The sequence below is a fragment of the Yoonia vestfoldensis DSM 16212 genome, from assembly GCF_000382265.1.
GTDB classification, from domain to species: domain Bacteria; phylum Pseudomonadota; class Alphaproteobacteria; order Rhodobacterales; family Rhodobacteraceae; genus Yoonia; species Yoonia vestfoldensis.
Genome location: NZ_KB907983.1, coordinates 55313 through 109741 on the forward strand (window position 1 = coordinate 55313; position 54429 = coordinate 109741).

At 62.9% G+C, this 54429-nt stretch carries 61 protein-coding genes, 1 tRNA gene and 1 riboswitch (2 of these 63 only partly in view); of the genes, 34 read left to right on the forward strand and 28 right to left on the reverse strand.

Annotation, left to right across the window (positions count from 1 at the left end):
* Positions 1-45, forward strand: partial view of an inner membrane-spanning protein YciB gene (locus H147_RS0112275; RefSeq protein WP_019955665.1) — the 3' portion only. It extends 567 nt beyond the left edge of the window; 45 of the gene's 612 nt are visible here — the last part of the coding sequence; the start codon falls outside the window, past its left edge; the stop codon is at positions 43-45.
* Positions 46-51: 6 nt separating this feature from the next.
* Here the strand turns inward: H147_RS0112275 and H147_RS19675 are convergent, their stop codons facing one another.
* A complete protein-coding gene (locus H147_RS19675) occupies positions 52-381 on the reverse strand; it encodes a PilZ domain-containing protein (protein WP_110570972.1) in 330 nt (109 codons plus the stop codon).
* A gap of 117 nt (positions 382-498) precedes the next feature.
* A riboswitch (SAM riboswitch) is annotated at positions 499-576 on the forward strand.
* 58 nt (positions 577-634) lie between these two features.
* Here H147_RS19675 and metZ point away from each other — a divergent pair.
* The 7 genes from metZ (at position 635) to H147_RS0112315 (ending at position 7155) form a co-directional block, all read left to right on the forward strand.
* A complete protein-coding gene (gene metZ / locus H147_RS0112285; protein WP_026352470.1) occupies positions 635-1804 on the forward strand; it encodes an O-succinylhomoserine sulfhydrylase in 1170 nt (389 codons plus the stop codon).
* Positions 1805-1813: 9 nt separating this feature from the next.
* Positions 1814-2809 (forward strand): ATP-grasp fold amidoligase family protein, encoded by a 996-nt coding sequence (locus tag H147_RS20360; RefSeq protein WP_019955668.1) that lies wholly within the window; start codon positions 1814-1816, stop codon positions 2807-2809.
* Between the two features lie 162 nt (positions 2810-2971).
* Positions 2972-4072: a GTP cyclohydrolase FolE2 gene (gene folE2, locus H147_RS0112295; protein WP_026352471.1), complete on the forward strand. Its 1101-nt coding sequence runs from the start codon at positions 2972-2974 to the stop codon at positions 4070-4072.
* Positions 4073-4190: 118 nt separating this feature from the next.
* Positions 4191-4811: an ATP-dependent Clp protease proteolytic subunit gene (locus H147_RS0112300; protein ID WP_026352472.1), complete on the forward strand. Its 621-nt coding sequence runs from the start codon at positions 4191-4193 to the stop codon at positions 4809-4811.
* Positions 4812-4949: 138 nt separating this feature from the next.
* A complete protein-coding gene (gene clpX / locus H147_RS0112305) occupies positions 4950-6215 on the forward strand; it encodes an ATP-dependent Clp protease ATP-binding subunit ClpX (RefSeq protein ID WP_019955671.1) in 1266 nt (421 codons plus the stop codon).
* Between the two features lie 156 nt (positions 6216-6371).
* A complete protein-coding gene (locus H147_RS0112310; RefSeq protein WP_019955672.1) occupies positions 6372-6755 on the forward strand; it encodes an NADH:ubiquinone oxidoreductase subunit NDUFA12 in 384 nt (127 codons plus the stop codon).
* Between the two features lie 7 nt (positions 6756-6762).
* Positions 6763-7155: a DUF2155 domain-containing protein gene (locus tag H147_RS0112315; RefSeq protein WP_019955673.1), complete on the forward strand. Its 393-nt coding sequence runs from the start codon at positions 6763-6765 to the stop codon at positions 7153-7155.
* On the opposite strand, the gene aat is transcribed toward H147_RS0112315, so the two are convergent.
* The 4 genes from aat to H147_RS19685 form a co-directional block, all read right to left on the reverse strand.
* Positions 7083-7727 carry a leucyl/phenylalanyl-tRNA--protein transferase gene (gene aat / locus H147_RS0112320; protein WP_019955674.1) on the reverse strand — a complete coding sequence of 215 codons (645 nt, stop codon included), beginning with the start codon at positions 7725-7727 and terminating at the stop codon, positions 7083-7085. The two genes, H147_RS0112315 and aat, sit on opposite strands and share 73 nt — an antisense overlap.
* A 1-nt stretch (position 7728) precedes the next feature.
* Positions 7729-9075, reverse strand: a complete 1347-nt coding sequence (gene accC, locus H147_RS0112325) for an acetyl-CoA carboxylase biotin carboxylase subunit (protein ID WP_019955675.1) — start codon at positions 9073-9075, stop codon at positions 7729-7731.
* 8 nt (positions 9076-9083) lie between these two features.
* Positions 9084-9569, reverse strand: a complete 486-nt coding sequence (gene accB, locus H147_RS0112330) for an acetyl-CoA carboxylase biotin carboxyl carrier protein (RefSeq protein WP_019955676.1) — start codon at positions 9567-9569, stop codon at positions 9084-9086.
* A gap of 133 nt (positions 9570-9702) precedes the next feature.
* Entirely contained in the window at positions 9703-10020 is a 318-nt protein-coding gene (locus tag H147_RS19685; protein WP_019955677.1) for a hypothetical protein, read from the reverse strand.
* Between the two features lie 201 nt (positions 10021-10221).
* On the opposite strand from H147_RS19685, the gene H147_RS0112340 reads away from it, so the two are divergent.
* From H147_RS0112340 to H147_RS0112375, 8 genes are all read left to right on the forward strand, one after another.
* Entirely contained in the window at positions 10222-11520 is a 1299-nt protein-coding gene (locus H147_RS0112340; protein WP_019955678.1) for an XRE family transcriptional regulator, read from the forward strand.
* Between the two features lie 77 nt (positions 11521-11597).
* Complete coding sequence (locus tag H147_RS0112345) at positions 11598-11966, forward strand: response regulator transcription factor (RefSeq protein WP_019955679.1); 369 nt, start codon at positions 11598-11600, stop codon at positions 11964-11966.
* Positions 11963-12232 (forward strand): hypothetical protein, encoded by a 270-nt coding sequence (locus H147_RS19690; protein WP_019955680.1) that lies wholly within the window; start codon positions 11963-11965, stop codon positions 12230-12232. Before H147_RS0112345 ends, H147_RS19690 begins: the two co-directional genes overlap by 4 nt.
* Positions 12232-14919, forward strand: a complete 2688-nt coding sequence (locus tag H147_RS0112355; protein ID WP_019955681.1) for an ATP-binding protein — start codon at positions 12232-12234, stop codon at positions 14917-14919. The genes H147_RS19690 and H147_RS0112355 overlap by 1 nt, the downstream gene beginning before the upstream one ends.
* A 51-nt stretch (positions 14920-14970) precedes the next feature.
* Positions 14971-15939, forward strand: a complete 969-nt coding sequence (locus tag H147_RS0112360) for a FliM/FliN family flagellar motor switch protein (protein WP_245541141.1) — start codon at positions 14971-14973, stop codon at positions 15937-15939.
* Positions 15940-16081: 142 nt separating this feature from the next.
* Positions 16082-16594: a hypothetical protein gene (locus H147_RS0112365; protein WP_019955683.1), complete on the forward strand. Its 513-nt coding sequence runs from the start codon at positions 16082-16084 to the stop codon at positions 16592-16594.
* Positions 16591-17028, forward strand: a complete 438-nt coding sequence (locus H147_RS19695) for a hypothetical protein (protein WP_019955684.1) — start codon at positions 16591-16593, stop codon at positions 17026-17028. The genes H147_RS0112365 and H147_RS19695 overlap by 4 nt, the downstream gene beginning before the upstream one ends.
* Positions 17028-17558 (forward strand): GNAT family N-acetyltransferase, encoded by a 531-nt coding sequence (locus H147_RS0112375; RefSeq protein WP_245541142.1) that lies wholly within the window; start codon positions 17028-17030, stop codon positions 17556-17558. Before H147_RS19695 ends, H147_RS0112375 begins: the two co-directional genes overlap by 1 nt.
* 7 nt (positions 17559-17565) lie before the next feature.
* On the opposite strand, the gene H147_RS0112380 is transcribed toward H147_RS0112375, so the two are convergent.
* The 4 genes from H147_RS0112380 to H147_RS0112395 are packed head-to-tail and all read right to left on the reverse strand — an operon-like array spanning position 17566 to position 19745.
* Positions 17566-17991 carry a protein tyrosine phosphatase family protein gene (locus tag H147_RS0112380; RefSeq protein WP_019955686.1) on the reverse strand — a complete coding sequence of 142 codons (426 nt, stop codon included), beginning with the start codon at positions 17989-17991 and terminating at the stop codon, positions 17566-17568.
* A 10-nt stretch (positions 17992-18001) separates the two neighbouring features.
* Positions 18002-18433, reverse strand: coding sequence for a DUF6691 family protein (locus H147_RS0112385; RefSeq protein ID WP_019955687.1), 432 nt, complete (start codon positions 18431-18433; stop codon positions 18002-18004).
* The gene (locus tag H147_RS0112390) at positions 18433-18858 is read right to left on the reverse strand and encodes a YeeE/YedE family protein (protein ID WP_019955688.1); all 426 of its coding nucleotides are present in this window, start codon (positions 18856-18858) and stop codon (positions 18433-18435) included. The genes H147_RS0112385 and H147_RS0112390 overlap by 1 nt, the downstream gene beginning before the upstream one ends.
* A gap of 23 nt (positions 18859-18881) precedes the next feature.
* Positions 18882-19745, reverse strand: coding sequence for an MBL fold metallo-hydrolase (locus H147_RS0112395; RefSeq protein WP_019955689.1), 864 nt, complete (start codon positions 19743-19745; stop codon positions 18882-18884).
* An 87-nt stretch (positions 19746-19832) separates the two neighbouring features.
* On the opposite strand from H147_RS0112395, the gene H147_RS0112400 reads away from it, so the two are divergent.
* Positions 19833-20150 (forward strand): ArsR/SmtB family transcription factor, encoded by a 318-nt coding sequence (locus tag H147_RS0112400; protein WP_019955690.1) that lies wholly within the window; start codon positions 19833-19835, stop codon positions 20148-20150.
* Here H147_RS0112400 and H147_RS0112405 read toward each other — a convergent pair.
* Positions 20123-21352 (reverse strand): acyl-CoA dehydrogenase family protein, encoded by a 1230-nt coding sequence (locus tag H147_RS0112405; protein WP_019955691.1) that lies wholly within the window; start codon positions 21350-21352, stop codon positions 20123-20125. The two genes, H147_RS0112400 and H147_RS0112405, sit on opposite strands and share 28 nt — an antisense overlap.
* A gap of 91 nt (positions 21353-21443) precedes the next feature.
* On the opposite strand from H147_RS0112405, the gene H147_RS0112410 reads away from it, so the two are divergent.
* Positions 21444-22487 (forward strand): phosphotransferase, encoded by a 1044-nt coding sequence (locus H147_RS0112410; RefSeq protein ID WP_026352475.1) that lies wholly within the window; start codon positions 21444-21446, stop codon positions 22485-22487.
* On the opposite strand, the gene H147_RS0112415 is transcribed toward H147_RS0112410, so the two are convergent.
* A complete protein-coding gene (locus tag H147_RS0112415; RefSeq protein ID WP_019955693.1) occupies positions 22484-22702 on the reverse strand; it encodes a hypothetical protein in 219 nt (72 codons plus the stop codon). The genes H147_RS0112410 and H147_RS0112415 overlap by 4 nt on opposite strands.
* A gap of 106 nt (positions 22703-22808) precedes the next feature.
* Here H147_RS0112415 and H147_RS0112420 point away from each other — a divergent pair, with 106 nt between their 5' ends.
* Entirely contained in the window at positions 22809-23069 is a 261-nt protein-coding gene (locus H147_RS0112420) for a DUF2312 domain-containing protein (RefSeq protein ID WP_019955694.1), read from the forward strand.
* A 4-nt stretch (positions 23070-23073) separates the two neighbouring features.
* Here the strand turns inward: H147_RS0112420 and H147_RS0112425 are convergent, their stop codons facing one another.
* The gene (locus tag H147_RS0112425) at positions 23074-23955 is read right to left on the reverse strand and encodes a hypothetical protein (protein ID WP_019955695.1); all 882 of its coding nucleotides are present in this window, start codon (positions 23953-23955) and stop codon (positions 23074-23076) included.
* 81 nt (positions 23956-24036) lie between these two features.
* Here H147_RS0112425 and H147_RS0112430 point away from each other — a divergent pair, with 81 nt between their 5' ends.
* Both H147_RS0112430 and H147_RS0112435 read left to right on the forward strand, forming a co-directional pair.
* Positions 24037-25692 (forward strand): ABC transporter permease, encoded by a 1656-nt coding sequence (locus H147_RS0112430; RefSeq protein ID WP_051108208.1) that lies wholly within the window; start codon positions 24037-24039, stop codon positions 25690-25692.
* Between the two features lie 105 nt (positions 25693-25797).
* Positions 25798-25873: transfer RNA gene (locus H147_RS0112435), tRNA-Thr, on the forward strand.
* Between the two features lie 107 nt (positions 25874-25980).
* Here the strand turns inward: H147_RS0112435 and H147_RS20535 are convergent.
* Complete coding sequence (locus tag H147_RS20535) at positions 25981-27120, reverse strand: Hint domain-containing protein (RefSeq protein ID WP_019955698.1); 1140 nt, start codon at positions 27118-27120, stop codon at positions 25981-25983.
* A 197-nt stretch (positions 27121-27317) separates the two neighbouring features.
* On the opposite strand from H147_RS20535, the gene H147_RS0112445 reads away from it, so the two are divergent.
* Positions 27318-27791, forward strand: coding sequence for a DUF427 domain-containing protein (locus tag H147_RS0112445; protein ID WP_019955699.1), 474 nt, complete (start codon positions 27318-27320; stop codon positions 27789-27791).
* Between the two features lie 3 nt (positions 27792-27794).
* Here the strand turns inward: H147_RS0112445 and H147_RS19700 are convergent, their stop codons facing one another.
* The 3 genes from H147_RS19700 to H147_RS0112455 form a co-directional block, all read right to left on the reverse strand.
* Complete coding sequence (locus tag H147_RS19700; RefSeq protein ID WP_019955700.1) at positions 27795-29156, reverse strand: FAD-dependent oxidoreductase; 1362 nt, start codon at positions 29154-29156, stop codon at positions 27795-27797.
* 63 nt (positions 29157-29219) lie between these two features.
* Positions 29220-29399, reverse strand: a complete 180-nt coding sequence (locus H147_RS21360; RefSeq protein WP_019955701.1) for a cyclic nucleotide-binding domain-containing protein — start codon at positions 29397-29399, stop codon at positions 29220-29222.
* 92 nt (positions 29400-29491) lie between these two features.
* On the reverse strand, positions 29492-30628 hold the full coding sequence (locus H147_RS0112455; protein WP_019955702.1) for a lytic murein transglycosylase: 1137 nt from the start codon (positions 30626-30628) through the stop codon (positions 29492-29494).
* Positions 30629-30796: 168 nt separating this feature from the next.
* Between H147_RS0112455 and H147_RS0112460 the strand changes: the two genes are divergently transcribed.
* Complete coding sequence (locus H147_RS0112460) at positions 30797-31528, forward strand: endonuclease/exonuclease/phosphatase family protein (RefSeq protein WP_245541143.1); 732 nt, start codon at positions 30797-30799, stop codon at positions 31526-31528.
* Between the two features lie 67 nt (positions 31529-31595).
* On the opposite strand, the gene H147_RS0112465 is transcribed toward H147_RS0112460, so the two are convergent.
* Positions 31596-32135 carry a cytochrome b gene (locus H147_RS0112465; protein ID WP_019955704.1) on the reverse strand — a complete coding sequence of 180 codons (540 nt, stop codon included), beginning with the start codon at positions 32133-32135 and terminating at the stop codon, positions 31596-31598.
* 100 nt (positions 32136-32235) lie between these two features.
* Between H147_RS0112465 and H147_RS19705 the strand changes: the two genes are divergently transcribed.
* Positions 32236-33015 (forward strand): CDP-alcohol phosphatidyltransferase family protein, encoded by a 780-nt coding sequence (locus tag H147_RS19705; RefSeq protein WP_019955705.1) that lies wholly within the window; start codon positions 32236-32238, stop codon positions 33013-33015.
* A complete protein-coding gene (locus H147_RS0112475; protein WP_019955706.1) occupies positions 33012-34646 on the forward strand; it encodes a sulfatase-like hydrolase/transferase in 1635 nt (544 codons plus the stop codon). The genes H147_RS19705 and H147_RS0112475 overlap by 4 nt, the downstream gene beginning before the upstream one ends.
* 887 nt (positions 34647-35533) lie before the next feature.
* Here H147_RS0112475 and H147_RS0112485 read toward each other — a convergent pair.
* Genes H147_RS0112485 through H147_RS0112500 form a run of 4 tightly spaced genes read right to left on the reverse strand, consistent with a single transcriptional unit; the run spans position 35534 to position 39670 of the window.
* Positions 35534-36364, reverse strand: a complete 831-nt coding sequence (locus tag H147_RS0112485) for a carbohydrate ABC transporter permease (protein ID WP_019955708.1) — start codon at positions 36362-36364, stop codon at positions 35534-35536.
* Positions 36361-37236, reverse strand: a complete 876-nt coding sequence (locus tag H147_RS0112490; RefSeq protein ID WP_019955709.1) for a carbohydrate ABC transporter permease — start codon at positions 37234-37236, stop codon at positions 36361-36363. Before H147_RS0112490 ends, H147_RS0112485 begins: the two co-directional genes overlap by 4 nt.
* Before the next feature lie 3 nt (positions 37237-37239).
* Positions 37240-38535, reverse strand: a complete 1296-nt coding sequence (locus H147_RS0112495; protein ID WP_019955710.1) for an extracellular solute-binding protein — start codon at positions 38533-38535, stop codon at positions 37240-37242.
* Positions 38536-38560: 25 nt separating this feature from the next.
* Positions 38561-39670: an ABC transporter ATP-binding protein gene (locus tag H147_RS0112500; RefSeq protein WP_019955711.1), complete on the reverse strand. Its 1110-nt coding sequence runs from the start codon at positions 39668-39670 to the stop codon at positions 38561-38563.
* Positions 39671-39767: 97 nt separating this feature from the next.
* Here H147_RS0112500 and H147_RS0112505 point away from each other — a divergent pair, with 97 nt between their 5' ends.
* A complete protein-coding gene (locus tag H147_RS0112505; protein WP_019955712.1) occupies positions 39768-40739 on the forward strand; it encodes a lysylphosphatidylglycerol synthase transmembrane domain-containing protein in 972 nt (323 codons plus the stop codon).
* Here the strand turns inward: H147_RS0112505 and mdoH are convergent.
* Entirely contained in the window at positions 40657-42444 is a 1788-nt protein-coding gene (gene mdoH, locus H147_RS0112510; protein ID WP_051108209.1) for a glucans biosynthesis glucosyltransferase MdoH, read from the reverse strand. The two genes, H147_RS0112505 and mdoH, sit on opposite strands and share 83 nt — an antisense overlap.
* Positions 42445-42672 (reverse strand): hypothetical protein, encoded by a 228-nt coding sequence (locus H147_RS0112515; protein WP_019955714.1) that lies wholly within the window; start codon positions 42670-42672, stop codon positions 42445-42447.
* A gap of 272 nt (positions 42673-42944) precedes the next feature.
* On the opposite strand from H147_RS0112515, the gene H147_RS0112520 reads away from it, so the two are divergent.
* Positions 42945-43856 carry a DMT family transporter gene (locus H147_RS0112520; protein ID WP_019955715.1) on the forward strand — a complete coding sequence of 304 codons (912 nt, stop codon included), beginning with the start codon at positions 42945-42947 and terminating at the stop codon, positions 43854-43856.
* 106 nt (positions 43857-43962) lie between these two features.
* The gene (locus tag H147_RS0112525; RefSeq protein WP_019955716.1) at positions 43963-44808 is read left to right on the forward strand and encodes a YihY/virulence factor BrkB family protein; all 846 of its coding nucleotides are present in this window, start codon (positions 43963-43965) and stop codon (positions 44806-44808) included.
* 62 nt (positions 44809-44870) lie between these two features.
* Here H147_RS0112525 and kynU read toward each other — a convergent pair whose 3' ends face one another.
* Entirely contained in the window at positions 44871-46079 is a 1209-nt protein-coding gene (gene kynU / locus H147_RS0112530; RefSeq protein ID WP_019955717.1) for a kynureninase, read from the reverse strand.
* Entirely contained in the window at positions 46076-46834 is a 759-nt protein-coding gene (locus H147_RS0112535) for an SDR family NAD(P)-dependent oxidoreductase (RefSeq protein ID WP_019955718.1), read from the reverse strand. Before H147_RS0112535 ends, kynU begins: the two co-directional genes overlap by 4 nt.
* 81 nt (positions 46835-46915) lie before the next feature.
* On the opposite strand from H147_RS0112535, the gene H147_RS0112540 reads away from it, so the two are divergent.
* The 4 genes from H147_RS0112540 (at position 46916) to H147_RS0112555 (ending at position 51576) form a co-directional block, all read left to right on the forward strand.
* Positions 46916-47365, forward strand: a complete 450-nt coding sequence (locus H147_RS0112540) for a methyltransferase family protein (RefSeq protein WP_019955719.1) — start codon at positions 46916-46918, stop codon at positions 47363-47365.
* A gap of 105 nt (positions 47366-47470) precedes the next feature.
* Complete coding sequence (locus H147_RS0112545) at positions 47471-49045, forward strand: Re/Si-specific NAD(P)(+) transhydrogenase subunit alpha (RefSeq protein ID WP_019955720.1); 1575 nt, start codon at positions 47471-47473, stop codon at positions 49043-49045.
* 14 nt (positions 49046-49059) lie between these two features.
* Positions 49060-50586, forward strand: coding sequence for an NAD(P)(+) transhydrogenase (Re/Si-specific) subunit beta (locus H147_RS0112550; protein WP_019955721.1), 1527 nt, complete (start codon positions 49060-49062; stop codon positions 50584-50586).
* Between the two features lie 231 nt (positions 50587-50817).
* A complete protein-coding gene (locus H147_RS0112555; protein ID WP_019955722.1) occupies positions 50818-51576 on the forward strand; it encodes an ATP-grasp domain-containing protein in 759 nt (252 codons plus the stop codon).
* 179 nt (positions 51577-51755) lie between these two features.
* Here the strand turns inward: H147_RS0112555 and yghX are convergent, their stop codons facing one another.
* Positions 51756-52643, reverse strand: coding sequence for a YghX family hydrolase (yghX, locus tag H147_RS0112560; RefSeq protein WP_019955723.1), 888 nt, complete (start codon positions 52641-52643; stop codon positions 51756-51758).
* Positions 52644-52795: 152 nt separating this feature from the next.
* Here yghX and H147_RS0112565 point away from each other — a divergent pair, with 152 nt between their 5' ends.
* Both H147_RS0112565 and H147_RS0112570 read left to right on the forward strand, forming a co-directional pair.
* The gene (locus tag H147_RS0112565; RefSeq protein ID WP_019955724.1) at positions 52796-53167 is read left to right on the forward strand and encodes a hypothetical protein; all 372 of its coding nucleotides are present in this window, start codon (positions 52796-52798) and stop codon (positions 53165-53167) included.
* 60 nt (positions 53168-53227) lie between these two features.
* Positions 53228-53698, forward strand: coding sequence for a Dps family protein (locus H147_RS0112570; protein WP_019955725.1), 471 nt, complete (start codon positions 53228-53230; stop codon positions 53696-53698).
* Here H147_RS0112570 and H147_RS0112575 read toward each other — a convergent pair whose 3' ends face one another.
* Both H147_RS0112575 and H147_RS0112580 read right to left on the reverse strand, forming a co-directional pair.
* A complete protein-coding gene (locus H147_RS0112575; protein ID WP_043699858.1) occupies positions 53699-53950 on the reverse strand; it encodes a DUF1289 domain-containing protein in 252 nt (83 codons plus the stop codon). It lies immediately after the preceding gene.
* A gap of 67 nt (positions 53951-54017) precedes the next feature.
* Positions 54018-54429, reverse strand: the 3' end of a protein-coding gene (locus tag H147_RS0112580) for an ABC transporter permease (protein ID WP_019955727.1). 542 nt of this gene lie beyond the right edge of the window; only the last 412 of its 954 coding nucleotides appear in the window; its start codon lies beyond the right edge, outside the window; its stop codon occupies positions 54018-54020.

Sequence of the window (54429 nt, forward strand, 5' to 3'; positions counted from 1 at the left end):
CTACAAAAGTACCTGATCGAAGATCCGAGCCAGTCCAAGGACTGAGGCGGATCAGCGCATTTCGGCAAACCGAAACCCGACCTGTCCGGGACCATAATGCGCCCGCGCATCGCGCCGGTAGCGCAGGGTGTCGACCTGATGGTCGGTCAGGGCGGGACGGAACACGATGCCCATCGTCCCATTCACCGACCAGCGGACGACGGCATCGACCCGCTGGTGCAGGATGCTGATCTGCACCTTGTCGCCGCGTGCGATGCCGCTGATCCCCGTCAGGCGCGCGCCAGTCGCGTTGACATCGGTGACTTGGCCCTGTTGCTCCCCGAAACGGGTGTGCAAGGCCACAGGAAAGGTCGTCGGATAGCGGTGTGGTCGATATTGCATGATAGCACCCGAGTCTCTCGTCTGCCCTCACTCTAGCGGGATGGGTTTAACAAACGGTTACCGGTGCAGGGCCCGCTCTGACGCATCGCCATTGACGCGGGTGCGCTGGCGGCGTATGCGGAAACCCGTGGTGATTTGTCTCCGGATTGCAGGCCACGTTAAACATTCTGCTAAAAAGGTGGCGGGTTTGCAGACCCCGATACCTTTGCCGGTGTCGGGGTTTTTTCATGCGCTGCGCGCGCGGGGGCAGAAGATGAGTGATTGGAAAAAACGCACCAAGGCCGTGCATCAGGGCATCCGCCGCAGCCAGTATGGCGAGGTCAGCGAAGCCATCTTCATGACGCAAGGCTTTGTCTATGATAGCGCCGAGGCTGCCGAGGCGCGGTTCATCAAGACAGGTGACGACGAATTCATCTACGCCCGCTACGGCAACCCCACCGTCGCAATGTTCGAGGACCGGATCGCCGCCCTTGAAGGGACCGAGGATGGCTTTGCCACGGCTTCAGGCATGGCTGCGGTGCATGGCGCGCTGACCTCCATGCTCAAGGCGGGCGATCATGTCGTGTCCGCACGCGCGCTGTTCGGGTCGTGTCTTTACATCCTGCAAGAGGTGCTGACGCGTTACGGGGTCGAGGTGACGTTCGTCGATGGCACCGATCTGGGCGCATGGCAGGCCGCGATCCGGCCCGATACCAAGGTCGTGTTCTTCGAGAGTATCTCGAACCCGACGCTGGAAGTCGTCGACATCAAGGCGGTCGCCGAACTGGCCCATGCGCGGGGCGCGCTGGTGATGGTGGACAACGTGTTCTCGACCCCCGTGTTTTCGGACGCGGTGGCGCTGGGCGCGGATGTCGTGATCTATTCCGCGACCAAGCATATCGACGGGCAGGGGCGGGCCTTGGGCGGGGTCATTCTGGGCACGCGCGATTTCATCCGTGGCACGGTCGAGCCGTTCATGAAACATACCGGCGGGTCGATGTCGCCGTTTACCGCATGGCTGATGCTCAAGGGGCTGGAGACGATGGACCTGCGCGTGCGTGCGCAGGCGGCCAGCGCGCAGCATATCGCAGAGTCGCTGGCAGCGGACGGCGCGGTGCGCGTGATCTATCCCGGTCTGCCCGATCATCCGCAACATGCGCTGACGATGGCGCAGATGGGGTCGGGCGGCACGGTTCTGGCGATTGATGCCGGATCGAAAGACGCGGCCTTTGCCTTGCTGAACCGGCTCGAGATTTTCACGATCTCGAACAATCTGGGTGATGCCAAGTCGATTGTCACCCATCCCGCAACAACGACGCATCAGCGGCTGGATGCTGCGACGAAACAGGCTTTGGGGATCACCCCGGGCCTGATACGCTGCAGCATCGGTCTGGAAGACGCGGACGATCTGTTGGGCGATCTGCGGGCCGCGATTGGCGGGTAAGAGTGTCACATGCTGCAGCGTATCAAGGATGAAATCGTCTTTTGCGCTGTCGGTCTCTGGATTATCGGCACGATGCGGCGCGAATGGCTGCGGCTGGTCTTTCGCCAACTGAAATACGGGCTGCTGCGCGTGCGGGTCGCGGTGCCGCGTCTGGCGAACGAGAAATTCCTCTGGCGCAAGGCCTTTGACCACGACCCGCGCTTTGCCATCGTCACCGACAAGCTGGCGGCCAAGGACTGGGTCGCCGCGCAGGGGATCGCGGCCATGATGCCGCAGACCCTGTGGTCGGGCACTGATGCCAATGATATCCCCGACGACCTCTGGCAGCGGCCGATCTATATCAAGGCCATGCATGGCTGCCAGATGAACATCCCGGTGCTGACCCCGCCCGAGGACCGCGCCGCCGTGATCGCGGCCGCCAATGCCTTTGTGACCCGCGAACATGGCGCGCGGCAGCGGCAATGGGCCTATAGCCAGGTGCCCCGCGCCCTGATCGCGGAAGAGGTGATCAGCCCGGGCACGGAACTGATGGAGGTGAAGTATTACACCTACGGCCCTATCGTCGAACAATTCATCCTGCGCCGGGCTGGCCCGCCGGTGACGGCTGCGCGCTGGCTGCGGCAGGCGGATGGCAGTTTCATCCGGTCCAATCAACCGACGGTCATCAGCAAGATCATCGACGGGACGCCTCTGCCCGACGTGGTTTACAAGGGGCTGGCGCTGGCCGTTGAAATCGGCGCGCTCTTTGACCATATGCGGGTAGACACCTTGATGGACGGGGACGACGTCTATCTGGGGGAACTCACGGTCTACAACATCGCGGGACGGGTGCATCTGCACGGGGACAAGGTTGACGATTACCTCAACCGGTCATGGGACCTGCGGCGCAGCTGGTTTCTGTCGATCCCGCAGCCGGGGTGGCGCGGTCTTTATGCCGCAGCCTTGCGCCGAAAACTGGACCGGACGGCGCTGGCTGGCAAACCGACCGCAATTCCCGCAGGATAGGTGCGATCCTGAGCACACGGTTCTGGCGCCTTTTCCACAAGGGACGACACAGCGATGACCGACCTGCGCGCCGATTTGTTACGTTTCTGCCGCAGCATGTCTGGACATGCGCCGCAGCCGCGCCATCTTCGCAAGGCGGATGCACCACGAGAGGGTCTAGATATGAATATCCACGCACGCGACATGGACCGTCAGCCAACGCGCTCCGACGCCGAAGCAGCCCTTGCGCTTTTGCGGCGCTGGGCGGGCGATGTCACGCCCGAAGAAGTGGCGACGCTTGATCCACTGGTATCGCGTCTGATCCCCGGACAAGAAGTATCGAACTACCCCGCGCTTGCCCGCGCCTACCCCGAGGATTTCGCGGTGGACGAGGCCTACAAAGCCTCCATGCCCGACCTGCAGAATGGCCCGTCCAGCCTGATCAAGGGTGCCAAGCGGCAGATCCAGCATGTCGGCATTTCCAACTTTCGGCTTCCGATAAGGTTCCGTACCCGTGACAACGGTGATCTGACGCTGGAAACCTCGGTGACGGGCACCGTGTCGCTGGAAGCGGAAAAGAAGGGCATCAACATGTCCCGCATCATGCGGACATTCTACAAACATGCCGAGGAAACCTTCAGCTTCGAGGTGATCGAACGCGCGCTTGATGCCTACAAGACCGATCTGGACAGTTTTGACGCCCGCATCCAGATGCGGTTCAGCTTTCCGATGAAGGTGCAAAGCCTGCGGTCGGGGCTGGCTGGCTACCAATATTACGATATCGCATTGGAACTGGTCGAAAGTGCCGGTGTGCGCAAGAAGATCGTGCATCTGGATTACGTCTATTCCTCCACCTGCCCCTGTTCGCTGGAACTGTCCGAACATGCCCGCCAGTTCCGCGGGCAACTGGCCACGCCGCATTCGCAGCGGTCGGTCGCGCGAATCTCGGTGCTGGTCGAAGACGGCCCCTGCCTGTGGTTCGAGGACCTGATCGAACATGCCCGCGCTGCCGTGCCGACCGAGACGCAGGTCATGGTCAAGCGCGAGGATGAACAGGCGTTTGCCGAACTCAACGCCGCCAATCCGATCTTTGTGGAAGATGCGGCACGTCTGTTCACTGAACAGTTGCAACTGGACCCGCGCGTGTCCGATTTCCGCGTGATCGCCAGCCATCAGGAAAGCCTGCACAGCCATGACGCGGTGTCGGTGCTGACCGAAGGCGCGACCTTTGCCGCCGAAAGTCTTGATCCACGGCTTTTCGCCTCGCTTTTCCACGTCGGGTGACAAGGTGCAGGGTGGGTCCCGACCCACCTTACCACCAGCCCTTGAAGCCCCCCGTCTGCGCGCATAGTGTCGGGGGCAATGATGAAGTCGGACATTCGTCCAGCAGAGAGGCATGACCATGCAAGACCCCGTCGAAACCTACATGAACCTTGTGCCCATGGTGGTCGAACAGACCGCACGCGGCGAACGCGCCTATGACATCTTTTCGCGCCTGCTGAAGGAACGGATCATCTTTCTCAACGGTCCCGTTCACGACGGGATGAGTCAGTTGGTCGTCGCGCAATTGCTGCATCTGGAATCGGAAAACCCGAAGAAGGAAATCAGCATGTATATCAACAGCCCCGGTGGTGTCGTGACCTCGGGCCTGTCGATCTATGACACGATGCAATACATCAAGCCCAAGGTCAGCACGCTGGTGATCGGGCAGGCGGCCTCCATGGGGTCGCTTTTGCTGACAGCGGGGCATCCCGGCATGCGCTTTTCGCTGCCCAACAGCCGCGTCATGGTCCACCAGCCATCGGGCGGCTATCAGGGACAGGCGACGGATATCATGATCCACGCCGCCGAGACGCAAAAGCTCAAGACCCGTTTGAACGAAATCTACGTCAAACACACCGGCCAGCCGCTGAAGAAAGTCGAAACCGCGCTGGAACGCGACAATTTCATGTCGCCCGAAGAGGCCAAGGACTGGGGCCTCATCGACGAGATCGTGGTGAACCGTGAAAAATCGTCCGAGTGATTTCGGGATGTTCACCATGCTGAAAAAGTGACCAGAGGGCAGGTCATTTTGACATTGTAGACCTTGGCGGGCTGTCCTAGTGTCAAAGCAGGGCAGCCCGTTCAGGTTTTGGCGGGCCTACAGGCCAAGAGGGTTGATATGGCGACGACGACCGGAAACGACAGCAAAAACACGCTTTACTGTAGCTTCTGCGGCAAGAGCCAGCATGAGGTGCGCAAGCTGATCGCCGGTCCGACGGTGTTCATCTGTGATGAATGCGTCGAACTCTGCATGGATATCATCCGCGAGGAAACCAAGGCGTCAGGCCTGAAATCCGGCGAAGGTGTGCCCACACCGGCCGAAATCTGCAGCGTTCTCGATGATTATGTGATCGGGCAGGTCCATGCCAAACGTGTGCTGTCTGTGGCCGTCCACAACCATTACAAGCGCCTGAACCACGCTGACAAATCCGATATCGAATTGTCGAAATCCAACATCATGCTGATCGGGCCGACCGGCTGCGGCAAGACGCTGCTGGCACAGACGCTGGCGCGCATTCTGGACGTGCCGTTCACCATGGCCGATGCTACCACCCTGACCGAAGCCGGTTATGTCGGTGAGGATGTCGAGAACATCATCCTGAAACTGCTTCAGGCCTCTGAATACAACGTCGAGCGCGCACAGCGCGGCATCGTCTATATCGACGAGGTCGACAAGATCACCCGCAAGTCCGACAACCCCAGCATCACCCGTGATGTCTCGGGTGAAGGCGTGCAGCAGGCCCTGCTCAAGATCATGGAAGGCACCGTGGCTTCGGTGCCGCCGCAGGGTGGGCGCAAGCATCCACAGCAGGAATTCCTGCAAGTGGACACGACCAATATTCTGTTCATCTGCGGCGGGGCTTTTGCCGGCCTCGACAAGATCATCGCGCGGCGCAGCAAGGGGTCCGGCATGGGCTTTGGCGCGGACGTCAAAGACGTGGACGAACGCGGCATCGGCGAGGTGTTTCAGGATCTCGAACCCGAGGATCTGTTGAAATTCGGCCTGATCCCCGAATTTGTCGGCCGTCTGCCTGTGATCGCCACGCTGACCGATCTGGACGAAGACGCGCTGATCACCATCCTGACCAAGCCCAAGAACGCGCTGGTCAAGCAATACCAGCGCCTGTTCGAGCTGGAGAACACCAAGCTCACCTTCACCGAAGATGCGCTGACCGCCATCGCCAAACGCGCGATCAAGCGCAAGACAGGCGCGCGCGGGTTGCGGTCGATCATGGAAGGCATCCTGCTTGACACGATGTTCGACCTGCCCGGCATGGACACCGTGACCGAGGTCGTCGTGAACGAAGAGGCGGTGACATCCGACGTCGCGCCCCTGATGATCCACGACGATGTGAAGAAAAAGGAATCCGCGACAGCGGGTTGACGCATCAGCAATGGTGGCTCCCGGTCCATGGGAGCCTCCGGCGGGGATATTTTCTTCTCGGAAGATGCGGCAGGGTCGGCGCGGCTGCACAGGGCAGAGTACTGGACCTTTCTGGCGCGATAGGGCATGACAGCCGCAGTTTACCGGAGACGCAGCATGGGCCTTGGTCATTCAATCAAACGCATTTTCACGTGGTGGGACGGCCAGACCTATGGCACCCAGCTGTGGACCAGCCGCAAAGGGTTGCGGGTGGGTGAAGATCAGCAGGGTAACATCTATTACCGCAACGCTGACGACAGCCGCCGCTGGGTGATTTACAACGGCGAAATCGAAGGGTCGCGCGTCAGCCCCGACTGGCACGGATGGCTGCACCGGACATGGGATGAACCGCCGACAGAGGCGCCCCTGTCGCACAAGACCTGGGAAAAACCGCATCAGGCGAACCTGACCGGCACGGTCGCGGCCTATGCGCCTGCCGGGTCGATCCGCCGTGTGACGCCAGCTGACCGCAAGGATTACGAAGCCTGGACGCCTGAATAGGGACGTGATGCGCCTTTTTGCGACTTTTGCCTGTCTTTTGCTGTCCGCCCCGCTTGCCGCCCAAGAGGTCGTTTCGGGCATTGGCGGAGAGATCCGTGTTCTTGACAAGTTGACAGGCGCCGTCACTGATCTGACGCTTGCCAATGGTCAGTCCGAGAGCATCGGTGTCTTGTCGGTCATGTTGGGCGACTGCCGTTATCCCGCAGATAACGTGGCAGGCGACGGATACGCCAGGCTGATCATTCACTACCGCGACAGCGTCACGCCGATCTTTTCGGGCTGGATGCTCGCATCATCCCCGGCGTTGAACGCATTGGATCATCCGCGCTATGATGTCTGGACGTTGCGCTGCATGACCGCGCTTGATGACGGCACTGCATCCGAGAACGCGGCGGATTGAACGACGGCGGCTGCCAGTTGCTGGTGATATTGTCGGCGCGGAATCTCGATCGCACCCAGACTGGCCAGATGCGGTGTCAGGAATTGCGTGTCGAAGAGCACGAACCTCCCCCGGCGCAGATTGTCGATCAGATAGGCCAGCGCGACCTTTGACGCATCGGTTGCGCGGCTGAACATGCTTTCACCGAAAAAGGCAGCCCCGATGCGGATGCCGTAGACGCCGCCGACCAACCTGTCGTCCTGCCAGACCTCGACCGAATGGGCGTGGCCCTGTTGATGCAGGCGCAGGTACAGATCACGGATCGTCGGGTTGATCCATGTCTCCGGGCGGTCCGCACAGCCGTCGACGACATCGGCGAAGGCTGTGTCGAAACTGACGCGGAAATGCCCGCGCCGGATGCTGCGTCCAAGGCTGCGGCTGATACGGAACCGGTCCAGCGGAAAAACGCCCCGCATCCGCGGATCGACCCAGAAAATATCCGGGTCGTCGCGGCTTTCGGACATCGGGAACACCCCCAGACGATAGGCTTGCAGCACAAGCGCGGGCGTCAGGGGAAGGTCCGTGTCCCGCACGTCAGGACAGGTGGGTTTCCAGCCAGTGTTCCAGCCAGTGGATGTTGTAATCCCCCGACTGTACGGCCGGTTCCGCCAGCAGCGCATGGAACAATGGGATGGTCGTGTCCACGCCATCGACAATCAGCTCGCCCAAGGCGCGCCCCAGACGCGCCAGCGCCTCTGGCCGGTCCCGGCCATGCACGATCAACTTGCCGATCAGGCTGTCGTAATAGGGCGGGATGCGGTAGCCATCATACAGCGCGCTGTCCATCCGCACGCCAAGACCGCCCGGCGCATGATATTGCGTGATCGTGCCGGGGCAGGGCGCGAAATTGGGCAGTTTTTCCGCGTTGATCCGCACCTCTATGGCGTGGCCGTTGATCTTGAGATCGTCTTGCGTGAACGACATCGGCAGGCCGGAGGCGACGCGCAGCTGTTCGCGCACCAGATCGACGCCAAAGATCGCCTCGGTCACGGGATGTTCGACCTGCAAACGCGTGTTCATCTCGATGAAGTAGAATTCATCGTTTTCGAACAGGAATTCGATCGTGCCCGCGCCGATGTAGTTGATCGCAGCCACGGCATCGGCGCAGACCTTGCCAATGCGCGCGCGCAATTCGGGGGTGATGATGGGGCCGGGGGCCTCTTCCAACACCTTCTGGTGGCGGCGTTGCAGCGAACAATCGCGTTCGCCCAGATGCACGGCATTGCCCTTGCCGTCGCCGAACACCTGAATTTCGATATGGCGCGGCGTGGTCAGGTATTTCTCGATATAGACTTCGTCGTTGCCAAAGGCGGCTTTCGCCTCGGACCGGGCGGAATGAAAGGCTTTTTCCATGTCGGCGGCAGTCAGCGCCACCTTCATGCCGCGCCCGCCGCCACCGGCCGTGGCCTTGATGATGACGGGATAGCCGATCTCCTCGCCCACGCGCTGCGCATCTTTCAGCGTCGGCACGCCGCCGTCCGACCCGGGCACGCAAGGCACGCCAAGCGCCTTCATCGTGTCCTTGGCGGTGATCTTGTCGCCCATGATCCGGATATGTTCGGCGGTGGGGCCGATGAAGGTCAGGCCATGATCCTCGACCGCCTGCACAAAGGCCGCGTTTTCCGACAGAAAGCCGTAACCGGGGTGGATCGCCTGCGCGCCGGTGATTTCACAGGCGGAAATGATCGCCGGAAACGACAGATAGCTTTGCGCCGAAGACGGGGGGCCGATGCAGATCGCCTCGTCGGCCATGCGCACATGCATCGCGTCGCTGTCGGCGGTGGAATGTACGGCCACGGATTTCACGCCCATTTCGCGGCAGGCGCGCACGACACGCAGGGCGATTTCGCCCCGGTTCGCAATCAGGATTTTTTCAAACATCGCAGCCTCTATTCGATGATGACAAGAGGTGCGCCGAATTCGACAGGGCCGCCGTCTTCGACGAGGATGCGGCGGACCGTGCCCGCGCGGGGGGCGGGGATATGGTTCATGGTTTTCATGGCTTCGATGATCAGGATCGTGTCGCCTTCGCGCACGCTTTGCCCGATCGTCACGAAGGGGGCGGCGTTCGGTTCCGGCGACATGTAGACGGTGCCGACCATCGGGGATGTCACGGCACCCGGATGGCTGGCGGGGTCTGCCGTGCTGCTGGCAGCGGGCGCCGCGGCGGCAGCTTGTGCGGCGGCCACCGGTGCGGCGGCGGGTGCGCTGGCCTGCACCATGGTCTGGGTATGGCGGCTGACGCGCACGTTCAGGCTGTCGTTTTCGCCGTAATCCCGCTTGACCTGCAGTTCTGTCAAATCGTTCTGGCGCAGCAATTCTGCCAGCGCCTGAATAAAGCTGACATCGCTATCGTGAGAGGTTTTATTGCTCATTTGATCCTCGGCCCGTTGCCCATCGTTCAATGCCCGTTTGATACGGGCTTGTCACATCCTGTCCGCTTATAGGGTAAGCGGACCATGGTGGGAAGCGGCAGAGGCGCAAAATGCGCAACCTTGCGTCAAGGTTTCAGGATTCGGACCGGTCGCTTTCGGCGGGCAGCAGGCCTGCGGTATCGGCGTCGGGTTTGTCGGCAGGCAGCATCGGCACCCCATAAGGGCGCAGTACGCGGTCATCGGGCAGTATTTCGCCGGGGTCTTCGGCAAAGCCGCCATCCTGCAATCGCGCAGCGACCGCCTGTGCCACAAAAGGGCGTTCCGGCGGCAATGTGGCTGGTGCCTGCGCCGATCTGACCGGGGGCACCACAGTATCGGGCACCTGCCGGGGCTGTGCAGCATAGGGCACGGCGGCTGGCGACGTCGGCGTCATTTGCAGCGAAGTATCCATGGCTCTCATCCATAGCGGGAAAGATATTGCCACAGAATCCTCCTTGAACCTGAACAAGACGTTAATGGCGCTGGGTTTGTTGCCTTGCATTTTAACGGTTTGCGGCCGCCGCTATGTCAAGGTTGTGACCTCCTGTCGGTAAATCTTGTCAATACGGCCGTGCCGTTCCAGACTGTGCCAGCAGATACCAGGCAGGATCACATGACCACACAGCGCATGACCGGCACGCGGATCCGCGAAAAGCGGATGGATCTGGGGCTGCGGCAAGCGGCCGTGGCCGAGGCCGTGGGCGTATCGCCGTCTTATCTCAACCTGATCGAACATAACCGTCGCCGGATTGGCGGCAAACTCCTTGCCGATATCGCCCGCGCGCTTGGTGTGGAAACGCACAGCCTGTCGGACGGCGCTGACCGCGACCTGCTGGATCAATTGCGCAACGCTGCGGCGCTTGCAGGAGACAGGGCCGAGGTCGCGCGCGCGGAAGAACTCGTCGCGCGGTTTCCGGGCTGGGCGGAGCTGGTCACAATGCAGGCGCGTCGTCTTGCGTCGCAGGATGAACGGGTGCGCGCGCTGACCGACCGGATGGCGCATGACCCGTTTCTGGCGACGGCGCTGCATGACTTGATTTCGGCGGTCACATCGATCCGGTCGACGGCGGCGATCCTTGTCAGTCAGGAACAGATCGACGCGGATTGGCAGCGGCGCTTTCACGAAAACATCCACAACGACAGTCTGCGCCTTGGCAAAAGCAGTGAGGCGCTGATCGCCTATCTGGATGCGCCCGAGGAATCGAACCAGTCATCGGACACCCCGACAGGGCAGGTTGATGATTTCCTCGCGCGCAATGGCTATCATCTGGCTGCGCTGGAAGATGGCAGCGCGGCACCCGGCGATATTGTGGCGCAATCCGGGCTGACAGGGGCAGCGGCGGCGCTGCTTGCCGGGATCTGCGCGCAATACGCCGCGGATGCGCAGGCCCTGCCGCGCGTGCCGTTCGCAGAGGCCGCCGCCGCATGTGGCTATGATCCTGCCCAGCTTGCCGTGCAATTCGGTGTTGATTTCGCGACGATCCTGCGCCGTCTGCCGTGCCTGCCCCCGGATGCCGGGCATCCGCCGATGGGCCTTGCGGTTTGCGATGCGTCGGGCGCGTTGCTTTATCTCAAGCCTGTGCCGGGCTTTGCGATGCCTGCGACAGGGGGGGCCTGCCCGCTCTGGCCATTGTTCGGGGCGCTGAGCCGCCCCAGCCAGCCGCTCCGCGCCGAGGCGATCTTGCCCGGACCCGCCGCCCAACGCCTGTTGTGCTATGCCATCGCGGTGCCGATGGCGGTGCCGCATTTCGACATGCCGCCGGTGTTGCGCAGCACCATGCTCGTTCTGCCCGACATGGCCGAAGGCACAGCGCAGCCGGTGCCGGTCGGGGTGTCCTGCCGCATCTGCCCGCGCGCAGCCTGCGCCAGCCGCCGTGAACCGGCCATCGTCGGGACGGCAACTGCGCTTTGACAGCCTGCACCGAAAGGGTGATAGTCGTGCTTAGGGAGGCCGCGCGCCAGCGTGGTGACATATGGGGAGGCGATGAGATGGGCAAGCGCGTCCTTCTGATCGAGGATGAGCCGAACATCATCGAGGCGATCGGTTTCATCCTGTCGCGCGACGGCTGGACCGTCTATACACATCAGGACGGCCATACCGCGATGGCCAAGGTGCTGGCGCTGCCGCCGGACATGATCATCCTCGATGTCATGCTGCCGGGGCGCAGCGGCTTCGAGATTTTGCGCGAATTGCGCAGCACAGACGTGACCAAGGACATTCCCGTCATGATGCTGACCGCCCGCGGTCAGGAAAAGGACCGCGACCTCGCCTTGCGGCTGGGGGCCAACCATTTCATGACCAAGCCCTTTTCCAACAGCGACGTGCGCGACTATGTGCGCGCCATGATGGACGCATGAAACCGCCCGCCAAACCGCCCGTGTTTCTGGAGCGGGCCAGCTATCGGCAGCGGCGGCTGGGCGATGCGGGGCGGTTCCTGCCCGTGCTGGGGGCGGTCTTGTGGCTGATCCCGTTGCTCTGGGCCTCTGACGGCCCAGAGACGCCGTCCAAGGCGGGCATGGTCACGTATATCTTTGTGATCTGGCTGGTGCTGATCGGACTGGCCGCCGTGCTGTCGCGTCTCTTGCCTGACACCGACCAGCCATCCGACGACACGCGGCGGTAATGGTTTCCTTCAATATCCTGATCCTTGTGTCGCTCAGCTATGTCGCGGTGCTGTTCTGGGTGGCGTTTCTGGCCGAGAGGCGGGCAGCGACAGGCCGTGCGAACTGGCTGCGCTCGCCGGTGATCTACACCCTGTCGCTCAGCATATATTGCACGGCCTGGACCTTTTACGGCGCCGTCGGTTATGCCGCGCGATCGGGGCTGGAGTTCGTGACGATCTACCTTGGCCCGACGCTGGTGATGGTGGGCTGGTGGTGGGTCCTGCGGCGGCTGGTGCGGATCGGACGGGCGCAACGGATCACGTCGATCGCCGACCTGATTTCGTCGCGCTTTGGCAAATCGCGGCTCTTGGGGGTGATCGTCACGCTGATCGCCGTGGTCGCGGCCACACCCTATATCGCGCTGCAGATCCAGTCGGTCACCCTGTCCTTGGCTGTCTTCGCCGAGCACGAGGGCGCCTTCTGGACCGACGGCGATTTTGCACGCGCCGCGATGTGGTTCGCGGGTGGGCTCGCGGTCTTTACCATCCTGTTCGGCACCCGCAACCTTGACGCCAACGAACGCCACCACGGGATCGTCATGGCCATCGCGGTCGAGGCGGTCGTCAAGCTTTTCGCGCTGGTCGCGGTCGGCGTTTTTGTCGTCTGGGGTCTTGGCGGCGGCGCTGCGCAGATGATGGCGCGGATCGACGCGGCAAATCTCGACCTCTGGGACCAAAGCGGGAGCCGCTGGGTCGGGCTGATCTTCGTGTCGGCGGCGGCCTTCATCTGCTTGCCACGCATGTTTCAGGTGATGGTCGTCGAGAACGACGACGAATCCCATCTGCGCGTCGCAAGCTGGGCCTTTCCCGCCTATCTGCTCGCGATGAGCCTGTTCGTCGTGCCCATCGCCGTGATGGGGCTGGAACTGATGCCCGCAGGCAGCAACCCCGACCTTTTCGTGCTGACCCTGCCGCTGAGCCAGGGCGCGAACGGTCTGGCGATGCTGTCGTTTCTGGGCGGGTTTTCGTCGGCAACCTCGATGGTGATCGTGGCGACCATCGCGCTCGCGACGATGGTATCGAACCACATTGTCGTGCCTTTGTGGTTCGCGTTGCAGGATGACCAGCAAGGCGCGTTGCCGGGCGATGTGCGCCAGTTGACGCTGCTTGCGCGGCGGCTGTCCATCGCAGGGGTGCTGGCGCTGGGGTTCATCTATTACCGGCTGTCCGGGGGCGGGACGGCGCTGGCGGCGATCGGGCTGATCTCTTTTGCCGGATCGGCGCAGGTGCTGCCTGCATTGATCGGCGGCATCTTCTGGCGTGGGGCGACGCGTCCTGCGGCGGCGGCGGGTCTGCTGACGGGGCTGGTCGTCTGGCTCTGGACGATGTTCCTGCCAAGCTTCGGCCCCGGTGCCGTGATCCCGGCTGCGGTCTTTGCCGATGGGCCTTTCGGGATCGGCTGGCTGCGTCCAGAGGCTCTTTTCGGGATCGGCGGGATCGACCCCCTGGTCCATGGCATCCTGTGGTCGATGCTGCTGAATGCGGTGGTCTTTGTCGGGGTCTCTCTGGTGACTTTCCCCTCGCCGCTCGAACGGCTGCAAGGGGCGCAATTCGTCAATGTGTTCGATCATTCCGCGGGCACGCGTACCTGGTCGCGGCCTGTCGCAGATGCCGAAGACCTGCTGCTGATGTCCCAGCGGATCATCGGCCGGACCGAGGCACAGCGGATCTTTGCCCGTGAGGCCGCCCGCCAGGGCACGCCCGGCCGGTTGCCCAAGGCGACCCCTGATTTCATCGCGCGGCTGGAACGCGAACTGGGCGGGTCCGTGGGGGCCGCGACCGCCCATGCGATGATCGGGCAGTTGACGGGCGGCAGCGGCGTGTCGGTCGAAGACCTGATCGCCGTGGCCGATGAGGCGGCGCAGATCCTCGAATATTCCAACCGGCTGGAGGCGAAATCCGCCGAACAGGAAGCGACCGCGCGCGCGCTCCGCGATGCCAATGCCAAGCTGACGGCGCTCTCGATCCAGAAAGACGCTTTTCTCAGCCAGATCAGCCATGAATTGCGCACGCCGATGACCTCGATCCGGTCGTTTTCGGAAATCCTGCGCGATGGCGGGCTATCGGCAGAGGACCACAGCCGGTACGCGGGCATCATCCTCGACGAATCGATCCGCTTGTCGCGGCTGCTGGACGATCTTCTCGACCTGTCGGTGCTGGAAAACGGGCAGGTCGTGCTGCGCCCGCAGACGGGGCGGCTGTCGGCGTTGCTGGACCGGGCCATTGCGGCTGCGGGTCTGCACGAGCGTAACCTGACCATCCTGCGCGACCGCGATGCCGAGGATATTGAGATCACCGCCGATCTGGACCGTCTGGTGCAGGTGTTCATCAACCTGATCTCGAACGCGGCCAAATATTGCGATGCAAAGAACCCCGCGCTGACGATCCGCATCAGTCGCGCCAAAGGCCAGCACCGGATCGATTTTCTGGACAACGGCATCGGGATCGCGGCGCAGAACCAGGAACTGATCTTCGAAAAATTTTCGCGCCTTGCCGATGAATCCAAGGCAGGCGGCGCGGGCCTTGGCCTTGCGATCTGCCGCGAGATCATGCGCCGCCTGCAAGGCGATATCATCTACCTGCGCGGCACCTCCGGCACGGCATTCCGCGTGACCCTGCCGATGGTGTCCGAACCGGTCGCATCTTAGCGGAAAAGTAACCTATGGCGGCCTAATCTCGGGCAGACCCAAGGCAGGCGCATGACTGACAGCTCACATATCTCCATTCTGCGGCGAATGGCGGGGCAGGCCGTTGGTGCAGCCCCCGCCAGCCCCCTGACCACATCGCGCGCCGTGAAACTGGCGCTGGTCAAGGCGGCGACCGATGCGGCGGGCCTTGTGCTGCGGGTCGCCAGCACGGCGGATGACGTGGGCCGGCTGGATGACTTGCTGGGCCGGCTGGATCCGGGGCTGATGCTGGTCGGGCTGGACCGGCAGGGTGCATTGGCTGGTTTCGTCAGTATCGACATGCAATTGCGCGCCGCCGTCGTCGAAATGCAGACAACGGGCCGCTTGCTTGACCTTGCCGCCGACGACCGCCCTGCCACCGGCACCGACAAGGCGCTGTGCGATCCGTTGCTTGCGGCGTTCCTGACCGCCTTGCCCCCGGCGGTGACGGGCACTGCCTATGAAGGCTGGGTCGATGACGTGACCCCCGGTGACCGGCTGGCCGACAGCCGCCTTGCGGGATTGCTGCTGGCCGACGGGGACTACCGCGTGTTGCGGATGACTGTCGAGCTGGGCACCGGCGACCGCCAGGGCGAGGTGATGCTTGCCCTGCCGACGCTGGCCGCGCCGCCAGCCCCCGAAACAGCGGCCCCTGTGGTCGATTGGGATACAGCCTTTGCCACTGCGGTGCAGGATGCGCCCGCCAGCCTGACGGCGCGGCTGCACCGTTTCAAGATGCCGCTGGGGCAGGCGCAATCCTTGCAGGTGGGGCAGGTCGTGCCGTTGCCCGGCTGTACCGTCAATTCCGTTCGGTTGATCGCGCCGGATGGGCGGTCCGTGGCGCAGGCGAAACTCGGGCAGCTTGCGGGCCACCGCGCCGTGCGGATCGAACTGGCACCCAGCGCGGAAATGCATGATCTTGTCAATGATGGCGGGTCCGATATGGCGCTGCCGCATGATCTGAGCGCCGGATCAGAGATGGACATAATGGCAGACGTCTGAGGGCAGACACCTGCGCAAAAACTGAAGCCGACGCTGCAAGATATATTGTAACTGACAGATAAGAAAGGATAAAAAGCAGCATAATTGTGCGCACCCGGTCCGGTCCGCTAGTCTGTGGGCATCGTCACCTGCGGAGTCGCCAATGAAAACACTTGTCATCCTGACCCTTTGTCTGATCGCGCTTGGTGCCACGGCGATTGCTGTCGGTGCGTTTCTTCCCGCCACGCGGGACGGCACGGCCATGCGCAGTTTCGACGCCGCGCCGGACCTTGTGCGCAGCGTCATCCGCGACATTGACAGCCAGCCTGCATGGCGCGCCAAGGTCGCGGCCATCGCGCCGGGGCCAGACGGCAGGTGGACCGAAGTCACGACCGACGGCGAAAGAATCACCTTTCAGATCGTCGAGGACAGCGCGACCACGATCGCCTTGTCGTTCGAAAGCACGCGCGGATATATAGGCCGCTGGGCGGCTGATTTGACAGCGGCCGGGACGGACAGGACCTTGTTGACAGTTACGGAACAGGCGACCACCCCGTCGCCAATCGGTCGCATCCTGTCGCGGCTTTTCTTTGATCCCGTGGCCTTTGCCGCTACTTATCTCGACGAACTCGGTGCCGAGGTCGCACGGCGCAGCAGCGACAGAGGTGACAGATGAAGACCCCGACGAAACGCCCGACCGACTGGCGGAAACGGTTCGACAGCGCAAAGCCACCCAAGACGGTGCTGCTGCACACCGATTTCGCCGGGATCAAGGCGGGCAGCATGATGTATATCGGATCGCCCGGCGTTTTCGCCAATTACATCGCCCGAATTCCGGCGGGACAGACACGCACGATCAGCCGGATGCGCAACGAACTTGCCCGTCGCAACGATGCGGTGGCGACCTGCCCGGTGACGACGGCGATCTATCTCAAGGTCGTCGTCGAGGTGGCGCTTGACGACATGGCCCACGGCAAGCCGAGCGATGCGGTGGTGCCGTTCTGGCGCGTCATCGAACCGGGCAGCAAGATCGCCAAACGCTTGTCCTGCGATGACAGCGTGATCGCGGATTTGCGTGCGATCGAGGCGGCTGGCGGGCCCGACGATTGATGACCGAACGAACGCTGGAGAGGCCGGAAATGACACTTATCCCCACGCTGACAACCGCGCGGCTGCGGCTCCGGCCGATGACGTTCGACGATTGGACGCCATATGTCACGCTGATGACCTCTGATCGCGCCCGCTACATGGGTGGGCCGTTCTCGATCAATGGCGCTTGGGGCATGTTCTGCGCGGATCACGCCCAATGGGACCTGTTCGGTTGCGGGGCCTTAATGGTGGAGGCGCAGGCAACCGGAGCCTGCGTGGGGCAGGTAGCGATCAACGCAGGCCCGCTGTTTCCTGAACATGAAATTGGCTGGATGGTGTATTCCGGCCATGAAGGGCAGGGTTTCGCCTTCGAGGCGGCGACCACCCTGCGTGACTGGGCCGCGCATGACCGGGGCCTCGCGACGCTGGTCAGCTACGTCGATCCGGCGAATGTCCGGTCTTGCCGGCTTGCAGAACGAATGGGCGCGACGCTGGATGATACGGCGTCGCGCCCTGATCCGGACGATCTGGTCTACCGGCATTTCGGCTGAGCGGCGCTTACGCTTTCGCGAGCGTGTCCAACTGCCCGCGCATGCCGCCAAGATCGTACCCGGCCTTTGCAGTGGCGGCGATGATGGCATCCGTCGGCATCTTGCCCGCTTGCCCCAGCGACCACACGATCGACGATCGCGTGCCTGATGCGCAATAGGCCAGCACCGGACCTGATGACGCAGCAGCGGCAGCCATCTGGGCGTCGACCATACCCATGTTGAGGCCCTGATGGGTCACTGGGTTGATGGCAAAGGCAATCCCTGCCGCCTCTGCCGCAGCTGCGACCGTTGCGGCCTGATGCGATGGCGGCACTTCGGCGTCGGGCCGGTTGCAGATGATCGTGGTGAAACCGGCAGCCGCGATCGCCGGTATATCCTCGACCGCGATCTGGGGTGTGACCGCATAGTCGGGGGTGATGTGTCGGATATCCATAATCGTCCTCTTATGTTGCGGGCAATGCGCGGTCGAAACGGACCCGCAGCCCCGGTGTCAGCACCATACCTGTCAGCATCGCGATCACAAAGACAAGACCGCCCGCGCCGCCATAGCTGAGAGAGGCGATGGCAGGCCCAGGGCACAACCCGGCAAGACCCCATCCCGCACCGAACAAGGTCGATCCGATCACGAGATTGCGCCCGATCCGTGGTTCGGGCGGTGTCGGGAACGCGGCCGCCAGCACGGGCTTGCGCCCGATGGTGAACCGCCACGCGATGGCCATGGGAATGATCGCCCCGCCCATCACGAAGGCCAGCGTCGGGTCCCAGTCGCCGAACACATCCAGCCAGCCCTGCACCTTGGTGGTGTCGGTCATGCCCGAAATCAGCAGGCCCAGCCCGAACAGGCTCCCTGTCAGAAAAGAAACAACGACGCGCATCAGATCACCCCCAGCACATGTTTGAACAGGACCATCGTCAGACCGCCCGCGCCGATATAGAAGGCCGTCGCCACGATGCCGCGCAACGACAGACGCGAAATCCCGCAGACCCCGTGGCCGGACGTGCAACCATTGGCCAGCCGCGTGCCGATACCCACCAGCAGGCCCGCCGCGATGATGACGACCCAATTGCCGGTCAGGTTCGTTTCCGACCCGCCGATGGCCGCGGCGGCGATGGCCGGCACGATGAACAGCCCCGCGATCAACGCGGCCCGTTCCTGCCAGTCACTGCGCCCGCTGCCGTCGACCAGCCCGCCGATGATGCCAGAGGCCCCCATGACGCGGCCGTTGACCAGCAGGAACAAAGCCCCCGCCATCCCGATCAGCCCACCGCCGATCAGGCCCAAGATCCAGTCTTGTTGCATTGTCTTTCCTTATGTTCTTGCGATCAAAGCTGGTTGATCGGCACTTTGAAATAGCGCGCGCCGTTGTCTTCGGGTTCGGGCAGATTGCCTGCGCGCATGTTGGTCTGCAGCGATGGCAGGATCAGCCGTGGCATGCCTAGTTGCGCATCCCGCGTGGTGCGCATCGACACGAAATCCTCCAGCGGTTTGCCCGCGCCGACATGGATGTTCATCGCCTTCTGTTCGCCAACGGTGGTTTCCCAGGCGAATTCATCGCGACCGGGGGCCTTGTAATCATGGCCCACGAAAATCCGCGTCTCGTCGGGCAGGGCGAGGATTTTCTGGATCGAATTGTAAAGATCTGTCGCCGACCCGCCGGGGAAATCGCAGCGCGCTGTGCCGAAATCGGGCATGAACAGCGTATCGCCGACAAAGGCGGCATCGCCGATCACATAGGTCAGGCAAGCGGGCGTGTGGCCGGGGGTGTGCAGCACATCGGCGCGCAACTGGCCGATGTGGAACGTGTCGCCTTCCTTGAACAGCGCATCGAATTGCGATCCGTCCCGCTGGAATGCGGTGCCTTCGTTAAATATCTTGCCGAACGTGTCCTGCACGATTGTGATATTAGCGCCGATGCCGATCTTGCCGCCCAGATGCTCTTGCAGGTAGGGCGCGGCGGACAGATGGTCCGCATGCACATGGCTTTCGAGGATCCAGGCGACGCTGAGCCCCTGATCCTTGACCCAGGCGATGATCGCGTCAGCCGATGTCGTATCGGTGCGCCCTGCGGCGGGGTCATAGTCCAGAACGCTGTCAACAATCGCGCAGGCGCTGCCTTGCGGCTCGCGCACCACGTAGGAAATCGTGTTGGTGGCTTCATCGAAGAAGGCTTTGACTTCAGGTTTCATGTTGATTCTCCTTTGTGAACATAGAATAAGGGTTCCTGAAAACATTTCAATGTTGGAATGTGTAAAAAATGCCTGTAGGGTTACGCTATGAGCCAAGCAACCGATTTCCAACTGGATCCGATGGATGCCGCAGCGAACGAAGCCGCGGATCTGCTCAAGGCGTTGTCCAACGCGGGGCGTCTGCGTATTCTTTGCGCGCTGGTGCCGGGCGAAATGTCGGTGGGCGATCTTGAAAAGGCGCTTGGCGCCAGCCAATCCTATGTGTCGGGCCAATTGCTGCGGTTGCGCAGCGAAGGTCTGGTGTCCTGCACCCGCGACGGGCGGAATATCCGCTACCGCCTGGCGGATCCGCGTGTGCGCCCCCTGCTCGAACGCGTCTACGAGATTTTCTGCCCCGTCGCATAGGCTGCCAGTTCGGCCCTTGCGACCTGCCTGCGATGCACGGCGTCCGGCCCGTCCGCCAGCCGCAGGGTCCGCAGATGCGTCCATTGCCGCGCCAGCGGGGTATCCTGCGACACGCCTGCCGCGCCGAACATCTGTACCGCCATATCGGTGATCTTCAGCGCCACGGCGGGGGCCACAACCTTGATCTGGCTGATCCATGGTGCGGCGGCGCGTTTGTCGCCTTGGTCCATCATCCACGCGGCCTTAAGGCAGAGCAGGCGGGCCTGTTCGATCTCCATCCGCGCGGTGGCGATCAGGTCGTAATTTTCGCCCAGTTCCGCCAGAGGCTTGCCGAATGCCGTGCGGCTGACCGACCGTTCGCACATCAGCGCCAGCGCCTTTTCGGCCTGCCCGATGGCGCGCATGCAATGGTGGATGCGGCCGGGGCCAAGGCGGCCTTGCGCGATCTCGAATCCGCGCCCTTCGCCCAGCAGCAGATGGTCGGCAGGCACGCGGACATTGTCATAGCGGAAATGCATATGGCCGTGGGGGGCGTCGTCGTGGCCGTACACCTCCATCGCGCGCAGCTTGATGATGCCGGGCGTATCAGCAGGGACCACGATCATCGCATGGCGCTGGTGCTTGGGCGCGTCATCGCTGGTGCGTACCATGACGATATGCACCGCACAGCGCGGATCACCCGCACCAGTTGCCCACCATTTCTCGCCGTTCAGCACATAATCATCGCCGTCGCGCACGCAGGTCATGGCGATATTGGTGGCATCCGAACTGGCGACATCGGGTTCGGTCATCAGATAGGCCGACCTTATCTCGCCCGCCATCAGCGGTTTCAGCCAGCGGGTTTTCATCGCGTCGGTGCCGTAGCGCGCAAAAACCTCCATATTGCCGGTGTCCGGCGCATTGCAGTTGAACACCTCGGCGGCAAGGTGGCTTTTGCCCATTTCCTCGGCCAGATAGGCATATTCGACGGTGTTCAGGCTGGGACCATCGCGGAACGTGTCCCAGAAATTCCACAGGTCGCGGTCCCGCGCCTTGGCCTTCAGCCCTTCCAATATCTCGGTCTGGCGGGGCGTGAATTGCCAACGGTCGCCGATACCGACCTCGGCCAGAAACTCCGCATCGAGTGGTGCGATTTCATCCGCGATCATCGCCTTGACGGCGGCAAGCACGGGTTTGAGCCGTGCGGTCTGTCCCAGGTCCATGATGATCCTCCCCCGACGTCATGGTGCATTGCAGGCGGGCCGTGTCAATCAACGGCTTGCGCTACTTGGCGTCACATGGCCCTATCGGGGCATGAACGAGGCGGCAAAAGATATCGGCATGTCCCTTGCAACACTGGACAGCACCCTTTCGGTGGCCGTGCCGGGGTTTGCAGGCGCGCAAGAGGTTGCCAAATTCGGCACAGGCCAGTCGAACCCGACCTATCTGATCACCGCCGCCAGCGGGCGCTATGTCTTGCGCAGCAAGCCGCCCGGCGACCTTTTGCCCTCTGCTCATGCTGTGGACCGCGAGTTCCGCGTGATGCAGGCGCTGTCTGGCAGTAAGGTGCCGGTGCCGCGCGTGCTGCATCTAGCCGATGCCGATACATCCCCCAGCGGGCGCGCGTTTTTCGTCATGGATTATCTGGACGGGCGCATCTTCTGGGACCCTGCCTTGCCCGAGGTGCCGCAGGCGGATCGTGCCGCGATCTATGACGCGATGAACGCGGCCCTTGCGGGTTTGCATGATGTCGACGTCGCAGCCGTCGGCCTGTCGGATTTCGGCAAGCCCGGCAATTATTTCGCCCGCCAGTTGGACCGCTGGTCCCGGCAATATCTGGCCAGCGTCGCTGAACCGACGCCCGCGATGGCGCAGATCATGGCGTGGCTGAAACAGGCGATGCCCGCAGATGACGGGCAGGTGGCGCTGGTGCATGGCGACTGGCGGCTCGACAACATGATCTTTGCGCGGGGCAAGCCTGACATCTTGGGCGTGCTCGATTGGGAATTGTCCACGCTGGGCCATCCGCTGGCGGACCTTGCCTATCAATGCATGCAATGGCGGCTACCCAATGACGGCCGGATGCGGGGCCTTGGCGGGATCGACCGCGCGGCCCACGGCCTGCCGACCGAGGCGGAATATGTCGCAGCCTATGCCGCCCGGCGCGGCCTGCCTGCGATCGACAACTGGGCGTTCTATCTGGTGTTCGCGTTCTTCCGGCTGGCGGCGATCCTCGCGGGGGTTGCGGCGCGGGCAAACAGCGGCAACGCGTCAAACCCCGAACAGGCGCGGGCCTATGGGCAGGCTGTCCCGGTGCTGGCAGCGTTGGCCTTGCAGGTCATCGAAGACGGTCCTTAGCCCAGCATCACGCCGACGACGACGGTCATCAATCCGATCACCGATACGAACAGCGCCCCCAGATTGATCGGCAGCACCTTGGAAATGCGCGCGCGCAATTCAGCATCGGGTAGTTTTGCGCGCTTGGCTTTGGTCACCATCACAATGCTGTAGCCGATCCCGATCAGGCCGATCACCGACAGCAATGCGCCGATCAAGACAACGATTTCCATCATGCACCTCGTCTGTTTGGCTTGCCCTAGCGCGGCGGCGGGAGTTGCGCAAGGGTTGCGGGTCCACAGGCCACGGGCTAGGAAACGGCAACCCCGCGAGGAGAGCGCCATGAACGATTCCGTCATCGACACGACTTCAAACGTTGCCGCCGAAGAGCTGCGCCAGTTCATCGAACGGTTCGAGCGGCTGGAGGCCGAGAAAAAAGACATCGCCGACGCCCAGAAAGAAGTGATGGCCGAAGCCAAGGGGCGCGGTTACGACACCAAGGTCCTGCGCAAGATCATCGCGATCCGCAAACGCGACGCCAATGATCTGGCTGAGGAAGAAGCCGTGATGGACCTTTACATGTCCGCGCTGGGCATGTCCTGATCAATCATCGGAACGGCAGCAGCAATTCGACTCCCCGCATCGCGTCGATCACGGCAAGGTCCTGTTCGTAGAGGTCGGTCAGTTGCCCGACAAGGGGCGCGTCAAGTTCGGGCAGATCGATGTCTTCGTCGACGACATCAACCACTGCGTGTTCCGCCCAGATCGCCGCAATCATGTCGTGCTTGTCGGCATCGGTCGCAAACGGCGTCCGTGCAAGACCGTCCGCCAGCATCGCCTGACCTTCGGGGTCCAACAGCCCCGCCAACAGATCGGTACCGCCGGTGATGTGGCTTTGCAGGCTGGCTCCGGACAGGCGGCGGATCAACTGGTCCCAGAGCAGCGGCGAATCCTCGTTGCACCAGATCGTCAACGGCGTGTCGGGTGCGCCCTGCCTGATCCGGCGCACCACGTCGGACCAGCGGATTTCCTCGGGGGCCAGAACGCCGAGGGCGGCACCAAGGTTGACCTGCTGCACCCGGCGCATCGCGTCCTGCAGGAAACCGGCCGGGTTGCGGATCGCCATGAACAGGCTGATCTCGTCATCGGGGAAAAGGCGGTGCAAGCCGCGGGTCTTGGTTTCAGCCTGCGGATAGAACACGCCATGTTCGAAAATCCGGTTCGGGACGCAGATGAAATTTTCGTTGCTCAGGACCAATCGTCGCAGATCGTCGGTATCGGTGATCGCATCCAGCAGGATGTCGCGGGCGTCGGGATGCGGGTCGGCACCGGCAAGGCCTTGAATTGCCTCTCGGATCAGGCTGCGGTATTTGCCGGGTCCTGGTACGGCAATGCCCTGTTGCCACAGCACATCGGCATTCTTGAGGACCGATTTCAGCAAACGGTCTTCGTCGGTGCAATGCGCGCCGATATGAAAAGCGATCTGCATGTGGCGTCCCCGGTTTTTTGCTGCTGTACAGCATAAGCCGTATTCTGGACAGCGAAACCCGTTTCGACTAAGCGGGTTGGTATGTCCGATCAAATAAGTCAGATTTCCATCTCGCGGCCAAGCCGACGCCGGATCGACCCCTGGTCGGTCGGTGCGTTCGTCATCGCCGCAATGGTGATGATGCCGATCATCGCGGTGATCTGGTTCGCGCTGACACCGACCGAAAACATCTGGCCGCATCTGATCAGCACGACGCTGCCGCGCTATCTGTCCAACACCTTCGTGCTGATGCTGAGTGTCGGGGCCATCACGGCGGTGGTGGGCACGGGGGCTGCATGGATCGTGGTGATGTACCGCTTTCCGGGGCGGGCAGTGCTGCAATGGGCGTTGCTGATGCCGCTTGCGGTGCCGGCCTATGTGGGCGCGTATGCGTTGGTCGATTTCCTGGAATATGCAGGCCCGGTGCAGACCGCATTGCGTGATGCATTCGGCTGGCAGACACCACGCGACTATTGGTTTCCCGCGATTCGTACCCGTGAGGCAGCGATCGTGGTGCTGAGCGCGGCGCTTTATCCCTATGTCTACCTGTTGGCGCGGGCCGCATTCCGCGAACAATCCGGTGCGGCGTTCGAAGTCGCGCGCGCGCTCGGGGCAGGGGCCTGGGGCCGCTTCCTGCGGGTCGGGCTGCCGCTCGCGCGCCCTGCGATTGCCGCCGCCGTCGCCATCGTGATGATGGAAACGGTCAACGATTACGGCACGGTCGATTATTTCGCCGTGCAGACGCTGACGACAGGTATTTTTTCGGTCTGGTTGCAGGCGGGAAATCTCGGCGGCGCCGCGCAGCTCGCCGCCACGATGCTGAGCGTGATTGTCCTGCTCGTGCTTGCCGAAAAGCTGAGCCGTCGCAAGATCCGGTTTTTCGGCTCGGCGCGGGGCGCGCGGCCCGTCGCGCCAGAGCTTTTGTCAGGCTGGCGGGCCTGGACCGCGACAGCGCTGTGTCTTTTTCCGGTGCTCCTCGGCTTTGTGCTGCCGCTGGCCGTGATCCTCAGCCATGCGTTCAATGCCGATACCTGGTTGACGCCGGGTCTGCGCCGCGCCGTCATGCATACCGTGACGGTCGGCGGGATCGCCGCAGTGCTGACCGTCGCGGGGGGCGTTTTCATGGTCTATGGTGTGCGGATGTCGCGGCACCGTCTGCCTGCGCTTTTGATGCCCGTGACGGCGATCGGCTATGCCGCGCCAGGTGCGGTGCTGGGGCTTGGCATCCTCGTGCCGCTGGCGTCCTTCGACAACCGGCTGGCCGATGCGGTGGTCGCAGCGGGGTTCAGTGATCCGGGGCTGATCTTCACCGGCTCGGCGGCGGCGCTGGTGCTGGCCTATATCGTGCGGTTCTTCGCCATCGCTCAAGGGGCGGCAGATGCCGCGTTGGGGCGCGTGTCGCCCAGCTTGCCGATGGCGGCACGCTCTCTGGGGCGGACGGCAGGCGGGACCTTGCGTGCGGTGCACATGCCGCTGGTGCGTGCCTCGCTGGGGTCCGCGCTGTTGCTGGTCTTCGTCGACATCGTCAAGGAACTGCCCGCCACCCTGTTGCTGCGGCCTTTCAATTACGAAACGCTGGCGACGCGGGTGCATGCAAAAGCTGCTCTGGAAAACCTGTCAGAAGCCGCACCCGCCGCGCTGATGATCACGCTCGTGGGGCTGGCGGCGGTGGCCTTGCTGGCGCGCACCAACCGCTGACGACAGGCGACAGAGATTTTGCATATTTTCCGCCAGATCGGCATTGCCAGAGAGCATTTCTCCCTGCTATACGCCCGCCACCGGGGCGGTTAACCCCGCACCAGTGCCCCTATAGCTCAGCTGGTAGAGCAACTGATTTGTAATCAGTAGGTCCGCGGTTCGAGTCCGTGTGGGGGCACCATTTTCCGAATGATCATCAAAGTCATCATGGGCGCGACACACCTGCGAATGTTGTGATCGGCTCGCTGTGCGCGGCCGGTCTGTCAGGTCGGCGCGTGAACGACGGGGTCAGGCGCCGACGAGCGGCACAGCGTTCTTTGCGTGGCGCTCTGACAGGTTGCGTCCTTGTCGTCCGGGGACAAGATGGCGTGCCGCGATCGCCCGGTGACCGTCGTCTGCCAGTTCCGGAAACAACGCCATGATTTCCGCCCGCGCTGCGGGGCTGACAGCTTTCAGTGCCTCTGCTCCGGTAAACAGCGATTCGGTCAACGCGCCGTTGGAAATGACGATTTCATGCTGGTCGAACAGCAGGTGGACATAGGTCACAACCCCGGCGTCCGCCACCTGTTCTATGCCATCAAGCCCGCGCAATTGTTTCGCGGCAACCAGCACCTCGGCCGCGTCGAACATGCGTTGCGCCACTTTCGACCGGACCAGAATACGATGTTGCGGCGAGACCAGCAGATCTTCGGCAGGCTGGTTGTTTCCCAGTGCGCCGGCCTTGATCCGGATCGGGCAAAGAGCGGGGCAGTCCGCAACATCGATAGTGACCTGACCCGTCCAGCGCAACGGTTTGGCCCCATGGTCCAGCGTCGTGACAAGCTCGCCGGGGCGCAATGTCTCGACCCGGCGCAGGTTGTCCGGCGTGACGATCAGCGTGCCTGCGGTAAAGCAGGGCACAAAATTATTGACGGGCCGGTCCTGCAAAAAATTCACCGTCGTGGCGTTTTCGATGCTGTTGAGCCTGATCGACCGGATCGGCCCGGCTTCTAGCCGCGCGATATCCGTTGCCGAGATCGAGGGTGCCAGGAACAGGTCGCCGCTTGTCGTCTGGATCAGGCGCGCGGCGATATTGGCCGGTGGGCGCCCGTCGGCATAGGTGATCGTCGCAAGGTAATAGACGGCGGTGTCGTGGGTATAGATCTCCGGCGTTCCGTCCCGGTTCAGATCGATCCGGTAGGTATCGTTGCGAAAGCTATTGTCGTTGTCCATCACCGCCTGACCGGCGTTCAATGTGCCGTTGGGCTGCACGATGGCCTGGGCCTGATAGACTTGGCGGTTGAGCGGGTCGGCGGCAGACCCGAATGTCCGCCCGACAAGCCCGTTGGCGTTTTCTGCCACGATGTTGCGGTTGTTACCGCTTCCTTCCGTCGGGTCGAGAAACAGACCGGGATTGCCCAGATAGATCACGTTCCAAGTCGTTGCCATCGCGCCTTCTTTCTGTGTGCTGCATCACCCGCAGCCACGAAAGCACAGGCCAAAGAGTTGCACGCTGCGCTACAGCTTTTCGAGACGCGCGGGAATGTAGCGTATGCATCTGCTGGCGGTGACGTTGCGACAGACAAGCGGTGGCTTTCATCATGCGGTGCGCTAGCTTTGACGGGTCTGACCAAGAGAAGAACCCGATGCCCCCCCTCCCACGTGAGAACGTCCAGTCCTATCCGCGTCCGCCCGCACTTGAAGCCGTGCCGCAGCGGGTCCTGATCCGGTTGGGCGGTGTGATCGTGGCGCAGACGACGCGGGCCTTGCGGGTGCTCGAAACCCATCATGCGCCGACCTATTATCTGCCCCCAGAAGATGTACAGGCGACCCTCCGCCCTGCTGCGGGCAGCAGTTTTTGCGAATGGAAAGGCGCTGCGCGGTATTTCGATGTCGTCGCAGGCGACACGACAGCCCTGCGTGCTGCTTGGGCCTATGCCACCCCTACCGCGCGGTTCCTGCCACTGGCAGGCTACATCGCCTTCTACGCGGCACAGATGGACGAGGCTTGGGTCGGCGATCTGCGGGTGACGCCGCAGCCCGGCGATTTCTATGGCGGCTGGGTCACGCCCAATCTGGACGGGCAGATCAAGGGCGCACCCGGCACCCGTCACTGGTGACGCTTAGGCGTCGCCCCGCAGCGCGGCCACATGCGCCCAGACGGCCGAGATCACGACAGAGCCTTCGCCGACAGACGAGGCGACACGTTTGACCGACCCCGCGCGCACGTCGCCAACTTCAAAAATGCCCGGACAGGACGCCGCATGGTCGCCATCGGTGATGACAAAGCCCTTGGCGTCCAGATCGACAAGTCCCGCCAACCAGCCCGTATTGGGTGCCGCACCGACCATGATGAACAGGCCAGCGGCGGGCAGGTGCCTTTCGCCCGACGGATCGCGGAGTGTCACGCCGTCCAGCCGGGTGTCACCGTGCAGGGCGGTGACCTGCGCGTTGAAATGCAGCGTGATCGCGGGGTTCTTGCGGATCCGTTCGATCAGGTAATCCGACATCGACGCGGCCAGCGAAGGGCCGCGCACCACCAGATGTACCTCTGCCGCGCGGCGGCTGAGGTACATCGCAGCCTGGCCCGCTGAATTGCCGCCTCCGACGATCACGGCGGACCGGCCCTGAACATGCCGCGCCTCAAGCTCGGTCGCGGCATAGGACACGCCCGCGCCTTCGAGGTCTTCAAGCCGCTCGAGCGGCAGGCGCCGGTATTGCACGCCGGTAGCGACGACGATGGACAGCGCGTTGACCTTGACGCCGTCATCAAGCGTGACGCTGAACCCGCGCGCGGCAGGGGCCACACCCGTCACGCGGCGCGGCACGGCAAAGCGGGTGCCGAATTTCAGCGCCTGAATTTCACCACGCGCACACAGGTCTGCCCCTGAAATGCCGGTGGGAAAGCCCATGTAATTCTCGATCCGCGACGATGTCGCTGCCTGTCCACCGACGGCGAGTTCATCGACCACCAGCGCGCACAACCCTTCGGCACCGGCATAGACGGCTGCGGCCAGCCCCGCGGGCCCCGCGCCGACGATCACGACGTCGAAGGCGGCATCCGCCTCGACCGCGAGGTCCAGCCCCATGTGCCGCGCCAGCATCCGCGGTGTCGGATCGGTCAGCACTGTGCGTTCGCCCAGCACCACACCCGGCCCGTCGGACGGAATACCGCACCGCGTGGCGAGCGCCAGCGCCTCGGGGCTGCCGATGGCAAGGGCCCGGAAAGGAATACGATTCTGCGCGGCGAAGGCCTCGATCCGGCCCACGGCGCGGTCATCCTCAGCGCCGATCAGGGTCAGCCCGGCCTGCCCGCTTTCGATCAGGCGTCGGCGGCGGGCGGCCAGAACCGTGATGATGATATCGCTCATCTCGGGGATGTCGGCCATCGCCTGCAACATCGCGGCGCGCGGCACCCGAATGGCGGTCAACGCGGTCTGGGCGCGGTTCGTCAGTTGCGCAGTCCCGCCGCTGAGAAAGCTCATCTCGCCGGTGAATTGCGTCGGACCCAGCGTTGCATTGCCATAGCGCGTCCCGCTGACCTCGTCCTAGGCGGCGGCTTCCCCTTCGAGGATATAGAAGATCGCCTCGTTCGTGGCGCCGAAAGTGACCATGGTTTCGCCTGCCGCGAAATGCACGATCTCACCGATGCCGCGCAGATGCGCAACATGGGCATCCGACAGCGGGGTGCGCACATAGGTCAGCAGGTCGACGGCAGCGCTTTCCATGGGCCCGGTCCTTTGCGGCGAATGCTTTCGTGTGCGCTAGCATATGCCGCGTGACCGATTTGGCAATCCTGCAAGGGACGGGGTGGCCAGCCTCAGAGCACCATCCGCAACAGCGCCTGCGACGGCTCTGCGGTTACCGGCAGCCCCTGCGCGCGCTGGAAGGCCTCGATCGCGCGGGTGGTGTTTGCACCGATCACGCCGTCTGCGCCTTGCGTGTCGAAGCCGCGCCGCGTCAAACCGTTCTGCAATGCGATGCGGTCCGGTTTGGTCAGACCGAAACGGTCGGGCGGAAAAGGCATCCGCAACGGCCCGTCGCCTGCGATCCGGTCGGCCAGATGGCCCACCCCGATCGCATAGGCATCGGAATTGTTGTAGCGTTTGATCGCGCGGAAATTGCCCGTCGTGCTAAAGCGCGGCCCGCCCGGTTGCGGTTCCAGCGCGCCATTCGGGTCCTCGCGCCCCCAGCTTGTGCCGGTCTGCCAGCCGCTGCGGGCCAGATAGTTGGCGGCACTGGCCAGCGCGTCGGACGGATCATCCGCCCAGATATCGCGCCGCCCGTCGCCGGTGAAATCCACCGCGAATTGCGCGAATGTCGTGGGGATGAACTGCGTATGCCCCATAGCACCTGCCCATGATCCGGTCATGCGCGCGGGGCTGATGTCGCCCGCCTGCAGGATGCGCAGGGCCGCCAGTGTCTGGGCCTCGAAGAACGCGCCGCGACGGCCTTCGTAAGCAAGTGTCGATGTGGCCGCGATCACCGGAATGTCGCCTTGGCGTTCGCCGTAAAAGCTTTCCAGCCCCCAGATCGCGGTCACGATATAGCGGTTCACGCCATAGCGCGCCTCGATTGCGTTCAGCACGGGCGCATGGCGGGCATAGGCGGCGCGGCCTTTGGTGATCCGTTCGTCAGAGGCGGCGATGGCCAGATAATCCTCCAGGCTGCGGCGGAATTCGGTCTGGTTGCGGTCGCGCGTGACGACACCGGGCAGAAAGCCCGCGTTGCGGAAGGCCGCGTCAAAGGTCGCGGGTGACACGCCCTGTGCCGTGGCCCGCCCGCGAAAACCGGCCACCCAGGCGTCATAGGCCGCATCGCGCTGCGGCAGCAGATCGGGTGGCGTCGTATTGGCGGCGGGCCGGGCCATTGTCACCGTCGTGCGCGGCGTGCTGGCGCATCCGGCCAACAGGCTTGCGCCGAGGCCCGCGATGATGAAACGTCTGTTTGTGGTCATGTGCTGCTCTCGTTCTGTTCTGTTTTCTGCGACCTTACCGGCTTATGGCACAGGTACAATCCTGCCTTGGCGGGGCAGGCGGCGCCTTGCCGCAATTTACACAAAGTTTTGCATTCAGGTCTGCCCAAGGCTCTGGCATGTGACAGCACAAAGAGGAGGGCCGACAGGGTGCCAGTGATTATCTGTGCCACATGGAATATTCACCGCGCAAAGGGGCGCGACGGCCGCGTCGATCCCGGCAGGGTGGCCGAAGCGATCACGCGCGACCTCAGCCCGCTTGGCCGGCAGCAGGTGCTCGCCTTGCAAGAGGCCGATGGCGAATGCCCGCCGCATGCAGGTATCCTTGATCTTGAGCGGATCGAGGCAGAGACAGGCCTGCGCCATGTCCACCGTGACGCCCATATGCGCTGGGGGCCGCAGAGCCACGGTTTTCTGGGGTCGATCCTGTTTCTGGACCCAGCAATCACCGTCACGGCGCTGGATGTCATCGACCTGCCCGGCCATTGCCACCGGGGCGCCGTTGTCGTCGAAACACTGCAAGGCGGGGTCGCCTGCCGGATCATGACGATGCATCTGTCACTGTCGCAGCCGTTGCGGATCGTGCAGATGCGCATCATCGGGCAGTACCTGCGCCGCCGCCCCGCGATGCAGACCCTGCTCTTGGGCGATTTGAACGAATGGCGGCCGTGGTCAGGGCTTGCATTCTCGCGGCGCCTGCTCGGGCGGCAGTTCGCAGGCGGGGTCAGGCGGACTTTTCCGGCGCATCGCCCCCTTTTGCCGCTTGACCGGATATTGTCGGACAGGGCAGGGGCGGTGCAGGATCTGCAGGTGGTGGACACGCCTGCGATCCGCGCGGCGTCCGATCATCTGCCGCTGACGGCGCGGGTGGCGCTGGCGTAAAAGGGGCGCTGCCCCTTGCCCCGGACAGGTCCGGGACAAGCTGAGTATTTGCGGAAAAAAGAAGTCGTTAGGTGCGCCAGAACGGCCAGATGCGCCCGAAGACGCCGTCGCGCAGCACCAGCGCGTGATGCAGCGCCGCGCCGATATGCAGCGCCATCACCGCCAGCAGGACGTAGCGGCCGTAAAAATGCATCGATTTGGCAATTTCCGCGATGGCCTCGTTGCGCGGCAACAGCGGGTGCAGCCCCACGGCACCGAGCGCTTCGATCGGGAAACCGCCCATCGAGACGCGCACATAGCCGGTGATCGTCATGAAAAAGACCATGACGTACAAAAGGATATGGGTCATCCCCGCCGCGTTTTTCTGCCATGCCGGCATGTGGGCGGGCAAAGGTGCGGGCGGATTGACCGCGCGGTAGATCAACCGCACCACCATCAGCAAAAGGATCAGCACCCCAAGGTTCTTGTGCAGAATGAATAACGCGTTCTGTGTGCTGCGGTCCAGCCCGTCGGACACCATGATCCCGCCTACGGGCAGCATCACAATGATCGCGATGGCCAGACTCCAGTGCAGAACCCGTGCGGGGATGCGATAGCCGTTTTGCATGCAGAACTCCTTTTGTGTCAGCAAAGGATGGTCGCGCGTTTGTGTCAACCCGGCACATGATCGCCGTTGACTTGCCCCGGACGATGCTATGTCTGGTCATATGGTTGTTACACTTGCCCAAAACGCCGAAAAGGCACATCGAGGCCGCAAGGCACATGATCCGTTGCTGGCGCGTTTCTGCCTGCTGGCATTGGTGAACCTGTGGCTGCTTGCGATGCTGGTGTTCGGGCTTTTTGGCGCGGATCGCCCGGCATTCTGGACGGGCGGCGCGCTGGCGTTCGGGCTGTATCTGGGGCTGAACGGGGTCCTGCTGCGCGGCCTGATCCGCCATTATCCGCATGAACGTCTTGGGCTGTGCAACGTTGTGACACATTTCCGGGCAACGCTGACCGCCGGGCTGGCTGCGGTGTTGCCCACCGCGCAGGCCCTGACCACCGATCCTGTCTTGGCATGGAGCGTTGTGGCCATCGCCACGATCGCGCTGGCCTGTGACGGGATCGACGGCTGGGCCGCGCGCCGGTCGGGGCTTGCCAGCAGCCTTGGAGCCCGGTTCGACATGGAAGTCGATTCACTGCTTGCGCTGATCCTGGCCCTGATTGTCTGGCAGACCGGCAAGGTCGGGGATTGGGTGCTGTTCTTGGGGCTGATGCGCTATCTTTTCGTCGCGGCGATGTGGCTGATGCCATGGCTGAACCGCCCAACGCCGCAGCGTTTCAGCGGCAAGCTGGTGTGCGTCATCCAGATCGCTGCGCTGATCGCGCTGCTTGCCCCTGTGGTCACCGGGCTTTGGGCTGTCGGATTGGCTGGCACCGCCCTCGCGCTGGTGATCTGGTCCTTTGGCGTGGATATCCGCTTTCTCTGGCAGACGCGGGCCGCATGACCCTTGCGCTGCGCCGCATCGCCGGATTGGCGGCCGCCGCTGCCTTGCTGCATCTGGTGCTGATCCAGCCGAACCATCCCAATGCGATGACATGGGGCGCGCTTTGGCTTTTTCCGTTGGAACTGCCTGTGATCCTTTTGGCGCTGCTGGCCTTGCCGGGCCGGGCGCTGGTGTTTCGCGCCCTGCTGATCGCGGTGCTGAGCCTTGTCGTCATCCTCAAGCTGGCGGATTACGCGAATTTCATGGCCTACAACCGCGTGTTCAATCCGGCCACCGACATGGGGCTGATCCGCGCGGCCTATGAACTTGGGACAGGCGCGCTTGGTCCTGTTCTGGGCAATCTGGCGGCGGTCGCGGCGGGGGTGGTCCCGTTCGTTCTGGCAGGCACGCTCTGGTGGGCGACGGGGCGCTGGGTGCGGTTGCAACCGCCACCGCGCTGGGCGCTGCTGTGGCGGGGCGGCTTTGGCGCGCTGGCGGTAGTCGCCGCCGCCGTGATGGTGGGCCAGATCGGGGCGGCCAAAGGGCAATGGTCGCTGCCCGTCAAGCCGCTGGGGGCCGCGTTTTCCGCGCGGCTGGCTTATGACCGTGTGGACCTTTACCGCGCGACGCAGGCCGAGCTTGTGGCCTTTGTCGCAGCCGCGGAAAACGATCCTTTCGCCGCGGCAAGCCCGCTGTTCGACCGGCTGGCTGGCCGAGACGTCGTGTTCATTTTCATCGAAAGCTATGGGCGCGCGAGTTTCGACAACCCGCTTTACATCCCGACCCACAGCGCAACCCTGCGCGCCGCGGAAACAGAGCTGGCACAGATCGACGGCATCGCCATGCGCTCGGGCTGGATGACCGCGCCGATGACCGGCGGGCAAAGCTGGCTTGCGCATACCTCCGTCGCCTCTGGCCTCTGGATCAGTAACCAGATCCGGTATCGTGCGCTGCTGGCCAGTCCGCGCAAGACGCTGTTCCAGCTGGCGACCGAGGCGGGCTATCACACCGCGACCGTGGTGCCTGCGATCACCCGCGACTGGCCCGAAGGGCCGCGCATCGGGTTCGAGACGATTTTGGCAAAGGATGATCTGGGCTATCAGGGCCTGCCCTTCAACTGGGTGACGATGCCCGACCAGTTCACGCTGACAGCCTATGACCGGCTGCTGGCGCAAGCGCCGCGCGACGGGCGGCCGCTTTTTGCGGAAATCTCGCTTATTTCGTCACATGCGCCTTGGGTGCCGGTGCCCGAGTTGATCGACTGGGACGATGTCGGCGACGGCACCGTGTTCAACGAGATCGCGCAGTCGGACGATCCCCCCAACGTGGTCTGGCGCGACCATGACCGCGTGCGCGACCAGTATCGCAAGGCCGTCGATTACGCACTACAAACCAGCCTGTCCTATGTCGCGCGGCAGGGCGAGGATATGCCGCTGTTCATCATTCTGGGCGATCATCAGGCGGCGGGTTTTGTAGCGCAAGGCCCCAGTTTCGACGTGCCGGTCCATTTGATCGGCCCGTCAGAGGTCGTCGCTATGATCGACCAATGGGGCTGGACGCCGGGCCTGTTGCCCGACGAGACGCTGTCCGCGTGGTCGATGGACCTGTTTCGCGACAGGTTTTTGCGGGCCTATTCGACGGGGGTGCCGTAGGGGGGCTATGCGGACTAAGCTCACGTCTGAGTAGACGGTTGGAAGGTCTGCACCCCCCCTTTCCGCCACTCCAACATAGATGTACGAAGTTACCGACACACCCTAGAGCCACCAGAGTAAAAATGTATTCAACCTCCGAAGCTAAGCGACTACTTTGGTTTCACTTATTAAACCTCACGATATCAATACCGGTCGCGCTTGTACTGCCGTTGAACATATCTGGCTTCAACGTAGCCTATCTATTTTTTCCTTTGAAAGTAATCGCGCTTCTTTACTTCAACGAGTTTCCAGCGAAGAAAGACCCATTCAGCGTTGCATTCTTTACCATCGCTTGTATTGAGATCGCTTTAATGTTTCTGACAGGTTCCTTCTCCATCTTTACCTTCTTGACCTGACGCTTTTGATTGAGGAGGTATTTTATGCTTATCTGGGCCGTTTGCCCGCTGCTCAGCATTCGGTAGGTCGGGTCAACAGCAGACTTGCGGCGGTGCAGCGTGCCAATTTACACCCGACCGGCATCAGTGCGGCACAAAGCCGTCCTTGCCTGAGATCTGATGTGCCCGTAAAGTTTCCCCATTCGGGATCAGGGTCAGAATGGCACTAATCAAATTCTGCGTCATAGCTGGCCTAGCCACGCTCCCAATTCCAATCTTCGGATTCTTTGGGTTCCGTAGGTGGAAGGCCCATTATGGTCAGAATGGGTCACCTTCAGAATATTTTTGGCGATATATCAACGGCAAGCGCGCAACGGACGATCCGTGGCCCGTCTTTGCTTTAAAAATGGCAATCTTTCTAGTCTGGTTCATGCAGGTTACATCATTGCTAGGATGACGGGCATGGTAGGTCAGGGCTCAAAGCCGCCATCTGAATCCCGCCCTCATCCCCCACTACCCCTTCACCGCCCCTGCCATGATCGCCCGCACGATCAGTCTTTGCAGCGCAAGGAACGCCGCCAGCGCGGGCACCACCGCGACGAGGCAAGCAGCGGCCAGCAGTTGCGTGGTGGAGGCCGAACTCGACCCTGCGAAATTATAGATCGCCACGGCAATAGGCAGTTGCCCGTCGCGGGTCAGCAAAATGAAGGGCACCAGAAACTGCGACCAGCCCATGATCATGTTGAGGATGAAGGCCGAGGCCAGCGCGGGTGCCGCCAAGGGCAGGGTGATCCGCATCAGGATGTCCGCGCGGTTGCAACCGTCGATGGCGGCGGCTTCCTCCAGCGCGGGCGGGATCGTGTCGAACCCCACCTTGATCAGCCAGACCGACAAAGGCACACCGATCGCCATATAGACCGCGATCACCGACAGATGGCTTTCCAGCATCCCCAGCCGGTCGAGATAGCGGTAAAGCGGGATGATCACGACCAAGGGCGAGATCATCTGCACCATCAGGATACCGACCATCAGCGGCCCCTTGCCGCGGAAAGTGAACCGTGACGCGGCATAGGCGGCAGGGGTCGCGACGATCACGGCCCCCAAAGCCCCCAGCGCGCAAAGCTTGACCGCGTTCCACAGATACGTGCCAAAGGCCCCGTCAGTTAGGATCTGGCGGAAATTGTCCAAGGTTGGGGCCTCGGGGATGAAACGTGCAGCGCCCAGATAAACCTCGGCCGGGGTGCGCAGCGACAGCGACACCAGCCACAGAAGCGGCATCAGGAACAGTGCGGCCAGCACGATCCCCGCCAGATACGTCAGCATGTCGCCAACGCGCGGGGTCATCGCGTGCCCTTCCGCATCAGCACGGCAAGATAGACCAGCGTCAGCATCATGCTGATCGCCAAGAGCAGAACCGCCAGCGCCGACCCGCCACCGAGATCGTAGCTATAGAACACGCGGTTGAAGATGTTGAGCGACAGGACCTCCGTCGCGCGGCCCGGCCCGCCGCCTGTCAGCGCAAGGATCGTGTCGAAAGTGTTCAACGTCTGGATCGTCACAAGGATCGTGTTCACCAAGATAGCACCCCGCATCTGCGGGATCGTGATGAACAGGAATTGCGCCGTGGGGCTGGCCCCGTCCACCGCTGCCGCCTCATAGAGCACCGGATCGACCGCACGGCGGGCGGCGTAAAACACGATCATCGAAAAGGCCGAGCCTTGCCAGACATTGGCGATCACCGCCGACAGCATGGCGTTGCCCGGGTCCGACAGCCACGCGACGGGGGCGAGCCCGATCAGGCGCAGCAGGGAATTGACCGCGCCGAACGGCGCCTCGGACAGCAGCATCTGCCAGATCAGCCCGTTGGCGATGCCGGGGATTACCCAAGCGGCCAGCACGATGGTCCGCAACAGGCCCATCCCCCACAGCCCCCGCCTGTCGCCGCGCACCAGCAAGAGCGCGATGGCCAACCCCATGGCTTGCAGGCTGACCACGCTCAGCAGCGTGAACAGCCCCGTATTGCGCAGGATCACAGGCAGGCTGTCATCGCCATAGGCGCTGGCATAGCCATCCAGCCCGTAGCCCGTGACCGGCCGCAACAGCGTCGCATCGCTGAAACTGAAACGGATCACATCCGCGACGGGGATCAGGAACACCCCGCCCAGCACCAGAAGGACAGGCGTGAACCACAGCCAGATGCGCCGGTCCCCCGTCATGGTTTACAGCCGTTCGTAGGCGGCATCGACCGCAGCGGCCGCGGCATCAAGCGCATCCTCGGGCGTGGCAGCGCCCGACAGCACATCACCCAGCAGGATCTGCAACTGGTTGCTGATCTCGGGATAGATCGCCGCACCGGGACGGGCGACACCGTTCACGAGCGCTTCGGCAAAGGCGTCGTATTCTGGCCCGTCGAACGTGTCATAGGCGTCATAAAGGCTCGCCGAGGTGGGCAGCAGCCCTTGGAACGCATTGCCTTCGGTGGCGTAGATTTCATAGGCCATGCGCGCGCAGATCTCGACCGCGGTCGGATCGTCGCTGAACGCGCCGATGGTCCAGCCGCCGGTGCCGGTCGCACGCTGGTCAGCAGTGGGGCCGGGCAGTTCGGACAATTCCCAGTTGGCGAATTGATCGGCGGGCAGGGTGCCGCGCAGCTGGGCAAATTGCCAGTTGCCGCCGATGAACATACCCGCGGTGCCTGCTGCAGCGGCGGCGTTGAATTCATCGTAGTTGATGATCGTCGTCACCCGCGAGGGCGCGGCACCGGAATCGACCAGCCCTTTGTAGTAATTGATCGCGGCCAGCATCTTGTCGCGGTTGTCGCCTTCGTTGAATACGGGCCGGCCTTCGGCATCGACCAGTTCACCGCCCTGCGCCCAGAATGTCGGCAACCAGTCGAATGCCGTGCCTTCCCAGCGGCCGCCGTTGAACAGCACGCCTTCGCGGCCCGCCGCGACAGTAGTCAGGGCGGCGGCTTGCAGGTCGTCCCAAGTGGCGGGGGCGTCCGGCACCAAGGACGTGTCACGGTACAGCACTTGAAGGCTGGTGAACCACCACCAGGCCAGCACATTGCCCTCGGCATCGGTCACGCCGTCGCGCACGAAGGGGAACAGATCGTCGATCTGGGCTTGCGTGAAATGGGCATTCATCGGCGATAGCACGCCTGCCGATTTGAACAGCCCCAGCTGAGAGCTGTCGATCATCGCGCAATCGGGGCCACGGCCCGCGCGCACCTGTTCCAGCATCCGCGCCTGTTCCTGTCCGATATTGTCGGTCTGCAGTTGCGTCTCGATCCTCCAGTCGGGGTAATCGGCCATCAGGGCGAGAAACTTCTGTTCGAAGAATTCGCGCGTCGCATCGTCCGATGAATAAAGATCAAAGGCCGTCAGGCGAAAGGTCATGACATTGGGCGCATCCGCCGGGCCGACACGGTCGCGCGTGATCAGGTCTTGCGGCAAAGCGGCAGAGGCGGTCAGCGCGAGGGCTGCGGACAACGGATAGGCAAGGGTGTGGCGCATAGGGTAACTCCTGTTGGTATTATTGTCAGGTCAGACGCTGGCCGGTCTGCGGGTCGAACAGATGGGCGCGGGTCATGTCGGGTTGCAGGCAGCCGGTCGCACCGGGGCGCAAATCAGGACGCGGATTAAGCCGGACCCAGACCGGCCCCAGCGCATCGGTCTGCCAGAGCGCCAGCGTTTCGGCACCCAAAGGTTCGAGCAGTTCCAACCGCGCGGGCAGGCCGGTGCTTGCCAGCCGCAGCGCCTCGGGCCGCAGGCCAAGCGTGACAGGGCCGCGATGGGGCGTGGCGGGGGCGGGCAGGCGCAACCCGTTGCCCAACGTCAGCGCGGTATCGGTCAGCACGCCATCGGCAAAGGTCATTGCAGGCGCGCCGATGAATTCCGCGACAAAGCGCGACACCGGTGTGTTGTAGATTTCCATCGGGGTGCCGATCTGCTCGATCCGGCCCGCGTTCATCACGACGACCCGGTCTGCCATCGTCATCGCCTCGGTCTGGTCATGGGTGACATAGATCGTGGTGGTGGGCACGCGGGCATGCATCCGCTTGATCTCGGTGCGCATGGTCAGGCGCAGGCGGGCGTCAAGATTGGAGAGCGGTTCGTCGAACAGAAACAGGCGGGGATTGCGCACGATGGCGCGGCCCATGGCGACGCGCTGCTTTTGGCCGCCGGACAGATCGCCCGGCATCCGGTGCATCAGATCGGTCAGTTCCAGCGCGCGCGCGGCCTCGGCCACGGCGGCCTTGGCCTCGGCGCGGGACACACCCCTGCGGCGCAAGCCAAAGGCGATGTTTTGCGCGACGGTCATATGCGGATAAAGCGCGTAGTTCTGGAATACCATCGCCACATCGCGCTGGGCCGCACCCTGGTCGTTGACCCGCTTGCCCGCAATTTCGATATCGCCAGAGGTCGCGGTTTCCAGCCCCGCAATCAGACGCAGCGTCGTGGATTTGCCACAGCCCGACGGGCCGACGAGCACCACAAATTCATCCGCTGCCATATCAAGGTTGATACCGGCAACGGCGGGCGGGCCGGAAGCAAACCTTTTGACCAGGTCGCGCAGGCGCAGCGTGGCCCCTTGGGGTGTCTTGTCGTGCATCGGCGCTGTTTGCGGCGCTTGGATCGTCACATTCATCACCCGAACATAGCCGTAACCCCTCCGAGGTCCATAGAATCCGTTAAATGAGAGACCAGCGCTTGCAATTCCACGCAACTGGCAGATATCTCAGCCAATGTCAGAACGCCCCGATCCCGATCCAGTTCCGCGCCGCAAGTTTTTTGGGGCGGCTTTGCGCGTGATTGTCACGCTCGCCATCCTTGCACTCCTGTGGCATCTGACCGATGGGCCGCAGGTTCTGGCGTTGTTGGCGCAGACCGAATGGCTCTGGCTGCTGGCCGCCTTGGCCACGGCGCACGGGCAGGTGCTGTTGTCCGCGCTGCGCTGGCGGCTGACGGCGGCGCAACTGGATCAACCGCTGCGCAGGCGCGATGCGATCGGGGAATATTACCTGTCGCAATTCGTCAATCTGGCGGTGCCTGGGGGTGTGCTGGGCGATGCGGGGCGCGCTGTGCGCCAACGCCATCAGGCGGGGATGCTGCGCGCGGCACAGGCTGTGGTGCTGGAACGGCTGGTCGGGCAGGTGGCGCTGTTCGCGGTGCTTTTCGGCGGGTTCGTCGTGGCCATCACCGTGCCGGGCGGTCTGGTGTGGCCGGGTTGGATCACCGAGGCGATCGGTTGGCTTGCGTTGTTGCTGGTGGGTCTTGTGGTGCTGGGGGCGATCCTTGCACGGGTGCCCGGCCCCGTGGCGCGTGCGACGGCGGGGTTTTTGACGGCGCTGCGTCTGGGACTGCTGGCGCGCGGGGTCTGGCCGCGTCAGGTGGGCCTCAGCATCGCGATTGTCGCCTGCAATCTGGCAAGTTTCGCGTTCTGCGCGTTTGCCACCGGCACCGACCTGCCTTTCGTCGCTGTGGTGACGATCCTGCCCCTGATCCTGACCTCGATGATGATCCCGCTGTCGGTGGGCGGCTGGGGCCTGCGCGAAGGGGCCGCCGCCGCGATCTGGCCTGTCGTGGGCGCGCAGGCCGAGGCGGGGATCGCGGCCAGCATCGCGTTCGGTCTGGTCATTCTTGTGGCAAGCCTGCCGGGTGTCTGGGTCCTGCTGGCGCAGCGCCGGCGTCCGGCTGTGTCCAGCGCGCCAGAATAGCCGCGCGCTCGCGCAGGACTGGGCCTGGGTCAAGCGTCTGCGGCGTGGCGAACAGCCAGCCCTGCGCAGGTTTCGCCGTCGCCGCGATCAGCAGGGGGGCGGCGATCATCGGGGCCAGCACCGGCAAGAGCCACAGCAGCACGCCGGTGGCATAGACCAGCGTGACCAGCACCCCGATACAGCCTGCCGACACGATCCAATGCGATGCCAGATAGGCCTCGCGCAGGGTCATGGCACCGCCGTCACGGTCTTGCGCGGGCCAACCGCCGTCGCGCCCGCGCATGATCTGGGCGATGGCGCGCAATTGATACATCAGCAGTACGGGTGTCAGCATCGACAGGATCAGCAGTTCCGCAGCGGCCGATGCGGTGCTGCGGACCACCCCGCCAAAAGCCCGGGTTCGCCCGCGCAGGATTGCGTCGCAAAGGTTCAGCAGCTTCGGCAGCACCAGAAGGACGATCACCCCGACCATCAGCCCCAACGCGATGGCAAAGTTGGTCTGGGTCACGACAGGCAGCGTCCAGGCATCCAGCCGGATGCGGACCGTGTCGGTCGCAAGCGCCTCTGTCAGCTTGCTGGTCAGCACGAAACCCATCCAGACCGGCGCCAGCAGATAGGCGAAAATGCCTTGTATGAAAACAAACCTGCTCCATCCCGAAAGTCCCTGCACGGTCACAAGGCGCATGTGTTGCAGATTGCCCTGACACCAGCGCCGGTCGCGTTTGGCGTGGTCGATCAGGGTTTCGGGAGTCTCTTCATAGCTGCCTTGCAGATCGGTATCGAGCCTGACCGTCCAGCCGCCGCGTGCCATCAAGGCGGCCTCGACGTAATCATGGCTCATGATCGGGCCGCCAAAAGGCGGCGGTCCGGGCAGGTCGGGCAGGCCGCAGCTTTGCGCGAAAGCACGGATGCGGATGATCGCGTTATGCCCCCAGAACGGACCGGTGCGCCCTTGCAGCCGCGCCAGCCCACGCGCAAAGACCGGCCCGTGAAACGCGGCGGCGAATTGCATCAGACGTGCGAAGCGCGACCGCGCGTTCACGACGACGGGCAGGGTCTGCAACAGCCCCAGTGCGGGATCGGCCTGCATCCGCAAGGCCATGTCCCGCATGGTGCGCCCTTCCATCATGCTGTCGGCATCCAGAACGATAGCGAAATCATAGGCCGCACCCGAACTGCGGATGAAATCGGCGATATTGCCTGCCTTGCGCCCCTCGTTGACGTCGCGCCTGCGATAAAAGATGCGGCCTTGCCCGCCGGTGTCCTGCACCAGCCGCAGGTACCAGTGGCGTTCGCGCGCGGCATGGGCATCGTCACGGGTGTCCGACAGGATGGCGAAGTCAAAGCCTGCACCATCCGTCACCTGCCGCAAGGACCTGTCCATAGCGGCGATGCGTGAAAACGTGGCGGCGGGGTCCTCGGCGAAGATGGGCACAAGCACCACGACGCGCGCTTTCAATGGTCCGGTCACGGGCAAAGGCGCGCGCGGCGCGGCGACAAGACCGACAATGGCAAGAGCGGCCCCCCATGCCAGCCAGAATGACGCCACCAGCACCAAAAACGCGCGAAAAAGGTCCAGTGCGGTGATGCCGCCGATTGTCCCGAAGACAAGGAACACGCCGCTGGCGGTCATCGCCGCGATGCCACATCCGGCAAGTACGACGAAACGCGCGATCATCGGAGGAGCGTCGCCGGACGCAGCCATCTAGAGCCCCGCGCGCTGCGCGATGGCACCCCAGAGCCGCCAGAGCAGGCCTGACCTGTCGGCAAGCCCCGCCGTCGTCAGGTCCTGCGGCGCAAAGGCCATCGGCGCATGCGGCAGCGCACCCTGCGTTTTGCCGTCGGCGTCTGCCGGGACGCCAGGCAGATCACGTCCGCGATGATGCGGCGTCCTGTCCTCATACGGCGACAATCTGGCAGGCGGCTGCGCCATGGCATTCCTTGCGTTCGTCGCGCGACTGGTGTGGCCGCGCAATCTGTGCGTCCGATATCGGCGGCACGGTTGCGGTTGTGGTGGTGCGCAGGTCCAAGAGTCAGGCCTGCACCGCCATCCGATGTCAGATAGTCCTGCGATTTTGTTTGGCCAGTCCTGCGCGGATGGCAATTTCGTGTGTGACGGGTCGCAAACAGGACACCCCGGTCCTACCGGGCAGGATACCGTCGGCACGGAACGCGATCAAAGGATGGAGCCTCTTGTCCGACGCCATGCCATCGACAGCCGCAGTGGCAATACCGGCGTACCGGCAAGGTGTTCTGCTGGTCTTTGCGGCAGGCGTGCTCTGGTCCACGGTCGGCCTTGGCGTGCGGCTGATCGAGGATGCGCTGGTCTGGCAGATTCTGCTTTATCGTTCGGTCAGCCTGTCGGTTTTTCTATATCTCGTCATCCGGCTGCGCAGCGGGCAGGGCGTCTTGGCGCAGGTCCGGCGAAGCGGGCGCGCGGGGGTGGTGGCGGGGCTGGCGCTGGTCGCGGCCTATGCAGGCGGGATCTATGCGATCCAGGCCACATCGGTCGCCAATGCGATGCTGCTGTTTGCCACGGCACCGTTCATGGCCGCCGTGCTGGGGCGCGTCCTGCTGGGCGAACCCGTGCGCCGGGCGACTTTGATCGCGATCGGCCTGGCGCTTGCGGGGATCGCGGTGATGGTCGCGGACCAGTCGGGCGGCGTGACGTTGCATGGATCGCTCGCTGCCTTGGCCTCGGCGCTGGGTTTTGCCGTTTTCACCGTCGCGCTGCGCTGGGGCAGGGCGTCCGAGATGCTGCCGGCGGTGTTCCTGTCGGGTCTGTTCGGCATCGGTGTCACGCTGGCGATCTGCCTGTGGTTGGGCCTGCCGCTGGTGTTGTCGCCACGCGACGGTGGTATCTCGATGGGCATGGGCGTGTTTCAGGTCGGCGCCGGGTTGATCCTCTACACGCTCGGCTCGAAAAGCCTGCCCGCCGCAGAGCTTGCATTGCTGTCATTGGCCGAAGTGTTGCTTGGCCCGTTCTGGGTCTGGGTGTTTCTGGGCGAGGCGGCGGGGGTCAATACGCTGATCGGCGGGGCCATTCTGCTGGGGGCGATCGCGGGCAACGCGCTGTCCGGCAAAAGGCGCAAGCCGCCGCTGCGCGTAGCGCCCTGACGCGCGGCCGCCGGAACCTTTGCCTTTCCGAAACACTATGTTAGCGTGGCGGCTTGCCAAGCGCACTGCGCGCCGCGCGACCGGAAAGTTTCGGGGGAAAGGATTCATGTCCACACTCAAATCGATCTGGCGGACAGGTGGTGCCGTGCTGGACACGGCCGGGGAAAAGAACCTTGGCCTGATCGCGGCGGGGGTCGCCTTTTTCGGGATGTTCGGGATCTTTCCGGGGCTGGCCGCGATCATCGCGATCTTCGGGCTGATGGCGGACCCCGTGGTCATTGCCGATCAGTTGACGCTGATGCAGGACATTATCCCCGACGATGCCTATCGCTTGCTGGAGACCCAGATCAACGGGCTGGTCGATGCGCCATCACAGGCCTTGGGATGGGCCACGTTCGTGTCGATCCTCGTGGCGCTCTGGTCGTGCCGGGCGGCTGTCGGCGCGTTGATCGGCGGGCTCAACGCCATCGCGGGGCAAAAGCAGCGCAGCAGCCTGCGGCAGGTGGTCGTGGCCTTCAGTCTGACCATCGCGCTGGTGTTTCTCGCGATCATTGCCGTGAATGTCGTTGTCGTCCTGCCGATCGTGATGGCGTTTCTGCCGATCCCGACTGGCACCGCCTGGCTGCTGGAAGGTCTGCGCTGGGTCGTGGCACTGGGCGTGCTGCTGACGGCGCTGGGGCTGCTTTACCGCTTTGGTCCGGTCCGGATCGAAAGCCGCGGGCGCTGGGTCACGGTGGGCGCGCTGGTCGTGATCGTCTTGTGGATCGCGGCCTCGGCGGGGCTGTCGTTCTACCTGACGAATTTCGCAAGCTACAACGAGGTCTACGGCTCGATCGGGGCGGTGATCGGCATGATGCTGTGGCTTTATGTCAGCGCCTATCTGATCCTGCTCGGGGCGGCGCTGAACATGCATGTGCATGGCAGACGCGCCCGCGCGCCCGAGGCCGCCTAGCGGTCCGGGCCCTTGCGGGCCTCGGTGCCTCCGGCGGGGATATTTTTACTCGGAAGATGGTGTCAGGTGACAGCCGCCTTTTGCCGGAATTCCGCCCTGTCCCAGAGCTTGTCGGTCATCACCTTGGTGATGATCTCGACCGCGCGGGCCACGTCGCCTGCGTCGATGAAAAGCGGGGTAAAGCCAAAGCGCATGATGTCGGGCGCGCGGAAATCGCCGACCACGCCTTGCGCGATACAGGCCTGCATCGCGGCATAGCCGTCGGCGAAACGGAACGACACCTGCGATCCGCGCTGCGCGGGGTCGCGCGGGCTGGCCAGCGTCAGCATGGGGCAGGTGGCTTCTATGCCTGCGATGAACTGGTCTGTCAGCGCGATGGAGGCTGTGCGGATGTCGTGCAGATCGACCTGGTCCCAGATGTCGAGCGAGGCATCAAGGGCTGCGAGTTGCAGCACCGGCGGCGTGCCGACGCGCATCCGTTCGATCCCCGTGCCGGGGCGGTAGCCGGGTTCGAAGGCGAAAGGGGCGGCATGGCCGAGCCAGCCCGACAGCGCAGGCTGGCAGCGGTCGATATGGCGGGGGGCGACATAGATGAACGCGGGCGCGCCCGGTCCGCCATTGAGGTATTTATAGGTGCAGCCCACCGCGAAATCGGCGCCGCAGCCTGCCACATCGACGGGCAGCGCGCCTGCGGAATGGGCAAGGTCCCAGATCGTGATGGCACCTGCGTCATGGGCCTTTTGCGTCAGGGCGGCCATGTCATGCATCTGCCCCGTGCGGTAATCGACCTGCGTCAGCATCAGCACGGCAAGATCATTGTCGATGTGATCCGCCACATCCTCGGGGGCGACTACACGCAATTCATAGCCGCGGTCCAGCGACCGGATCAGCCCTTCGGCCATGTAGATGTCGGAGGGGAAATTGCCGCTGTCGGTCAGGATCACCCGCCTGTCAGGCACCAGATCAAGGGCGGCTGCCAGCGCCTGATAGACCTTGACCGACAGCGTATCGCCCAGAACCGTATGCCCCGGTTCCGCCCCGATCAGCCGCCCGATCCGGTCGGCATAGGTGGTGGGCTGCGCCATCCAGCCCGCGCGGTTCCAGCCGGTGATCACCATCTCGCCCCATTCGCGGGTCACACAATCAGCGATCCGTGCGGCGGCGGCGCGCGGCAATGGCCCCAGCGAATTGCCATCCAGATAGATCATGTCGGCGGGCATCTGGAACATCGCCTTGGTCCGGGAAAAATCGCGAATGAAACTGGTTGTCATACCTGGCCTCCTGAAATCTGGATCGTTTGCCCGTTCACGCTGCGCGCGCCATCCGAACACAGCCACATGGCGGCGGCGGTGGTCTCGTCCACTTCGAGCAGGCGGCGGTGGCGGTTGCCTTTGGCGATCAGGTCGACAGCGCCCGCCTCGTCCACGTCAAAGCTTTTCATCAGGCTGGGCAACTGGTTCTGCACGATGGCCGTATCCACATAGCCGGGGCAGAGCGCGTTGAAGGTGACAGGGCTGCGCATGTATTCCTCGGACAATCCACGGATCAGGCCGATCACGCCGTGTTTGCTGACCGTATAGGGCACCGCGTTCTTGAGGCCCCGCACGCCCGCGATTGAGGAGACGACGATCATCCGCGCGGGCATGTCGGGCGGCAGACTGGCCAGCGCCGCCTGAAAGGTCAGGAACACACCGTCGAGGTTTGTGGCCATCGTCTTGCGCCAAGCGGCAAGCGAGGTTTTCGCGAAAGGTCCGCCTTCGGCAATCCCCGCATTGGCCACGCAAATCTGCACGGGGCCGCGTGCGGCGGCGGCATTGGCGATGCCGTCACGTACGGAGGATTCGTCATCCACATCCATCACCAGCGCATGCAGGCGGGGGTGGGTTGCGGCGACCTCTGCCAGTCTCGCGCCATTGCGGCCTGTGATCGTGACCTCTGCGCCTGCCTCGGCCAAGGCCAGTGCGATGCCTTTGCCGATGCCCGTCGCGCCGCCTGTCACCAGCGCGTGTTTGCCTGCATGTTCCATGATGACTCCCCCGTAGTTGCGCCTATGCTACCTGCACGGCGGGCATGGACAAGGGCAAAGCGGCGGGTCACAACGTCAGCTATGAAATGGATCGACATTCCTCCTGTCTGGCTTGTGCTGGCGCTTGTCATGGCGTGGCAGATCAGCGTGCTGCAGCCGCAGGTGCTGGCCATCAGCCATCCGGCGCTGGACTTGCTGGGCGGCCTGCTGGTGGGCGCTGGTCTGGTGCTGATGCTGCTGGCCGTGGCCGAGATGCGCAAGCGCAAGACCACGGTGATCCCGCATATGGAAGCGGACGCCTTGGTCACGACGGGGGTGTTTTCACGCAGCCGCAATCCGATCTATCTGGGCGATGCGCTGATCCTTGCGGGGCTGGCCCTGCGCTGGGATGCGCCTGTCGCGCTGCTGCTGGTGGCCTTGTTCGTGGCGACGATCACGCAACGGTTCATCGTGCCCGAGGAAAACCGCCTGCGCCGCAAGTTCCGCGCCGATTTTGCGCGCTACTGCGAAAAGACCCGCCGCTGGCTGTGACTGTTAGCGCACGACAGGAACGGACTTTGCAGCCCTTCCCTTGTGAAACAATCTTTCGCGCGCTAAGTCGGATTTGACTGCTGACACAAATATGGGGGATGGTCCGTGAAAATCGGCACACCAAAAGAGATATTTGCCGGCGAAGACCGCGTTGCCATGACGCCTGCTTCGGCGAAAGACCTGCAAAAACTGGGCTATGACTGCGTGATCGAAACCGGGGCCGGTGTGGCTGCGGGCTTCACCGATCAATCCTACAAGGAGGCCGGGGTCGAGGTCGTCAAGACCGCTGCCGCCCTCTACAAGGCCGCCGATATCATCGCCAAGGTCCGCCCCCCCGAGGATGTCGAGGTCAAGCGCCTGCGTGAAGGCCAGACGCTGATTTCCTTCTTCTATCCCGCGCAGAACAAGGATTTGATGGAGGCCGCCAACGCCAAGGGTGCGACCGTCATCGCGATGGATATGGTGCCGCGCATCAGCCGCGCGCAGAAAATGGATGCGCTGTCGTCGATGGCCAATATCGCGGGCTATCGCGCCGTGATCGAGGCGGGCAACAATTTCGGCCGCTTCTTCACTGGCCAGATCACCGCCGCAGGCAAGGTGCCGCCCGCCAAGGTGCTGGTCGTAGGCGCGGGTGTCGCAGGCTTGGCCGCGATCGGGACGGCCACGAGCCTAGGTGCGATCACCTATGCTTTCGACGTGCGTCCCGAAGTCGCCGAACAGGTCGAATCGATGGGTGCACAATTCGTGTTCCTCGATTTCGAGGAAGAACAGCAGGATGGCGCCAAAACGGGCGGCTATGCCTCTGTCTCCAGCCCCGAATTCGCGGCGGCCCAACTGGCCAAGTTCCGCGAAATCGCGCCTGATATGGATATCGTCATCACCACGGCGCTGATCCCCGGCCGTGATGCGCCGGAGCTGTGGACGCCCGACATGGTTGCCTCGATGAAGCCCGGTTCGGTCATCATCGACCTTGCCGCCGAACGCGGCGGCAACTGCAAGCTGACGGTCAAGGACGAACGGATCGTCACCGACAATGGTGTCATCATCATCGGCTATACTGATTATCCCAGCCGGATGGCGGCACAGGCCTCGACGCTTTATGCCACCAACATCCGCCATATGATGACCGACCTGACACCCGGCAAAGACGGTGTGCCAGTGCACAACATGGAGGACGACGTGATCCGGGGTGCCACGGCGACCCATGCGGGCGCGATCACCTTCCCGCCGCCGCCGCCCAAGATCAACGCCATCGCGCAGGTCGCCAAAAAGAACCAGCCCAAGGAATTGACGGCGGACGAAAAGCGCGCCAAGGAAACCGCCGATTTCAAGACGCAGACCCGCAATCAGGTCACGCTGCTGGTCGTGGGTGCGGTGCTGCTGCTGGGTGTCGGTCTGGTGGCCCCCGCCAGCTTCATGCAGCATTTCATCGTCTTCGTGCTGGCGGTCTTTGTTGGGTTTCAGGTCATCTGGGGTGTGGCCCACAGCCTGCACACGCCGCTGATGGCGGTGACGAACGCGATTTCCTCGATCATCATTCTGGGTGCGCTGACGCAGATCGGGTCGGGGTCGTGGCTGGTCGTGTTCCTTGCGGCATTGGCGGTCTTCATGACCGGCATCAATATTTTCGGCGGCTTTCTGGTCACACGGCGCATGCTTGCCATGTTCCAGAAGTCGTAAAGGGGTAAAGAGCAATGGAATACGGTTTCACAACAGCGGCCTACGTCGTCGCGGCAATTCTCTTTATCCTCAGCCTCGGCGGTCTGTCCGGGCAGGAAAGCGCCAAGCGCGCGGTCTGGTATGGCATGGCGGGCATGGCGCTCGCGGTATCGGCCACCTTGTTCGGCCCCGGTGCGGGGCTCTGGTTTCTGTCGCTGATCCTGATCGCGGGTGGTGGGGTCATCGGCTATCAATTGGCGACCAAGGTGCAGATGACGCAGATGCCCGAACTGGTCGCGGCGATGCACAGTCTTGTCGGTCTGGCCGCCGTGCTGGTGGGGTTCATCGCGCATTTCGAGATTGTGCGCGTGGCAGCACTGATTGCCGAATTCTCGGCCCTTGGCGGCTTTCCGCCAGAAGCATTTGTCTGGCCTGCCGCAGGCATGGTCTTCGAGAATCCCCGCGCGGCGGAGTTGGCTACTCAACTGCGCAATCTAGGCTCGTTTGCGTCGCTGATAGCACAAAAAACCGTGGTCGAGATCAATATCCTGCGGGTCGAATTGTTCCTTGGTATCTTCATCGGGGCCATCACCTTTACCGGATCGGTCATCGCCTATGGCAAGCTCGCGGGCAAGGTGAACACCGCCGCTGCGAAACTGCCCGGCGGGCATATGCTCAACGCCGGCGCCGCTGCGGTTTCGGTGCTCTGCCTGATCTGGTATTTCAACACCGGCGGTTTCTTCCCGCTGTTCCTGATGACGCTGGCCGCACTTTTCATCGGCTATCACCTCATCATGGGGATCGGCGGGGCGGATATGCCTGTCGTCGTGTCGATGCTGAACAGCTATTCGGGCTGGGCTGCAGCGGCGATCGGGTTCAGCCTTGGCAATGATCTGTTGATCGTGGTCGGCGCGCTGGTCGGCTCCTCCGGTGCGATCCTGTCCTACATCATGTGCAAGGCGATGAACCGCAGCTTTGTATCGGTGATCTTGGGTGGCTTCGGCGGGCCGCAGGGGGAACAGATGGCGGTCGAGGGCGAACAGATCGCCATCGACAGCGATGGTGTCGCGACGGCCTTGAACGAGGCCGACAGCATCATCATCATCCCCGGTTACGGCATGGCCGTGGCACAGGCGCAATCGGCGGTCGCGGAACTGACCCGCAAATTGCGCGCCAAGGGCAAGAATGTCCGTTTCGCCATTCACCCCGTCGCGGGCCGTTTGCCGGGCCACATGAACGTGCTGCTGGCCGAGGCCAAGGTGCCCTATGACATCGTGATGGAGATGGACGAGATCAACGATGATTTCCCCTCGACCGACGTGGCCATCGTGATCGGGTCCAATGACATCGTGAACCCTGCCGCCCAAGACGACCCCAACAGCCCCATCGCCGGGATGCCGGTGCTGGAATGCTGGAAGGCCAAACAGGTGTTCGTGTCCAAGCGCGGGCAGGGGACCGGCTATTCCGGCATCGAGAACCCGCTGTTCTACAAGGAAAACACGCGGATGTTCTATGGCGACGCAAAAAAGTCGCTGGACGAACTGCTGCCCAAGATTGATTGATTTTGATGCGCTGAAAAGAAGGCCCGCCATCACGGCGGGCCTTTTGCCTTGCGTGGGGCGGATGTTTGGGAATGGCTGCATTGGGCCGATAGTCCTTGATGCTGAACGGTGCGCGAATGTCTGCTGTTGAGCAATAGAAGGAATAATGTTCACTATGTTCGGAGCTAGGTTGTCAGAGTTGAGCACGAATAAATCCAATGGATACTTCAAGATTTTGAAGACACTCGAAAAATGGCCGATGCACTTGATCGGCTGGAAATCCCGTACACGTGCCACAAAGTCGTTCCATTCGTCGGCGAACTGACACCGGTTCCTATGATCGACGACCCGAATGCCGTTGTCATGTTCGGTTCATATACCTTGTGGCGGTATGCACAGGCTAAGGATCTTAAGCCCGGCGTCTTCAAGATTAGGCCTTTTGTGCAAGAAAAACCGTGGCATCCATTCCTTCTTAATGGCGCGGACGCTCTTTTCTTAACGCTGCGAGATGTTCCGGAACAGCTTCGCGACGACGGGAAAAACTGGTTTCTGCGCCCAGTTGAAGACAGTAAAGAAGTGCCTGGAAGGGTAATGACTGCAGGTGAAATCATTGGCTTGGCTAACAAGGTGCTCGCTCTGACGGAGCACGAGATACCCAAGGGCTCGCTGCGTCACGATACAGAATTGATGTTCACTGAGCCCGTTCGCATTCTCAAAGAATGGCGGCTCTGGGTGGTCAGAGACGAGATTGTTACTTTCTCACTCTACAAGGAGGGATCACGCGTCGTTTATCGGCATGAGATTGATGACGATGCCCTAGAGTTTGCAGGGGCTCTAGTGATGGCAAACCCGGATTATTCCTCCGCCTACGTTGTCGACATCTGCCGCACCGACCATGGACTTAAGATGCTCGAAACGAATTGCATCAATGCGGCAGGTTTCTATGCGGCCGACCTATTGAAACTGGTGTCGTCAATCGACGCATTCTCGGACGGCCGCGTTAGAAACTGACATTCGCGCATGTGCAGCGAATTCACACGTCGTCCGCAACGGGACATCAGCTAGGCGTAAGAATAGCATATCGTGCGCACCCACGAGATGACTTGGCGGGATTGAGGCATTGAACCTCTTTGGACCCACCCCCATCCGCCCACCGCACCGGCCCGCCATCACGGCGGGCCTTTTGCGTTTCAGACCAGATAGGTGTTGAACCACGCAACCGTGCGGTCCCACGCGAGTTCCGCCGTTGCCTCGTCATAGCGGGGTGTGCTGTCGTTGTGGAACCCGTGGTTCACGTCGGGATAGATGTGAGCCTTAAAGATCTTGTCGTTCTCGATCAACGCCGCCTCGTAAGCAGGCCAGCCTTCGTTGATACGTTCGTCCAAGGCGGCATAGTGCAATTGCAGCGGCGCCTGAATGCGCGGTACGTCTGCCGCAGCGGCCTGACGCCCGTAGTAAGGCGCACCCGCCGCCATTTCGGGATAGGCCACGGCAAGCGCGTTGACGACCCCGCCACCATAGCAGAACCCGACCGCGCCCACCTTGCCGGTGCTGTCGTCGCGGCCCATCAGGTGTTCGAACCCCGCGAAAAAGTCGTTCATCAGCAGTTCCGGGTCCACCGTGCTTTGCAGATCGCGCCCTTCGGCGTCGTTGCCGGGATAGCCGCCTACGGATGTCAGCCCGTCGGGGGCCAGCGCCATGAATCCCGCCTTGGCCAGACGGCGGGCGACATCCTCGATATACGGATTCAGCCCGCGGTTTTCGTGGATCACCAGCACGGCGGGCAGGGGGCCTGTCGCCGCGGCGGGTTTCACCAGATAGCCGCGCACCTCGCCATGGCCTTTCGGGGACTGATACATGATGTATTCCGGCACGATGTCGGGGTCGTTGAAGCTGACCTGCTCGGCCAGCGCGTAATTGGGGCTGAGCATTTGCAACAGCGCCATCGCGGTCATGCCGCCGACGGCAAACCGGCCCGCCTTGTCCAGAAACTCGCGTTTGCTGATTTTGCCGTGGGCGTAGAAATCATAAAGATCCAGCAGATCCTGATCGAAATCCTTGGCGGTCATGCGGGTCATCGTGGTGCCTCCTGTTGGGATGGCCGACCGATTGCCGACCTTGACGCAAGGTTAGGCCGGAACGGTCGCCGGGCAAGTCACAAGGGTGTTGGGTGGTTTCGGTTGCCACAGGCTCTTTGGTTGACTATATTTGTCGGGAATAGGAGTCGCAGATGTCGTCCACCGCCCATACGCAGCCGCCCGTCGACCCGATCCGGCATGTCGTCCGCAGTGCCGGGCGCAGGGCCCGTCTGAGCGGCATGACCACCGGAGACCCGATGCAGGACCTGCTGGCCGCCCTGCCCGAGGCGCTGGGGCGGCGGATGAAGTTCCACGAGCCGACGGCGGCGGAAAAATCCTTTGACGAAATCTGGCTGGAAAACCTGCTTGATGCCGTGCGCCAGAACGATGTGGCGCGCTATCGCTTTGCGCTGCACAGTCGGATGTCGCGCGAACGGGCGTCGCGGTTGCATTTTCTGATCTGCAAGGCCGCTCATGACGCGGGCACCGGAACGGGCCGCAGTTCCGCAGCGCAGCAAGCCTGACCGCGCAGGGAACGATACCAGCGACCAGAACGTTATTCAAACAACCAAAGGAGATCACAGATGACACAGACAGCCACAGACCTCAGCCCCACTGCACAAACTGCCATCGCCGACGCGCTGAACCAATGTGTCGCAGAGACTCTTGTGACGACGATGCTGGCGCAGAATTTTCATTGGAACGTAAAAGGCATGGCCTTTGGATCGCTGCACGCCTTGTTCCAGGACATCTATGAAGACCATTTCGCGGGTCAGGATGAACTGGCCGAGCGGATCAGGGCGCTGGATGCCCATGCCGAAGGCACGCTTGCGGGAATGATCAAACGATCCAAGGTCGCTGAATACGAAGGCGACGCCGATGACCGCACCATGGTCAAGACGTTGCAACAGGCCCAGGAAACACTGGCCGCGACGATTGCCGCCGCAGGCGAACTGGCTGCCGAACATGGCGATGCGCTGACCGAAGACCTGTGCATCGCACGCGGTCAGACGCATGAGAAATTCGCCTGGATGCTACGCGCGCACCTGGCCTGATCAACCGACGTCTTCGGGAAAAGATGCGCCTTTCTTGGCGCATTTTTTTTCGTAGGCGCGCCGCCAATGGCCATATTTGCCCATGATCGCCTGTTGCGCCATCAGCATGGTCACAAAAGCCGCCCGATACGCGGGCTTTTTCAGCGCCTTGAACATGGATTTCTGCGCTTTGGTCATCGAACAGCCGATGCAATGGCCCTCGCGGCGAAACTTGCACACGTCGATACAGGGGGACGGAGTCTTGGCGGCCATGGTCTGATACTCGCTGATGATCGCGAATATCTGACTATTTCTGTCGGTTATGTCAATCGCCCTGCGCTCACAAACCTCTGATCTTGGGGTCAAGCGCGTCGCGCAACCCGTCGCCGATGTAATTCACCGCGAGCACCGTCAGCGAGATCGCAAGGCCCGGCCAGATCACCCGTTCGGGAAAGGCGGTCATGCGGTCCACACTGTCGAACAGGATCTTGCCCCATGTCGGGAAATCCGACGGAAATCCAAGGCCAAGGAAGGACAACGCCGATTCCGTGATGATCGCGGTCGCCAGACCCAGTGTCGCGGATACCATGATCGGCGACAGCACGTTCGGCAGCAGGTGCCGCGTGATGATCCGCCGCGATGGCGTGCCGATGCTGCGCGCGGCCAGCACGAATTCGCGTTCCTTCAGTGCCATGATATCGCCCCGCACGATCCGCGCGGTCTGCATCCAGCTTGTGATGCCGATGCCAACG

What these genes read in the sequence shown, in the direction of transcription:
- H147_RS0112390 (WP_019955688.1), bottom strand. Translation starts at nt 18,858, where the DNA reads ATGCAACAAGACTGGATCTTGGGCCTGATCGGCGGTGGGCTGATCGGG.
- H147_RS0112500 (WP_019955711.1), bottom strand. Translation starts at nt 39,670, where the DNA reads ATGAATGTGACGATCCAAGCGCCGCAAACAGCGCCGATGCACGACAAG.
- H147_RS0112300 (WP_026352472.1), top strand. Translation starts at nt 4,191, where the DNA reads ATGCAAGACCCCGTCGAAACCTACATGAACCTTGTGCCCATGGTGGTC.
- H147_RS0112540 (WP_019955719.1), top strand. Translation starts at nt 46,916, where the DNA reads ATGAAATGGATCGACATTCCTCCTGTCTGGCTTGTGCTGGCGCTTGTC.
- H147_RS0112465 (WP_019955704.1), bottom strand. Translation starts at nt 32,135, where the DNA reads ATGCAAAACGGCTATCGCATCCCCGCACGGGTTCTGCACTGGAGTCTG.
- H147_RS0112445 (WP_019955699.1), top strand. Translation starts at nt 27,318, where the DNA reads ATGCCCCCCCTCCCACGTGAGAACGTCCAGTCCTATCCGCGTCCGCCC.
- H147_RS0112355 (WP_019955681.1), top strand. Translation starts at nt 12,232, where the DNA reads ATGGTTTCCTTCAATATCCTGATCCTTGTGTCGCTCAGCTATGTCGCG.
- H147_RS0112525 (WP_019955716.1), top strand. Translation starts at nt 43,963, where the DNA reads ATGTCCACACTCAAATCGATCTGGCGGACAGGTGGTGCCGTGCTGGAC.
- yghX (WP_019955723.1), bottom strand. Translation starts at nt 52,643, where the DNA reads ATGACCCGCATGACCGCCAAGGATTTCGATCAGGATCTGCTGGATCTT.
- H147_RS0112535 (WP_019955718.1), bottom strand. Translation starts at nt 46,834, where the DNA reads ATGGAACATGCAGGCAAACACGCGCTGGTGACAGGCGGCGCGACGGGC.
- H147_RS0112555 (WP_019955722.1), top strand. Translation starts at nt 50,818, where the DNA reads ATGGCCGATGCACTTGATCGGCTGGAAATCCCGTACACGTGCCACAAA.
- H147_RS0112565 (WP_019955724.1), top strand. Translation starts at nt 52,796, where the DNA reads ATGTCGTCCACCGCCCATACGCAGCCGCCCGTCGACCCGATCCGGCAT.
- kynU (WP_019955717.1), bottom strand. Translation starts at nt 46,079, where the DNA reads ATGACAACCAGTTTCATTCGCGATTTTTCCCGGACCAAGGCGATGTTC.
- H147_RS0112345 (WP_019955679.1), top strand. Translation starts at nt 11,598, where the DNA reads ATGGGCAAGCGCGTCCTTCTGATCGAGGATGAGCCGAACATCATCGAG.
- mdoH (WP_051108209.1), bottom strand. Translation starts at nt 42,444, where the DNA reads ATGGCTGCGTCCGGCGACGCTCCTCCGATGATCGCGCGTTTCGTCGTA.
- H147_RS19690 (WP_019955680.1), top strand. Translation starts at nt 11,963, where the DNA reads ATGAAACCGCCCGCCAAACCGCCCGTGTTTCTGGAGCGGGCCAGCTAT.
- H147_RS0112375 (WP_245541142.1), top strand. Translation starts at nt 17,028, where the DNA reads ATGACCGAACGAACGCTGGAGAGGCCGGAAATGACACTTATCCCCACG.
- H147_RS0112315 (WP_019955673.1), top strand. Translation starts at nt 6,763, where the DNA reads ATGCGCCTTTTTGCGACTTTTGCCTGTCTTTTGCTGTCCGCCCCGCTT.
- H147_RS0112310 (WP_019955672.1), top strand. Translation starts at nt 6,372, where the DNA reads ATGGGCCTTGGTCATTCAATCAAACGCATTTTCACGTGGTGGGACGGC.
- clpX (WP_019955671.1), top strand. Translation starts at nt 4,950, where the DNA reads ATGGCGACGACGACCGGAAACGACAGCAAAAACACGCTTTACTGTAGC.
- H147_RS0112570 (WP_019955725.1), top strand. Translation starts at nt 53,228, where the DNA reads ATGACACAGACAGCCACAGACCTCAGCCCCACTGCACAAACTGCCATC.
- H147_RS0112395 (WP_019955689.1), bottom strand. Translation starts at nt 19,745, where the DNA reads ATGAAACCTGAAGTCAAAGCCTTCTTCGATGAAGCCACCAACACGATT.
- H147_RS21360 (WP_019955701.1), bottom strand. Translation starts at nt 29,399, where the DNA reads ATGGAAAGCGCTGCCGTCGACCTGCTGACCTATGTGCGCACCCCGCTG.
- H147_RS0112550 (WP_019955721.1), top strand. Translation starts at nt 49,060, where the DNA reads ATGGAATACGGTTTCACAACAGCGGCCTACGTCGTCGCGGCAATTCTC.
- H147_RS0112430 (WP_051108208.1), top strand. Translation starts at nt 24,037, where the DNA reads ATGTCCGATCAAATAAGTCAGATTTCCATCTCGCGGCCAAGCCGACGC.
- folE2 (WP_026352471.1), top strand. Translation starts at nt 2,972, where the DNA reads ATGAATATCCACGCACGCGACATGGACCGTCAGCCAACGCGCTCCGAC.
- H147_RS0112380 (WP_019955686.1), bottom strand. Translation starts at nt 17,991, where the DNA reads ATGGATATCCGACACATCACCCCCGACTATGCGGTCACACCCCAGATC.
- H147_RS20535 (WP_019955698.1), bottom strand. Translation starts at nt 27,120, where the DNA reads ATGGCAACGACTTGGAACGTGATCTATCTGGGCAATCCCGGTCTGTTT.
- H147_RS0112385 (WP_019955687.1), bottom strand. Translation starts at nt 18,433, where the DNA reads ATGCGCGTCGTTGTTTCTTTTCTGACAGGGAGCCTGTTCGGGCTGGGC.
- H147_RS0112475 (WP_019955706.1), top strand. Translation starts at nt 33,012, where the DNA reads ATGACCCTTGCGCTGCGCCGCATCGCCGGATTGGCGGCCGCCGCTGCC.
- H147_RS0112515 (WP_019955714.1), bottom strand. Translation starts at nt 42,672, where the DNA reads ATGGCGCAGCCGCCTGCCAGATTGTCGCCGTATGAGGACAGGACGCCG.
- H147_RS0112415 (WP_019955693.1), bottom strand. Translation starts at nt 22,702, where the DNA reads ATGATGGAAATCGTTGTCTTGATCGGCGCATTGCTGTCGGTGATCGGC.
- H147_RS0112495 (WP_019955710.1), bottom strand. Translation starts at nt 38,535, where the DNA reads ATGCGCCACACCCTTGCCTATCCGTTGTCCGCAGCCCTCGCGCTGACC.
- H147_RS0112340 (WP_019955678.1), top strand. Translation starts at nt 10,222, where the DNA reads ATGACCACACAGCGCATGACCGGCACGCGGATCCGCGAAAAGCGGATG.
- metZ (WP_026352470.1), top strand. Translation starts at nt 635, where the DNA reads ATGAGTGATTGGAAAAAACGCACCAAGGCCGTGCATCAGGGCATCCGC.
- H147_RS0112455 (WP_019955702.1), bottom strand. Translation starts at nt 30,628, where the DNA reads ATGACCACAAACAGACGTTTCATCATCGCGGGCCTCGGCGCAAGCCTG.
- H147_RS19685 (WP_019955677.1), bottom strand. Translation starts at nt 10,020, where the DNA reads ATGGATACTTCGCTGCAAATGACGCCGACGTCGCCAGCCGCCGTGCCC.
- H147_RS0112520 (WP_019955715.1), top strand. Translation starts at nt 42,945, where the DNA reads ATGCCATCGACAGCCGCAGTGGCAATACCGGCGTACCGGCAAGGTGTT.
- H147_RS0112575 (WP_043699858.1), bottom strand. Translation starts at nt 53,950, where the DNA reads ATGGCCGCCAAGACTCCGTCCCCCTGTATCGACGTGTGCAAGTTTCGC.
- H147_RS0112420 (WP_019955694.1), top strand. Translation starts at nt 22,809, where the DNA reads ATGAACGATTCCGTCATCGACACGACTTCAAACGTTGCCGCCGAAGAG.
- H147_RS19700 (WP_019955700.1), bottom strand. Translation starts at nt 29,156, where the DNA reads ATGAGCTTTCTCAGCGGCGGGACTGCGCAACTGACGAACCGCGCCCAG.
- H147_RS19705 (WP_019955705.1), top strand. Translation starts at nt 32,236, where the DNA reads ATGGTTGTTACACTTGCCCAAAACGCCGAAAAGGCACATCGAGGCCGC.
- accC (WP_019955675.1), bottom strand. Translation starts at nt 9,075, where the DNA reads ATGTTTGAAAAAATCCTGATTGCGAACCGGGGCGAAATCGCCCTGCGT.
- H147_RS0112365 (WP_019955683.1), top strand. Translation starts at nt 16,082, where the DNA reads ATGAAAACACTTGTCATCCTGACCCTTTGTCTGATCGCGCTTGGTGCC.
- accB (WP_019955676.1), bottom strand. Translation starts at nt 9,569, where the DNA reads ATGAGCAATAAAACCTCTCACGATAGCGATGTCAGCTTTATTCAGGCG.
- H147_RS0112425 (WP_019955695.1), bottom strand. Translation starts at nt 23,955, where the DNA reads ATGCAGATCGCTTTTCATATCGGCGCGCATTGCACCGACGAAGACCGT.
- H147_RS19675 (WP_110570972.1), bottom strand. Translation starts at nt 381, where the DNA reads ATGCAATATCGACCACACCGCTATCCGACGACCTTTCCTGTGGCCTTG.
- H147_RS0112360 (WP_245541141.1), top strand. Translation starts at nt 14,971, where the DNA reads ATGACTGACAGCTCACATATCTCCATTCTGCGGCGAATGGCGGGGCAG.
- H147_RS20360 (WP_019955668.1), top strand. Translation starts at nt 1,814, where the DNA reads ATGCTGCAGCGTATCAAGGATGAAATCGTCTTTTGCGCTGTCGGTCTC.
- H147_RS0112410 (WP_026352475.1), top strand. Translation starts at nt 21,444, where the DNA reads ATGAACGAGGCGGCAAAAGATATCGGCATGTCCCTTGCAACACTGGAC.
- H147_RS0112505 (WP_019955712.1), top strand. Translation starts at nt 39,768, where the DNA reads ATGTCAGAACGCCCCGATCCCGATCCAGTTCCGCGCCGCAAGTTTTTT.
- H147_RS0112490 (WP_019955709.1), bottom strand. Translation starts at nt 37,236, where the DNA reads ATGACGGGGGACCGGCGCATCTGGCTGTGGTTCACGCCTGTCCTTCTG.
- H147_RS0112405 (WP_019955691.1), bottom strand. Translation starts at nt 21,352, where the DNA reads ATGGACCTGGGACAGACCGCACGGCTCAAACCCGTGCTTGCCGCCGTC.
- H147_RS0112400 (WP_019955690.1), top strand. Translation starts at nt 19,833, where the DNA reads ATGAGCCAAGCAACCGATTTCCAACTGGATCCGATGGATGCCGCAGCG.
- H147_RS0112485 (WP_019955708.1), bottom strand. Translation starts at nt 36,364, where the DNA reads ATGACCCCGCGCGTTGGCGACATGCTGACGTATCTGGCGGGGATCGTG.
- H147_RS19695 (WP_019955684.1), top strand. Translation starts at nt 16,591, where the DNA reads ATGAAGACCCCGACGAAACGCCCGACCGACTGGCGGAAACGGTTCGAC.